Source organism: Massilia sp. UMI-21 (genome assembly GCA_015277795.1).
GTDB lineage: Bacteria > Pseudomonadota > Gammaproteobacteria > Burkholderiales > Burkholderiaceae_D > Telluria.
This window is the reverse complement of the sequence record CP063848.1, coordinates 3,098,017-3,155,687: the sequence shown is the minus strand read 5'-3', so window position 1 is coordinate 3,155,687 and position 57,671 is coordinate 3,098,017. Positions and strand designations below refer to the sequence as shown.

At 67.8% G+C, this 57,671-nt stretch carries 45 protein-coding genes and 1 pseudogene (2 of these 46 only partly in view); 28 read left to right on the top strand and 18 right to left on the bottom strand.

Annotated elements, in window-relative coordinates; translation table 11 throughout:
• The 3 genes from IM543_14060 to IM543_14050 form a co-directional block, all read left to right on the top strand.
• Positions 1 to 370: the 3' portion of a DUF1579 family protein gene (locus tag IM543_14060; GenBank protein ID QOY92729.1), read on the top strand. It extends 155 nt beyond the left edge of the window; only the last 370 of its 525 coding nucleotides appear in the window; the start codon falls outside the window, past its left edge; the stop codon is at positions 368 to 370.
• A 160-nt stretch (positions 371 to 530) separates the two neighbouring features.
• On the top strand, positions 531 to 2,147 hold the full coding sequence (locus tag IM543_14055; protein ID QOY92728.1) for an NAD(P)/FAD-dependent oxidoreductase: 1,617 nt from the start codon (positions 531 to 533) through the stop codon (positions 2,145 to 2,147).
• Positions 2,148 to 2,213: 66 nt separating this feature from the next.
• A complete protein-coding gene (locus IM543_14050) occupies positions 2,214 to 3,092 on the top strand; it encodes an SMP-30/gluconolactonase/LRE family protein (protein QOY92727.1) in 879 nt (292 codons plus the stop codon).
• Between the two features lie 30 nt (positions 3,093 to 3,122).
• On the opposite strand, the gene IM543_14045 is transcribed toward IM543_14050, so the two are convergent.
• The 3 genes from IM543_14045 to IM543_14035 all read right to left on the bottom strand — a co-directional run bounded on the left by IM543_14045 (position 3,123) and on the right by IM543_14035 (position 6,712).
• Positions 3,123 to 4,325 (bottom strand): glycoside hydrolase family 1 protein, encoded by a 1,203-nt coding sequence (locus IM543_14045; protein QOY92726.1) that lies wholly within the window; start codon positions 4,323 to 4,325, stop codon positions 3,123 to 3,125.
• Positions 4,326 to 4,482: 157 nt separating this feature from the next.
• Positions 4,483 to 5,646 (bottom strand): galactokinase, encoded by a 1,164-nt coding sequence (gene galK, locus IM543_14040; protein ID QOY92725.1) that lies wholly within the window; start codon positions 5,644 to 5,646, stop codon positions 4,483 to 4,485.
• Positions 5,647 to 5,653: 7 nt separating this feature from the next.
• Entirely contained in the window at positions 5,654 to 6,712 is a 1,059-nt protein-coding gene (locus IM543_14035; protein ID QOY92724.1) for a UDP-glucose--hexose-1-phosphate uridylyltransferase, read from the bottom strand.
• Positions 6,713 to 7,018: 306 nt separating this feature from the next.
• Between IM543_14035 and IM543_14030 the strand changes: the two genes are divergently transcribed.
• The 5 genes from IM543_14030 (at position 7,019) to IM543_14010 (ending at position 14,818) form a co-directional block, all read left to right on the top strand.
• Positions 7,019 to 9,313 (top strand): DUF4982 domain-containing protein, encoded by a 2,295-nt coding sequence (locus tag IM543_14030; GenBank protein QOY92723.1) that lies wholly within the window; start codon positions 7,019 to 7,021, stop codon positions 9,311 to 9,313.
• 153 nt (positions 9,314 to 9,466) lie between these two features.
• The gene (locus IM543_14025) at positions 9,467 to 11,701 is read left to right on the top strand and encodes a carbohydrate-binding protein (GenBank protein QOY92722.1); all 2,235 of its coding nucleotides are present in this window, start codon (positions 9,467 to 9,469) and stop codon (positions 11,699 to 11,701) included.
• A 41-nt stretch (positions 11,702 to 11,742) separates the two neighbouring features.
• Complete coding sequence (locus tag IM543_14020; protein QOY92721.1) at positions 11,743 to 12,267, top strand: PEP-CTERM sorting domain-containing protein; 525 nt, start codon at positions 11,743 to 11,745, stop codon at positions 12,265 to 12,267.
• Positions 12,264 to 13,646, top strand: coding sequence for an acetylxylan esterase (locus tag IM543_14015; protein ID QOY92720.1), 1,383 nt, complete (start codon positions 12,264 to 12,266; stop codon positions 13,644 to 13,646). Before IM543_14020 ends, IM543_14015 begins: the two co-directional genes overlap by 4 nt.
• Before the next feature lie 56 nt (positions 13,647 to 13,702).
• Positions 13,703 to 14,818: an ATP-dependent 6-phosphofructokinase gene (locus IM543_14010; GenBank protein ID QOY92719.1), complete on the top strand. Its 1,116-nt coding sequence runs from the start codon at positions 13,703 to 13,705 to the stop codon at positions 14,816 to 14,818.
• Between the two features lie 59 nt (positions 14,819 to 14,877).
• Here IM543_14010 and IM543_14005 read toward each other — a convergent pair whose 3' ends face one another.
• The gene (locus IM543_14005) at positions 14,878 to 15,432 is read right to left on the bottom strand and encodes a hypothetical protein (GenBank protein QOY92718.1); all 555 of its coding nucleotides are present in this window, start codon (positions 15,430 to 15,432) and stop codon (positions 14,878 to 14,880) included.
• Between the two features lie 629 nt (positions 15,433 to 16,061).
• Between IM543_14005 and IM543_14000 the strand changes: the two genes are divergently transcribed.
• The 5 genes from IM543_14000 to IM543_13980 all read left to right on the top strand — a co-directional run bounded on the left by IM543_14000 (position 16,062) and on the right by IM543_13980 (position 23,142).
• Positions 16,062 to 17,507, top strand: coding sequence for an NAD-dependent succinate-semialdehyde dehydrogenase (locus IM543_14000; protein QOY92717.1), 1,446 nt, complete (start codon positions 16,062 to 16,064; stop codon positions 17,505 to 17,507).
• Positions 17,508 to 17,597: 90 nt separating this feature from the next.
• Entirely contained in the window at positions 17,598 to 18,944 is a 1,347-nt protein-coding gene (locus IM543_13995; protein ID QOY96687.1) for an MBL fold metallo-hydrolase, read from the top strand.
• A gap of 93 nt (positions 18,945 to 19,037) precedes the next feature.
• Positions 19,038 to 20,354: an MFS transporter gene (locus IM543_13990; GenBank protein QOY92716.1), complete on the top strand. Its 1,317-nt coding sequence runs from the start codon at positions 19,038 to 19,040 to the stop codon at positions 20,352 to 20,354.
• A 399-nt stretch (positions 20,355 to 20,753) separates the two neighbouring features.
• On the top strand, positions 20,754 to 21,914 hold the full coding sequence (locus IM543_13985; protein ID QOY92715.1) for a radical SAM protein: 1,161 nt from the start codon (positions 20,754 to 20,756) through the stop codon (positions 21,912 to 21,914).
• A 115-nt stretch (positions 21,915 to 22,029) separates the two neighbouring features.
• The gene (locus IM543_13980; protein ID QOY96686.1) at positions 22,030 to 23,142 is read left to right on the top strand and encodes a TIGR03088 family PEP-CTERM/XrtA system glycosyltransferase; all 1,113 of its coding nucleotides are present in this window, start codon (positions 22,030 to 22,032) and stop codon (positions 23,140 to 23,142) included.
• Positions 23,143 to 23,252: 110 nt separating this feature from the next.
• Here IM543_13980 and IM543_13975 read toward each other — a convergent pair whose 3' ends face one another.
• Positions 23,253 to 23,912 (bottom strand): trimeric intracellular cation channel family protein, encoded by a 660-nt coding sequence (locus tag IM543_13975; protein ID QOY96685.1) that lies wholly within the window; start codon positions 23,910 to 23,912, stop codon positions 23,253 to 23,255.
• A 152-nt stretch (positions 23,913 to 24,064) separates the two neighbouring features.
• Entirely contained in the window at positions 24,065 to 25,102 is a 1,038-nt protein-coding gene (locus tag IM543_13970; protein QOY96684.1) for an alpha/beta fold hydrolase, read from the bottom strand.
• 223 nt (positions 25,103 to 25,325) lie between these two features.
• On the opposite strand from IM543_13970, the gene IM543_13965 reads away from it, so the two are divergent.
• The gene (locus IM543_13965) at positions 25,326 to 25,703 is read left to right on the top strand and encodes a DUF2784 domain-containing protein (protein QOY92714.1); all 378 of its coding nucleotides are present in this window, start codon (positions 25,326 to 25,328) and stop codon (positions 25,701 to 25,703) included.
• Positions 25,704 to 25,800: 97 nt separating this feature from the next.
• On the opposite strand, the gene zwf is transcribed toward IM543_13965, so the two are convergent.
• The 3 genes from zwf to IM543_13950 form a co-directional block, all read right to left on the bottom strand.
• Positions 25,801 to 27,267, bottom strand: coding sequence for a glucose-6-phosphate dehydrogenase (gene zwf, locus IM543_13960; GenBank protein QOY92713.1), 1,467 nt, complete (start codon positions 27,265 to 27,267; stop codon positions 25,801 to 25,803).
• Between the two features lie 450 nt (positions 27,268 to 27,717).
• Positions 27,718 to 28,311 carry a class I SAM-dependent methyltransferase gene (locus tag IM543_13955; GenBank protein ID QOY92712.1) on the bottom strand — a complete coding sequence of 198 codons (594 nt, stop codon included), beginning with the start codon at positions 28,309 to 28,311 and terminating at the stop codon, positions 27,718 to 27,720.
• A gap of 10 nt (positions 28,312 to 28,321) precedes the next feature.
• Entirely contained in the window at positions 28,322 to 29,719 is a 1,398-nt protein-coding gene (locus IM543_13950; protein ID QOY92711.1) for an amino acid permease, read from the bottom strand.
• A 302-nt stretch (positions 29,720 to 30,021) separates the two neighbouring features.
• On the opposite strand from IM543_13950, the gene IM543_13945 reads away from it, so the two are divergent.
• The 4 genes and pseudogenes from IM543_13945 (at position 30,022) to IM543_13930 (ending at position 33,474) form a co-directional block, all read left to right on the top strand.
• Positions 30,022 to 32,520, top strand: a complete 2,499-nt coding sequence (locus IM543_13945) for a TonB-dependent receptor (GenBank protein ID QOY92710.1) — start codon at positions 30,022 to 30,024, stop codon at positions 32,518 to 32,520.
• Positions 32,521 to 32,537: 17 nt separating this feature from the next.
• A complete protein-coding gene (locus tag IM543_13940) occupies positions 32,538 to 32,684 on the top strand; it encodes a hypothetical protein (GenBank protein ID QOY92709.1) in 147 nt (48 codons plus the stop codon).
• A gap of 83 nt (positions 32,685 to 32,767) precedes the next feature.
• The gene (locus IM543_13935; protein ID QOY92708.1) at positions 32,768 to 33,010 is read left to right on the top strand and encodes a hypothetical protein; all 243 of its coding nucleotides are present in this window, start codon (positions 32,768 to 32,770) and stop codon (positions 33,008 to 33,010) included.
• Between the two features lie 179 nt (positions 33,011 to 33,189).
• Positions 33,190 to 33,474: pseudogene (locus IM543_13930) on the top strand (IS3 family transposase).
• A gap of 177 nt (positions 33,475 to 33,651) precedes the next feature.
• Here the strand turns inward: IM543_13930 and IM543_13925 are convergent.
• The 4 genes from IM543_13925 to IM543_13910 form a co-directional block, all read right to left on the bottom strand.
• The gene (locus tag IM543_13925; GenBank protein QOY92707.1) at positions 33,652 to 34,140 is read right to left on the bottom strand and encodes a DUF2726 domain-containing protein; all 489 of its coding nucleotides are present in this window, start codon (positions 34,138 to 34,140) and stop codon (positions 33,652 to 33,654) included.
• A 311-nt stretch (positions 34,141 to 34,451) separates the two neighbouring features.
• Entirely contained in the window at positions 34,452 to 35,261 is an 810-nt protein-coding gene (locus IM543_13920; protein QOY92706.1) for a hypothetical protein, read from the bottom strand.
• 3 nt (positions 35,262 to 35,264) lie between these two features.
• Complete coding sequence (locus tag IM543_13915; protein ID QOY92705.1) at positions 35,265 to 35,999, bottom strand: hypothetical protein; 735 nt, start codon at positions 35,997 to 35,999, stop codon at positions 35,265 to 35,267.
• Positions 35,999 to 37,162, bottom strand: coding sequence for an exo-alpha-sialidase (locus tag IM543_13910; protein ID QOY92704.1), 1,164 nt, complete (start codon positions 37,160 to 37,162; stop codon positions 35,999 to 36,001). Before IM543_13910 ends, IM543_13915 begins: the two co-directional genes overlap by 1 nt.
• A 365-nt stretch (positions 37,163 to 37,527) precedes the next feature.
• Here IM543_13910 and IM543_13905 point away from each other — a divergent pair, with 365 nt between their 5' ends.
• Together IM543_13905 and IM543_13900 are read left to right on the top strand one after the other, a co-directional pair.
• The gene (locus IM543_13905; GenBank protein QOY92703.1) at positions 37,528 to 38,637 is read left to right on the top strand and encodes a histidine kinase; all 1,110 of its coding nucleotides are present in this window, start codon (positions 37,528 to 37,530) and stop codon (positions 38,635 to 38,637) included.
• Positions 38,634 to 39,434 carry a response regulator transcription factor gene (locus IM543_13900; protein QOY92702.1) on the top strand — a complete coding sequence of 267 codons (801 nt, stop codon included), beginning with the start codon at positions 38,634 to 38,636 and terminating at the stop codon, positions 39,432 to 39,434. The genes IM543_13905 and IM543_13900 overlap by 4 nt, the downstream gene beginning before the upstream one ends.
• A 10-nt stretch (positions 39,435 to 39,444) precedes the next feature.
• Here IM543_13900 and IM543_13895 read toward each other — a convergent pair whose 3' ends face one another.
• Positions 39,445 to 40,008, bottom strand: a complete 564-nt coding sequence (locus IM543_13895; GenBank protein QOY92701.1) for a hypothetical protein — start codon at positions 40,006 to 40,008, stop codon at positions 39,445 to 39,447.
• A 227-nt stretch (positions 40,009 to 40,235) separates the two neighbouring features.
• Between IM543_13895 and IM543_13890 the strand changes: the two genes are divergently transcribed.
• The 7 genes from IM543_13890 to IM543_13860 all read left to right on the top strand — a co-directional run bounded on the left by IM543_13890 (position 40,236) and on the right by IM543_13860 (position 50,627).
• A complete protein-coding gene (locus tag IM543_13890; protein QOY92700.1) occupies positions 40,236 to 41,036 on the top strand; it encodes a ferritin-like domain-containing protein in 801 nt (266 codons plus the stop codon).
• 10 nt (positions 41,037 to 41,046) lie between these two features.
• Positions 41,047 to 43,446 (top strand): DNA polymerase II, encoded by a 2,400-nt coding sequence (locus tag IM543_13885; protein ID QOY92699.1) that lies wholly within the window; start codon positions 41,047 to 41,049, stop codon positions 43,444 to 43,446.
• Positions 43,447 to 43,556: 110 nt separating this feature from the next.
• On the top strand, positions 43,557 to 45,863 hold the full coding sequence (locus IM543_13880; protein QOY92698.1) for a PAS domain S-box protein: 2,307 nt from the start codon (positions 43,557 to 43,559) through the stop codon (positions 45,861 to 45,863).
• 173 nt (positions 45,864 to 46,036) lie between these two features.
• Entirely contained in the window at positions 46,037 to 46,555 is a 519-nt protein-coding gene (locus IM543_13875) for a spore coat U domain-containing protein (protein ID QOY92697.1), read from the top strand.
• Positions 46,555 to 47,301, top strand: coding sequence for a molecular chaperone (locus IM543_13870; GenBank protein ID QOY92696.1), 747 nt, complete (start codon positions 46,555 to 46,557; stop codon positions 47,299 to 47,301). Before IM543_13875 ends, IM543_13870 begins: the two co-directional genes overlap by 1 nt.
• 12 nt (positions 47,302 to 47,313) lie before the next feature.
• Positions 47,314 to 49,626 carry a fimbrial biogenesis outer membrane usher protein gene (locus IM543_13865; protein ID QOY92695.1) on the top strand — a complete coding sequence of 771 codons (2,313 nt, stop codon included), beginning with the start codon at positions 47,314 to 47,316 and terminating at the stop codon, positions 49,624 to 49,626.
• On the top strand, positions 49,623 to 50,627 hold the full coding sequence (locus IM543_13860; protein QOY92694.1) for a spore coat U domain-containing protein: 1,005 nt from the start codon (positions 49,623 to 49,625) through the stop codon (positions 50,625 to 50,627). Before IM543_13865 ends, IM543_13860 begins: the two co-directional genes overlap by 4 nt.
• Positions 50,628 to 50,685: 58 nt before the next feature.
• Here IM543_13860 and IM543_13855 read toward each other — a convergent pair whose 3' ends face one another.
• From IM543_13855 to IM543_13840, 4 genes are all read right to left on the bottom strand, one after another.
• Positions 50,686 to 50,940: a hypothetical protein gene (locus tag IM543_13855; protein ID QOY92693.1), complete on the bottom strand. Its 255-nt coding sequence runs from the start codon at positions 50,938 to 50,940 to the stop codon at positions 50,686 to 50,688.
• 301 nt (positions 50,941 to 51,241) lie between these two features.
• On the bottom strand, positions 51,242 to 51,610 hold the full coding sequence (locus IM543_13850; protein ID QOY92692.1) for a response regulator: 369 nt from the start codon (positions 51,608 to 51,610) through the stop codon (positions 51,242 to 51,244).
• The gene (locus IM543_13845; protein ID QOY92691.1) at positions 51,607 to 53,196 is read right to left on the bottom strand and encodes a GAF domain-containing protein; all 1,590 of its coding nucleotides are present in this window, start codon (positions 53,194 to 53,196) and stop codon (positions 51,607 to 51,609) included. The genes IM543_13850 and IM543_13845 overlap by 4 nt, the downstream gene beginning before the upstream one ends.
• Before the next feature lie 51 nt (positions 53,197 to 53,247).
• On the bottom strand, positions 53,248 to 53,895 hold the full coding sequence (locus IM543_13840) for a response regulator (protein ID QOY92690.1): 648 nt from the start codon (positions 53,893 to 53,895) through the stop codon (positions 53,248 to 53,250).
• 337 nt (positions 53,896 to 54,232) lie between these two features.
• Between IM543_13840 and IM543_13835 the strand changes: the two genes are divergently transcribed.
• On the top strand, positions 54,233 to 57,671 hold the 5' portion of the coding sequence (locus tag IM543_13835) for an alpha-2-macroglobulin (GenBank protein QOY92689.1). 2,252 nt of this gene lie beyond the right edge of the window; only the first 3,439 of its 5,691 coding nucleotides appear in the window; it begins with the start codon at positions 54,233 to 54,235; its stop codon lies off the right edge, out of view.

The window sequence follows — 57,671 nt, the reverse complement described above, 5'->3', positions numbered from 1 at the left end:
ACCCGTCACCTATTCCATGCAGGCCAACCCGACTCTGTTGGGCGCCTTCACCGAACTGCGGATGCAAGACGTGCAAGTCCCGGCAGAATATGCGGCCAATGTCTCGATTGGATACGATCAGGCAAGCAAAACCCTCATCGTTCACTGGCTGGACAGTTTCGGCGCCAAGGGCTCGATTCCTCATGGGACTGGTCACATCGAGAACAATACCCTGGTGTTCACTTTCCCATACAAGAGTGGGCAGTTCCGGGATACCTTTACCTTTCATCCTGAATCCGGTGAATGGACTTTTGTCCTGGACTCGATGCAAAAGGACGGAAGCTGGAAGAATTTTGCGAAATACAAGGTCGTGAAAGATAAAGTCTTGTAATCCGTCATGGCCAGGGGGGATGTCTCAGGGGTCTCCACACAGGCGGGCATGCTTCAGGCCCGCCGGCTTCCTGCGACCGCCGGCAGCACCTCGCGACTCTACGAGGTGCATGCAAGCTGCCCTTGGGACATAATGCCCGTGTTATCTGAGGAGAAACCGGATGCGCGACGCGATCATCATCGGGGGTGGGCATAACGGCCTGGTGTGCGCCTTTTACCTGGCCAGGGCCGGCCTGAAGGTGACGGTGCTGGAGCGGCGCGGCGTGGTCGGCGGCGCCGCCGTCACCGAGGAATTCCACCCGGGCTTTCGCAACTCGGTGGCCGCCTACACGGTCTCGCTGCTCAACCCCAAGGTGATCCAGGACATGGACCTGGCCGGACACGGCCTGCGCATCGTCGAGCGGCCGCTGTCCAACTTCCTGCCGCTCGACGACAGCCGCTACCTGAAGCTGGGCGCCGGCAAGACCGCGAGCGAGGTGGCCAGGTTCTCGCAGCGCGACGCCGATCGCCTGGAGGCCTACGGCCGCCACCTGGATGCGGCGGCCGACCTGCTGCGCGACCTGGTGCTGCAGACCCCGCCGAACCGGGTGCAGGGCGGCTGGCTCAGCGTGCTGCCCGAGCTGATCAAGGCGGGCAAGCTGGGCAACCGGATGCGCGGCCTGTCGCTGGCCAGCCAGCGCGAACTGCTCGACCTGTTCACCAAGTCGGCCGGCGACTACCTCGACGGCTGGTTCGAGAGCGCCCCGATCAAGGCCGCCTACGGTTTCGACAGCGTGGTCGGCAACTATGCCAGTCCCTACACCCCCGGTTCGGCCTACGTGCTGCTGCACCACGTGTTCGGTGAGGTCAATGGCAAGAAAGGCGCATGGGGACACGCGCTCGGCGGCATGGGGGCGATCACCCAGGCGATGGCGAAGGCGGTCGGGGCGCTGGGGGTGGAGATCCGCACCGACTGCGCCGTCGACGAGGTGCTCCTGGCGCAGGGCCGTGCCTGCGGCGTCGTCACCGCGAAGGGCGAGCGCCTCGACGCCCGGGTGGTGGTGTCGAACCTGAACCCGCGCCTGCTGTACACCCGGCTGGTCGATCCGGGCGCGCTGCCCGAGGATTTCTTGCGGCGCATGCAGGCCTGGCGCTGCGGCTCCGGCACCTTCCGCATGAACGTGGCCTTGTCCGAGCTGCCCAGCTTCAGCTGCTTGCCTGGCAAGACGCCGGCCGAGCACCACGGCAGCGGTATCATCATCGCCCCCAGCCTGCAATACATGGAGCGCGCCTACCATGACGCGCGCGCCCACGGCTGGTCGCGCGAACCCATCGTCGAAATGCTGATCCCGTCCACGCTCGACCCCAGCCTGGCCCCGTCGGGCCAGCACGTGGCCAGCCTGTTCTGCCAGCACGTGGCGCCCGTGCTTCCCGATGGGCAGAGCTGGGACGCCCACCGCGAGCACGTCGCCGACCTGATGATCGATACCGTGGACCGCTACGCGCCCAACTTCAGGCGCGCGGTGCTGGGGCGGCAGATCATGAGCCCGCTCGACCTGGAGCGGACCTTCGGCCTGGTGGGCGGCGACATCTTCCACGGCGCGCTCGGGCTCGACCAGCTGTTCGCGGCGCGGCCGATGCTGGGACATGCCGACTATCGCGGCCCCATTGCCGGACTGTACACCTGCGGTTCGGGCACCCATCCGGGCGGCGGCGTCACCGGCGCTCCCGGCCACAACGCGGCGCGCGAGGTGCTGCGCGACGTGGCGCGCGGGCTCAAGGCGCGCCGCGCAGCCTGACGGGCCCCACGGCGCCCGGCTGGACCGTGCTTGAACGGGCGACGCGCTTGCACTACCATGGCGGCCATGCAGAATCTCATGGAACCCCAGTGCATCTGGGACGCCGGCGCGCAGCTGGGCGAGGGCGCGTTGTGGCATGCGGCCTCGCGCTCGGTGTATTTCGTCGACATCAAGGGCCGCCGCATCCACCGCTGCGCGGCCGACGGCAGCGAGCGACGCAGCTGGGAAGCCCCGGGCCAGCCCGGCTTCGTCGTGCCGGCTTCGAACGGCGGGCTGGTATGTGCGCTGGAGGACGGCCTGTACCGCTTCGACGAGGCGAGCGGCGCCTTCACGCTGCTCCGCAACGTGGAGGAGGCGCTGCCGGGCAATCGCTTCAACGACGGCTACGTGGACGCCGGCGGCAACCTGTGGTTCGGCTCGATGGACGACGGGCAGGCGCAGCCGAGCGGCGCCCTGTACCGGCTCGACCGCCATGGCGTGCTGGCGCGCGCCGACGACGGCTACATCATCACCAACGGCCCCGCCATCAGCCCGGACGGCCGCACCCTGTACCACACCGACACGCCGCGACGCCGGGTCTACGCCTTCGAACTGCGCCCCGACGGCAGCCTGGCCGGCAAGCGGCTCTTTTTGCAGCTGCCGGAAGGCAGCCGCCCGGACGGCATGGCGGTCGACCGCGACGGCCAGTTGTGGATCGCCCTGTTCGGGGCCGGCCGCATCGAGCGCTATACCCCGGCCGGGCGCCTGGTCGGCGCGGTGTACTTCCCATGCACGAACATCACCAAGCTGGCCTTCGGCGGCGACGACCTGCGCACCGCCTACGTGACCACCGCCTGGAAAGGCCTGTCGGCGGCGCAGCGCGCCGAACAGCCGCTGGCCGGCGCCCTGTTCGCCTTCCGCGTCGAGACGCCGGGCCTGCCGCCGCAGGTGTTCGCCGACGCATGAACAAGGGCTGGACGGCGGCGCGCAGCGTCTTCAGTGCAGGTACATGAACTCGTTCCCTACCCGGTGCTTCCAGGTCTGGATCAGGTCGCGGTAGGCCTCGCCCACCGGCCGTACGCGCCGCTGCAGGTCGCACAGGCCGTACTGGTTGACGTTGCCGGCATCCAGGGTGAGGGCGCTGTCCCAGTCGACCTGGTCGACCAGGCTGTACCAGGTAAAGCCCAGGATCGGCACGCCGTCGGTCTTCAGGCGCACCAGGTTCGACCACTGCTTCTCGAGCCAGGCGCGGCCGTCCTTCTCGCCGGTGCCGGTGTCGCGGTTATTGGTTTCGGTGTGCATCACCGGAATCCGGTAGCGGTGGTAGTACTGCTGGGTGATCACGTAGTAGCCGAACAGCTCGCAGGCCGAGGTGGAGCCGTCCGGATGGATCAGGTGCTCGTTGGTGGCGTAGTAGTCGTTGCCCATGATGCACACCGGCTTGACGCTGCGGTTGAGGAAGAAATGGTAGTCCTTGCGCGTCATGCCGTGGTCGAACAGGTATTCGTACATGCGCCCGCTCACGTCGTGCCCGTAGGTGAGGTCGAGCGCCAGGAAGCGCAGCTCGTTCATGTGGCGCGCCACCTCCATGGCGTCCGGCCCGCAGGGGTGGAAGTATTCGGACGATTCGCTCTGGATGAACTTGGCGTCCGGCCGCACCATCATGATCGCCTCGGTGGCCAGGATGTTGGCCCGCGCCAGGTTGCGGATCGCGGTGACGAAGGCGCGCTCCGAGCTTAGCCGCTCGTTCCACAATCCCTCGTGGGCCGAGAACTTGGCGGTGATGTAGATCTCGTTGATCGGCGTGTACAGGTCGACCCAGGGATAGCGCCGGGCAAAAGCGTCGGCATACTCGGTGAAATACGGGATGAAATCGGGATTCTGGAAGTTGCCCAGCCAATCGGGCAGGCCGAAGTGGCACAGGTCGACGATCGGCTTGATGCCCAGGCGCCGGATCTCGGCGAAGACCTCGTCCGTAAAATCCCAGTCGTAGCTGCCCGGCCCCGTGTGCACCTTGTAGTAGGGCGGTCCGTAGCGCAGGGCGTCGATCCCGAGCGCCTTGACCAGGGCCAGGTCTTCCTTCCAGTGCAGGTAGTGGCCGGTCTTTTCCATCTCATCGACGCGGCGTTCGTCGCCATCGGGGCCGGCAACCGTGGGATAGCTGCCTTCGATACCGGTCGCGAACAGGAAACTGTGCATGGCGTGCTCCGTTTCGCCGGACACCTGTAGGGCGAACCGGCAGGATCATCATCCTGCCATTCCGGAGCGGGTGCAAGCGCAATGCCGGCGCATTTGTATCCAATTGTGTCGCTGCGGCGCCGGCGCAACGCTCGTGCGCTTCGCTATGCCGGCCGACTCAGGCGTCGACGACGCCGGCGCCGGCGGCGGCGCGGCACACGTAGACGGTCGCGCCCTGGCCGTTCGGCGCGGTGTAGGCCTGCTGCACGGCCAGGCGCGCAGCATCGACCAGGGCGTCCGGCACCAGCGCCACCACGCAGCCGCCGAAGCCGCCGCCGGTCATGCGCACGCCGCCGGCGTTGCCGATTGCCCCCTTGACGATGTCCACCAATTCGTCGATGGCCGGGACGGTGATGGCGAAGTCGTCGCGCATCGAGGCGTGCGATGCCGCCATCAGCTCGCCCATGCGCACCAGGTCGCCGGCCGCCAGCGCGCCGGCGGCGGCGGCCACGCGGGCGTTCTCGGTGACCACGTGGCGGGCGCGGCGCAGCACCACCGGGTCGAGCTCGGCGGCGCGCGCTTCCAGGGTTTCCAGGTCGAGGTCGCGCAGGGCCGGCAGGCCGAAGTGGCGCGCCGCCTCCTCGCATTGGGCGCGGCGCGTGTTGTATTCGCTGTCGACCAGGCCGCGCGCGACGTGCGAATTGAAGATCATGATGGCGGCCCCCGGGGGCATCGGCACCGGTTCCACCGCCAGCGAACGGCAATCGATCATCAACACGTGATCCTGGACGCCGCAGGCGGAACTGATCTGGTCCATGTTGCCGCATTTGCAGCCGACGAAGTCGTTCTCGGCGCGCTGGGCGACCAGGGCCATGTCCAGCGGTCCCAGCGCTTCGAAGCCGGGCAGGGTCGCGAACAGGCGGCACACCGCCACCGACAGCGAGGCCGAGGACGACAGGCCGGCGCCCTGCGGCACGTCGCCCGAGATCGCCAGGTCCATGCCCTGCACCGGCAGGCCGCGCTGCACCAGCTCGCGCACCACGCCGCGCACGTAGTTGGCCCACATCGGCGCGTCCAGGCGGCCGATCGGCGCGTCCAGCGCGTAAGTGTCGATGGCGCCGTCGTAGTCGGCCGCCGCCACCCGCACCCGGCGGTCGGTGCGCGGACGCGCCACGATCACCGTGCGGTAGTCGATCGCGCAGGGCAGCACCAGGCCGTCGTTGTAGTCGGTGTGCTCGCCGATCAGGTTGACCCGGCCCGGGGCCTGCACCCGGATCGTCGGGGCCTGGCCGAAGGCGGCCTGGAATACGGTGGCCGCGCGGGCCATGGGGGTGTCGTTCATCGTGCTCTCAGATGGTGGGGCTGTCTGTTGCCTGGTTGTGAAGATAGTGGACCTCGGACTGCGCGCGCAGCTGGGCGGCCGCCTGTTCCGCCGTCAGGTCGCGCTGGGTCTCGGCCAGCATCTCGAACCCGACCATGAACTTGCGCACCGAGGCCGAGCGCAGCAGCGGCGGATAGAAGTGGGCGTGCAGCTGCCACGGGGTGGCGTCGTCGTCCGAGTAGGGGGCGCCGTGCCAGCCCATCGAGTAGGGGAAAGAGCACTGGAACAGGTTGTCGTAGCGGATCGTCAGGCGCTGCAAGGCCAGGGCCAGGTCGCTGCGCTGCTCCGGGGTCAGGTCTTCCAGGCGCTGGACGGCGAAGCGCGGCAGCACCAGGGTCTCGAACGGCCACGCGGCCCAGTACGGCACCACCACCAGCCAATGTTCGGTTTCCACCACCACCCGTTCGCCGGCCGCGGCCTCGCGTTCGACATAGTCGAGCAGGAGCGGCTTGCCCTGCTCGGCAAAATAGGCGCGCTGCTGGCGGTCCTCTTGCGCCGGCAGGTCGGGCAGGAAGCTGGTCGCCCAGATCTGGCCGTGCGGGTGCGGGTTCGAGCAGCCCATCGTGGCGCCCTTGTTCTCGAACACCTGCACCCAGCGGTGGCTGGCGCCGAGTTCGGCCGACTGCGCGCACCAGGTGTCGACCACGCCCGTAATCGCCTCGACGCCCAGCAGCGGCAGCGACTTGCTGTGGTCCGGCGAGAAGCAGATGACACGGCTGGTGCCGCGCGCGCTCATGCTCTGGAATAGCGGATCGGCGCCCGGCACCGCCTCCGGCGTATCGGCCATCAGGGCCGCGAAATCGTTGGTGAACACATAGGTGCCGGTGTAGGGCGGATTCTGTTCGCCGTTGACGCGCGTATTGCCGGGGCACAGGTAGCAGTCGGGGTCGTGCGCCGGCTTCGGTGCGCGGTCGACCGCTTCCTGCTGCCCCTGCCAGGGGCGCTTGGCGCGATGCGGCGACACCAGCACCCAGTCGCCCATCAGCGGGTTATAGCGGCGGTGAGGATGGTCGGTGGGATTGAACATCGGGGGCCTCGCTCATTCAAGAATCACAGGATATCGGCAGTGCCGATGAAGTGGCGAATAGTAAAGGGTTTCGCTTTTCGTGAACGCATGCTTGGCAAACTGGTCATGTTTCTGATTGCTTATCTTGCTTGCCCCGGCGCACAAGGAATCACGGCCGTGAGTGTTTGGGGCGGCGCGGCGATATCGCTTGCGGCGGCCGGCCGGCTTTACCTAGACTGGCAGCCGCCTACCTTGTCCATTGAACATCACATGTCTTCTTTTGCATTCGCCCTCGCCAGGCTGCTACCCAAGGCTGCGGCCTGCCCCATGCTCTGCTTGCTCTGCTGCCTGGCGGCGCCGGCGCTGGCGCAGGCGGGCAGCATCGACCTGAACCGGTCCTGGCTGTTCCATCGCGACGACAGCGGCCGGCTGGCCGGCGCGCAGCAGGTGCCGCTCGACGCCTGGACCCGGGTCGACCTGCCGCATGCGGCGCACATCGAGCCGCGCGTGCCGGCCGCGCCCTGGCAGGGCAGCGCGTTCTACAAGAAAATGCTGGTGCTGAAGCTGCGCCCGGGCGAGCGCGCCATCCTGCGCTTCGAGGGGGTGATGAACGTGGCCGACGTCTGGCTGAACGGGCGGCACCTGGGACAGCACCTGGGCGGCTACCTGCCGTTTGCCTTCGACGTCACCGACAGCCTGAAAACGGACGGGCCGAACGAACTGGTGGTCCGCGCCAACAACGAAGACAACCCGATCACCGGGCCGAAGCCGCTGAAGCAGCTCGACTATATCCAGCATGGCGGCATCTACCGCGGGGTCAAGCTGCTGGTCAAACCGGCGGTGCACATCACCGACGAAATCCTGTCGGGTACACCCGGCGGTGGCGGCATCTTCGTCAGCTATCCCCGCGCCGACCGGCAGGAAGCGGTGGTGCAGGTTCGGGCGGAGCTCAGCAATACCTCGGCAGGGGCGCAACTGGTGACCCTGCGTCACACCCTGGCCCGGCAGGGCAGGATTGTCGCCCAGGCCGAGCGGCAACTGCGCCTGGCGGCCGGCGAGCGCCGCCACGTCGGCATGCCGATCAAACTTCTGCAGCCGAAGCTGTGGTCGCCGAAGGCGCCGCATCTGTACCGGCTCGATTCCAGGGTGCTGGCGGACGGGGTTGACGACCTGGTGTCGACCCGGATCGGCGTGCGCCGCCTGGCCTTCGAGGGCGGGCGCCTGCTGCTCAACGGCGAACCGCTGCGCCTGCGCGGCGTCAACCGCCACCAGGAGTACCCCCATGTCGGCTACGCGCTCCCGCAAGGAGCCGACCGGCGCGATGCGCGCCTGATCAAGCAATACGGTTTCGATTACGTGCGCCTGTCGCACTACCCGCAGTCGCCGGCCTTCATGGATGCGGCCGACGAGCTGGGACTGATGGTGCTGCCCGCCATCCCCGGCTGGCAGTTCTACAACCCGGACCCGGCCTTCAGCCGGCAGGCGCTGCGTACCTGCGCCGACCTGATCCGGCGCGACCGCAACCATCCGAGCGTGCTGGCCTGGGAGTGCTCGCTGAACGAGAGCCAGATGCCGGCCGCGCTGGTGCAGGCGCTGCACGACACCGTGCATGCCGAATACCCGGGCGACCAGGCCTTCTCGGCCGGCTGGATGCCGCAGACCTACGACATCTACCTGCAGGCGCGCCAGCACCGCATCGGCAGCAAACACGCCCTGCCGGACAAGCCGCTGGTCGTGTCGGAATACGGCGACTGGGAATACTACGCGATGAACGCAGGCTTCAACCAGGGCGCGTGGGCCGATCTCAAGCCGGCCGAGCGCTCCAGCCGGCAGTCGCTGGCGCAGGGCGAGGCGCGCCTGCTGCAGCAGGCCCGGAACGTGGCCGAAGCGCACGACGACAACCTGGCGACCAGGGCCTTCGCGGACGGCTACTGGGTCATGTTCGACTACGCGCGCGGCTACGCCCCCGATCTCGAGGAATCCGGCGCGATGAGCATCGAGCGCCTGCCCAAGTTCGCCGCCGAGTTCTTCCGTTCGCAGCGCGACGCCGACCAGGCTTCGGCGCGCTGGGGAGGCGGGCCGATGGTCTTCATCGCCAGCTACTGGCAGGCCGATTCCTCGCCGCGCGTGCGCGTCTTTACCAATGCCGAGGAAGTGGCGCTTATCCTGAACGGCAGGCTGGTCGCGCGCCGCAAAGCGCTGCCGTCGGCCAGCCATCCGCGGCTGGCCCATCCGCCGCTGGAGTTCGACACCGGCGGCTTCGCGCCGGGCGAACTGGTGGCGCTGGCCTACAGCCAAGGCCGGGTGGTGGCCGAGCACCGGGTGCGCACCCCGGGCGAGCCGGTGCGCCTGGCGCTGTCGGTGGACGAACTGGGCGTGCCCGTCACGGACGGCGACCTGGTCTTCGTGCGCGCCCGCCTGCTCGATGCCAGGGGGACCGTCGTGCCGGCGAACGGCAGGGAGGTGGTGTTTTCGGCCGGCCCAGGCACCGAGATCGTCGGCAGCAGCGTGGCCGCCACCGAAGCCGGCGTTGCCAGTGTGCTGGTGCGCGCCGGGCGGCAGCGCATCAGCGTGCAGGCCCAATCCAGCCTGCCGAGCGGGGCACTGACGGGGCGCCAGTAGGCTGGTCCGGCATGCAAAGCCGGCATGCAAGGCGGCTGAACCGCTCATCCGCATGAGTTGTTTCGCCGGCCCCGTTCCAGGCTGCTGCGCCTCGCCTATGATTTCTCATCACACCTGCACGCATCACACCTACAAGTAGCCAACGGAGACAAGATGAGCCACCCAACAGCGCGCGCCGCGACCCTCTTGCTTGCACTACTGGCCGCGGCCGGCAGTGCCAGCGCCGTCATCACCCTGCCGGGCAAGCAGATCGAAAACCTGAATCGCGGCGCGGTCGCGATCGGCGCCGGTTCCGGTGTGTTCGTCAGCTGGCGCCAGTTGGCGCAGGACCCGGCCGGCATCGGCTTCAACGTCTATCGCGGCGGCACGAAGCTCAATGCGGCGCCGCTGAATGCGCTGAACTTCACCGACCCGTCCGGGACGGCGGCGGACAGCTATACCGTGCGCGAGGTCGTGGCCGGGGTCGAGCAGCCGGGCAGCAGCGCCGGCGCGACCTGGGCCAAGCCTTACCTGGCGATCCCGGTGCAGGCGCCGGCCGCCGGCGTGACCCCCACCGGCGAGGCCTACACCTACGAGATCAACGATGGTGCGCCGGCCGACCTGGACGGCGACGGCAGCTACGAGATCATCGTCAAGTGGCAGCCCACCAATGCCAAGGACAACTCGCAGTCGGGCTACACCGGCAACACCTACCTGGATGCCTACAAGCTCGATGGCACCCGGATGTGGCGCATCGACCTGGGCAGGAACATCCGCGCCGGGGCCCATTACACCACCTTCGTCGCCTACGACTTCGACGGCGACGGCCAGGCCGAGCTGATGGCCAAGACCGCCGACGGCACGGTGGACGGGCAGGGCACGGTGATCGGTTCGAGCAGCGCCGACCACCGCAACGCCAACGGCTACATCCTGAGCGGCCCGGAATACCTGACCGTGTTCAACGGCTTGACCGGCGCGGCCATGAAGACCGTCGACTACCTGCCCGCGCGCGGGGTCGTGTCGTCCTGGGGCGACAATTACGGCAACCGGGTCGACCGCTTCCTGGGCGGTGTGGCCAACCTGGACGGCAACCGTCCGAGCGCGATCTTCTCGCGCGGCTACTATACCCGCGCGGTGATCGCGGCCTGGGACTGGCGCGACGGCGCCCTGACCAGCCGCTGGGTGTTCGACAGCGACGTCGCCGGCGCCGCCGCACGCGGGCAGGGCGCGCACTGGTTCGCCACCGGCGACGCCAACGACGACGGCCGCGACGACATCGTGTTTGGCGCCGCCACCATCGACAGCTACGGCCAGCTGCTCTACACCACCGGGCTGGGGCATGGCGATGCGCTCCACTTCGGCAAGTTCGATCCAGGCCGTCCGGGCCAGCAGGTCTACATGGTGCACGAGAGCCCGTCGGCCTACGGCGCCAGCGGCTCGGGCCTGCACGACGCCGCCACCGGTGCGCTGATCTGGGGCGCCAGCGGTTCCAATGCCGACGTCGGGCGCGGCGTCTGCTTCGATGTCGATCCCGCTTACCCCGGCGCCGAGTGCTGGGCCTCGCGCGGCGGCCTGCGCGGCATTGACGGCGCCCTCATCAACGCGAGCGCGCCGGGTTCGATGAACTTCGGGGTCTGGTGGGACGGCGACCTGCTGCGCGAGCCGATGGGCAGCCGCGCCGTCCAGAAGTGGATTCCTGCGACCCGCACGTTCGCGACCCTGCTCGACGCCGGGGCCTACGGCGCGACCACCAATAACGGCACCAAGGCGACCCCGGTGCTCAGCGCCGACCTGTTCGGCGACTGGCGCGAGGAGATTGTCTTCCGCAACACCGGCAACACCGAGCTGATGGTGTTCAGCACCACCATCCCGACCGGCACCCGCATCAACACCCTGATGCACAACCCGCAGTACCGCAGCCAGGTGGCGGCGCAGAACGCCGGCTACAACCAGCCGCCGCACACCAGTTTCTACCTCGGACACGGCGCCAGCGCCTTCCCGCAGGAGCCGGTGCATGTGCCCTACGACGGCAGCGGCACCGTGCAGGCCGAGACCGCGATCGTGAGCGGCAATACGGCCGTCAAGGCCGACCGCGCCGGCTACCGCCACCTGGGCTTCCTGAACTTCCCCCTGAAGGGCGGCGCTGCCGAATTCCAGCGCATCAACGGCGGGGCGGGCGGGGTCAAGACCATCACGATCCGCTACGCCAACGGCAACCCGACGCCGCGCACCGGCGTCCTGCGCGTGAACGGCCAGCCCCAGGCGATCAGCTTCAGGATCACCGGCAGCTGGACCGCCTGGACCACGATGGCCGCCACGGTCAACTTGGCGCCGGGGCAGGCCAATACGCTGCGCTTCGAATCGACCGGCCAGGGCCTGGGCAATATCGACGAACTGATCGTCCCCTGAGCCAGACGCCATTTCCTCTCCAAGACATGAAAGGTTCGCACATGAAAAAGCTTCACATGCTGTTCGCACTGGCGCTGGCCGTGTTGTCGCAATCCGTATGGGCGGCGCCGATCGGCTGGTATGATTACCAGGCCACGTGGCGCGACGGGACATTCAAGGGACAGTTCTACTACGACAGCAGTGCCGCGGCGCGCATCACGGCGGTCAAGGGCACGCTGGTCGACCTGGTCCAGACGACCAGCATCGACAAGAACGCCTACCTCGACTACGACGAGATCGCAGCCTGGAACTTCCTCAGCAATACGAATCCGGCGGACATGGGTGGCCATGATGCCGGCTTCTACCTCACGCTGCTGGACCTGGGCGCGACGCTGACGGTGGACGCCGCGGGGCTCAACGGCCTGTACGACTGGAGCAGCGCGTCGCAGTATATCGACGATTCGCCCCTGCTTTCCTTCACCCTGGGACAGGCCAATGCGGTGCCGGAGCCGGGAAGCACAGTGCTGCTGCTGGCCGGGATGGCCGGCCTGTTCTCGCTGCGCCGCGCGCGCTCGCAGCGCGCATGATGGTCCTGCTGCGCACATCCGCCGCCGCGGGGGCGATCTCGGTTGCGGCAGCGGTGCTGGCCACGGCCCAGCTGGCGTGGCCCGGCGCGGCACGGGCCGCCGCCCCGGCGGTGCTGCAGGTGGCGCAGGCCGTCCTCGGCGACGCGCCGCTGAAAGTGCAGCTCACGCGCCCCGACTGGACCTACCGGGTGGGCGAGCCGGCCGCCTTCGTCATCAAGATCGACAGGCAGCCGTATCCGGCCGAAGGCATACGCATCAGCTACCGGCTGGGGCCGGACATGCTGGAAGGCGCCGAGCGCAGCGCCTTGGTCCCGCAGGAGGGCTTGCGCCTGCCGATTCCGGTGCAGGAGCGGCCCGGCTTCGTCCGCTGCATCGTCACGGCCAGCCTGGACGGCAAGCGCTACGAGGGCGTGGCCACCGCGGCCTTCAGCCCGCTCGCGCTGCGCCCGGTCCAGGCCGAGCCGGCGGATTTCGACGCCTTCTGGGCGGCGCAGAAGCAAGACCTGGCCGCGGTCGAGCCGGCCTACCGCCTGGCGCCGGCGCCCGCGCTCTCCACGCCCGAGGTCGAGGTGTCGTATTTGAGCTTCCAGAACGTCGGCCCCGGCAAGCGCGCCACCAACATCTACGGCGTGCTGTCGGTGCCGCGCGGTCCCGGCCCGTTCGCGGCGGTGCTGCACGTGCCGGGCGCGGGCGTGCGCGGCTACAAGGGTACGCCCAGCCTGGCCGCGAACGGCTTCATCACCTTGCAGATCGGGATCCACGGCATCCCGGTCGACTTGCCGGACGAGCTCTACGAGCAGCTCAACTACGGGGCGCTCGATGCCTACAACCGCTACAACCTGGACAACCCGCGCAGCTACTACTACCGCCGGGTCTACCTGGGCACGCTGCGCGCGCTCGACTACCTGGCCAGCCACCCGAAATGGAACGGCCGCCACCTGATCGTCCAGGGCGGCAGCCAGGGCGGGCAGCTGGCGATCATGGCCAGCGCGCTGGACCCGCGGGTATCGCTGACCCTGGCCTCGTATCCGGCCTACAGCGACGTCACCGGCTACCTGCACGAGCGCGCGGGCGGCTGGCCCGGACTGTTCCGCAAGGACGCGGCGGGACAGCGGCAAGACCTGCCGATCGCGCCGAAGGCCGCCACCTCGGCCTACTACGACACGGTGAACTTCGCCAGGCGCCTGCATGCCCCGGTGCTGTACTACGCAGGCTACAACGACATGGTAACGCCGCCGACCTCGACCTTCGCGGTGTACAACGTGATGCCCACGGCCCGCACCTTCGTCGTCGAGCCGCAGCAGGTGCACCTGACTTCGCAGGCGCATCGCGAGACGATGGAGCGCTGGATGCTCGAGCATGCGCAGGGGCGGCGCTAGGGACGGCCGGCGCAATGCTATAGTGGGGCGCAGACCATGCCGCGACAGGAGTTCCCATGCAAGCTTCCATCCAGCGCATTGCCGTCACCACCGGCGGCGGCGACGCCCCCGGCCTGAACGCCGTGATCCGTGCGGTCGTGCTCGCGTCCAGTGGGCACGGCTGGGAGTGCTGGGGCATCCGCGACGGCTTCAACGGCCTGTTGGCGCCGCACAGCTGCCTGGGCGAACCGGTGTTGCGCCTGCTGCCCGAGGCGGTGCACGGCATCGGGCATCTCGGCGGCACCATCCTCGGCAGCACCAACCGCGGCAATCCCTTGCGCTATCCGGTGCGCCGCGACGGCGCCCCCGGCGAGGAAGACCGCAGCGACGAGCTGGTCGGCCTGTGCCGCCATCACGGATTCGACGCCCTGGTGATGGTGGGCGGCGACAGCTCGATGGAGATCGCCGACTGCCTGCATCGCAAGGGACTGCCCGTGGTCGGCGTGCCCAAGACCATCGACAATGACCTCGACCGCACCATCCAGACCTTCGGCTTCGACACCGCGGTGGGCTTTGCCACCGAATGCATCGACCGCCTGCACACCACGGCGGACAGCCAGCACCGGGTGATGGTGGTGGAGGTGATGGGGCGCTACGCCGGCTGGATCGCCCTGCACGCGGGCATGGCCGGCGGCGCCCATGTGATCCTGCTGCCCGAGATCCCCTTCGACATCGATGCGGTGGCTGCCGCGATTGCCCGCCGCGATGCGCTCGGGCGCGGCCACACGATCGTGGTGGTGGCCGAGGGCGCACAGCCGCGCGGCGAGGGCCGCGCGCTGCGGGCCGGCGCCGGCGCCGGGCACGCCGAACGGCTGGGCGGCATCGGCGCCTGGGTCGAGGGCCGGCTGGCCGAGCGCACCGGCAAGGATTGCCGCAGCGTGGTGCTGGGCCACCTGCTGCGCGGCGGCGCGCCATCCGCCTTCGATCGCGTGGTGTCCGCGCGCTTCGGGGCCGCCGCCGTGCGCGCGCTCGCGGCCGGGCAGGCCGGTGTCATGGTGGCGCTGGGCGAGGGGGGCGTCGGCACCGTCCCGCTGGGCGAGGTGGCGGGGCACAGCAGGCTGGTGCCGCTGGACGGGGACACGCTGCGCACGGCGCGCGATCTTGGCATCTGCCTGGGCGATGGCGCGCCTTGACCGGCTGCCGGTGAAGCGCGCCGCCCGGCCCGCGGGCGACACACCGGACGTTCCTGGCGTTACAAGCGGATGGTTATCTCTATTTTCTCGGAAGCTATGCCAAGGGATTCGGCCAGCTTGCGCTTGGCATCGACGATCGCTTTGGTAAAGCCACCGGTGGTGAGCTCGGCGTGGTCGGGGGCCGGGAGCATGGGCGTACCGCCCTCTGCGACCCGTATGCGGGGCGGCTCGCCGACCAGCGGCTGCCAGTCCAGGTCGTCTTCTTTCAGGCGGAGCCTGCGAAACAGTTCGTCGGTTTCCAGGTAGGCCACCGGAAAGCGCTGACCCTTCGCCAGCAACTGCCAGGCGCCTGGAACGTCGAGTATGGCATAGCTGCTGAATTCAATCGTGATCCGGGCCGCATGGGGCGATGCCTTCGTGCCGGAAATTTTTGCAATGAGAAAAGCCAGGCCGTGCTCGTAATCCATCGCGGCCCACTGTTCGCGTCGATTTCGCACGCAGACGAGGTACTCGGCCGCCTCCACCCGGATCGCGCTGGCCGTCCAATGGCCGCAGCCACCTTCCTCGCGCATGCGGCGCAAATCCTTCCCCGTGTAGACGACGACGCTTTCCATTGGCATTCCGACATTCGTTCGCTCGACATTACCGACCCAAGCGATTGTAGGGAATCGATGAGGTGCCTTCCCTGTCTTCGCACAGACTTGCACTTCCTCGGCAGCGCTTTCCGGGCTTGTTTCCGTTCGTCTAACGCTAGGCTTCTGGTGCCTATACGAAAGTACGTTGATACAGCTCAGTTCGTTTCAGACTGGCGGCAACTCCCAAGCGGACTGATATGTCGAAGATGTACCCGCGGAACATAAGGCCGAATGATTCCCTGTGCGTGGCGGCACGTCGGCGGGCCCACTTGGAGGAATAAGGAATGGAGACGCTCGACCCGCTCATCCAGTTCGTAACCGTACTCAACGGCAACCACTTCGCGGCCGTCGTGCTGATCGCGTTGGCGGCGATCAGCAAGCTGAAGCCGCCAAAAGGCTGAAGCAGCATCGCTTGCCTGCGCGCGCCCAGGCGGAATCATCCACAGGCAATGGCATGGCGGTCGCGCACCGCTCCTTGGGCTTTCCGGGGAGCGGACCCGTCTCGCGGGCCCCGCGCAAAACTCGCCAGTCGGCGCCAGCCTGCAGACCGGGCGCACACCGGTTATCATCATGTTTTACGATTCATTCAACACAGGAACCGACGCCCCATGACGACTTCCAGCTATCCCGATACCCGACTCCTCATCGCCAACGAATGGCAAGACGCGACCGGCGGCAAGACGATCCCGGTGCTGAACCCGGCTACCGGCCAGGCGATCGGCAGCGTGGCCCATGCCGGCATCGCCGACCTGGACCGCGCCCTGGCGGCCGCGCAGCAGGGCTTCGAGGCCTGGCGCTTCGTGCCGGCCGCCGAGCGTGCCGCCACCATGCGCCGCGCCGCCAACCTGCTGCGCGAGCGCGCCGGCGACATCGCCCGCCTGCTGACCCAGGAGCAGGGCAAGCCGCTGGCCGAAGCGAAGATGGAAGCCATGGCCGGCGCCGAGATCATCGACTGGTTCGCCGCCGAAGGCATGCGCGTGTACGGCCGCATCGTCCCGGCGCGCAACCCGGCGGCCCAGCAGCTGGTGCTGAAGGAGCCGGTCGGCCCGGTCGCCGCCTTCACGCCCTGGAACTTCCCGATCAACCAGATCGTGCGCAAGCTGGCCGCGGCGCTGGCGACCGGCTGCTCCTTCCTGTGCAAGGCGCCGGAAGAAACCCCGGCGTCCCCCGCGGCACTGTTCCAGTGCTTCGTCGATGCCGGCGTGCCGCCGGGCGTGGTGGGCCTGGTGTTCGGCGACCCGGCCGAGATCTCCAGCTACCTGATCCCGCATCCGGTGATCCGCAAGGTCACCTTCACCGGCTCGACCCCGGTCGGCAAGCAGCTGGCCGCGCTGGCCGGCGCCCACATGAAGCGCGCCACCATGGAGCTGGGCGGCCATGCGCCGGTGATCATCGCGGCCGACGCCGACGTCAACCTGGCGGTCAAGGCCGCCGGCGGCGCCAAGTTCCGTAATGCGGGCCAGGTGTGCATTTCGCCGACCCGCTTCCTGGTCCACAATGCGATCAAGGACGAGTTCACCCGCGCCCTGGTCAAGCATGCCGAAAGCCTGAAGCTCGGCGACGGCCTGGCGGAGGGGACCACCCTCGGCCCGCTGGCCAATGCGCGCCGCCTGACGGCGATGTCGCAGGTGATCGACGATGCGCGCGCCAAGGGCGCGACGGTCGCCACCGGCGGCGCGCGCGTTGGCGACGCCGGCAACTTCTTCGCTCCGACCATCCTGGCCGACGTGCCCCTGGAAGCGAGCGTCTTCAACGACGAGCCCTTCGGTCCGGTGGCGGCGATTCGCGGCTTCGACAGCCTGGAAGACGCGATCGCGGAGGCCAACCGCCTGCCGTACGGCCTGGCCGGCTATGCCTTCACCAGCTCGATCAAGAACGCCCAGCTCCTGATGAACCGCGTCGAAGTCGGCATGCTCTGGATTAACCAGCCGGCCACCCCGAGCGCCGAGCTGCCCTTCGGCGGCATCAAGGATTCGGGCTATGGCTCGGAAGGCGGTCCGGAAGCGCTGGAGTCCTACCTGAACACCAAGGCGGTGTCGATGGTCGGCGTGTAAAGTACGGCGACGTCCCAGGCCCCTGGTTCGCCAGGGGCTTTTTTATTTGTTGATTGTCGTACCCAGGGAGCACACGTGGACCAGACTGGCCTGACGATATCGAGAATCCTGCACGCCGGCTACGTGTTCGCGTGCGAGGGCACCCGGATTGCATTCGATACGATCTTCGAGAATCCCTTCAGCCGCAATTGCCACGCCTTTCCCGGCGTGCGCTTCGACGAGGCGGCGATCCGCCGCGAACGCTTCGCCGCGGTGTTCATCTCACACTTCCACGACGACCATTGCTCGCTCGAGAGCCTGGACCTGCTGGCGCGCGATACCCCGCTGTATATCTACTGCATGTTCGAGGAGCTGTTCGACATGGTGCGCCAGCTGGGCTTCAGCAGCGTGCATCGCCTGCAGCTGGACGTGCCGGTCGAGGTCGGGCCGTTCCAGGTGATCCCGCGCGAGGCCATGGATGCCGACGTCGACTCGATGTTCCAGGTGAACGCGGGCGGGATGAAGGTGTTGAACGTGGTCGATTCATGGATCGACGAAGACTCGCTGGCCCGATTGGTCCGCGAAGGCCCGTGGGACATGGTGTTGTGGCCGTTCCAGACCATGCGCGAGATCGAGGTGCTGGCGCCGACCCGCGCCTCGGCGGCGCCGCCATCATTGCCGGAGGAGTGGATCGCCCAACTGCAGGCGCTCGACCCGCGCTACGTGGTGCCGAGTTCCTGCCAGTTCCTGCAGGAGCCGTGGTCCTGGTACAACCGCGCTTTTTTCCCGATCTCGTATGCCCGCTTCGCACAGGAAGTCGGGGCGGCGCTGCCGCAGGCGCAGGTCGTGCGCCTGAACCCCTCGGTGTCGGTGCGGCTGGATGCCGGCGGACTGCAGCCGGCGCCGCCGCTGGGCTGGGCCAGCCCGGTCGGCGAGCAGGATGTGGATTACGCCTACGAGGGCCATGCGACCCCGCCGCCGACGGCGGACATCGCACGCCGCTTCGCCCCGCTTACCGAAGCCGAGACCGCGCGCGTGATGCGCTATTGCGCCGTGGAGCTGCCGCTGAAGTATGCGCAGATGGAGGCGGAGTCGGCGTATTTCGACCAGCCCCGTGTCTGGCAGCTCTCGGTGTATGACCACGCGGGGGCGAAACAGCGTTTCCGCTATCTGCTGGAGCCCGGCCGGGCCAGCCCGGCTGGCCCTGAGGCCGGCCCCCTCGCATGGGCCACCGAGATCCCGGCCGCCAAGCTGTATGCGGCGCTGGAACTGGGCGAGTCGCTCACCTCGATGTACATGCGTATCAACGAGGCCCGCTTCGAACCCGCGGTGGAAGCGGCGCTGACCCAGGCCGAGGTGGTCGACGACCCGCTCATCCGCTGCCTGTTCGGCGATACCTTCGGCGCCTACCAGGCCGCCCAGCTACGCCGCCTGCTCGGGCGCCAGGCCGCAAGCTGAGCCGGTTATTGCGTGCCTGTGTAGTCCAATGCACGGTCCGAGGCAATTCTTTCCTTCAAACTGGTAATCAAGGCAAATGTTGAGGGGGAAGAGATGGCGAGTCCGACTGCGACGGTAGAGCAGGCGATCCAGGCCGCGGGCGTGGGCCGTTTCCAGTACCGGCTGTTCGCCATCTTCGGCCTGGTCTGGATGGCGGACGCCATGCAGGTGCTGTCGATCGGCTTCAGTGCGCCCTCGATTGCGAAGACCTTCGGCGTGACGCTGCCGCAGGCGCTGCAGACCGGCACCTGGTTCTTTGTCGGGATGCTGGTCGGCGCCTTCGCCTTCGGCCGCCTGGCCGACCGCATCGGGCGCCGCCCGGTGCTGATGGCGGCGGTGCTGGTCGACGCCTGCTTCGGCGTGGCCTCGAGCTTCGCGCCGGACCTGACCTGGCTACTGGCGCTGCGCTTCCTGACCGGCATCGGGGTCGGCGGCACGCTGCCGGTCGACTACACCATGATGGCCGAGTTCCTGCCCAGCGACCGGCGCGGGCGCTGGCTGGTGCTGCTCGAATCCTTCTGGGCGGTCGGCACCATCCTGCTGGCGGTGCTGGCCCTGGTGGCGCTGCGCTGGGGCGACGATGCCTGGCGTGTGATCTTTTTCGTCACCGGCTTGCCGGCGCTGATCGGCGTGGTCTTGCGCCTGTTCGTGCCGGAGTCGCCGATGTACCTGAACCGCAGCGGCAAAGGCGAACAGGCGAGAGCCGTGCTGGCCCGCGTGGCCGCCGTCAACGGACGCCAGGCCGAGATTCCGCCCCTGCAGCCGGACAGCGCACCCAAGCAAACGCTGTCGGCGTTGTTTTCCGGCGCGCTGCGCCGGCGCAGCATCGCGTTGCTGGTGGCCTGGATGCTGATCTCGGTGGCCTACTACGGCGTGTTCGTCTACCTGCCGGTGAAATTGAGCGCCGAGGGCTTCGGCTTCATGCGCGGCCAGGAGTTCCTGATCGTGCTGGCGCTGGTGCAGTTGCCCGGATTCGCGCTGTCGGCCTACGGCGTCGAGCGCTGGGGGCGCAAGCCGACCCTGGTCGGATTCCTGTTGCTCAGCGCGGCCGGTTGCATGGCCTACAGCTTGGGCAACGCCAGCTGGCTGGTGGTCGGCTCGACCCTGTTGATGAGTTTCGCGCTGCTGGGCACCTGGGGCGCCCTGTACGCCTTCACCCCCGAGGTCTACCCGACCGACCTGCGCGCCAGCGGCATGGGCCTGGCCGGCGCCGTGGCACGCTTCGGCGGGCTGTTCGCGCCCGCGATCGTGGCGCCGGTGATGGCGACGCAGTTCACGCTGGCGCTGGGGATGCTGGCGGCGTTCTTGCTGATTGGGGCGGTGGCGATCCTGAATGTCGATGTGGAGTCGCGTCGGCGTGCGTTGGAGTGAACTGCTCCGGGCGCTACTGTGGCGAGTCTGACAGTGCGCTAGAAACCAATCGAATTGGCGACGACGAGCAAGCGCTGGCAGGTGCGCGAGTTGTGTTGCGAGCCAAGGCTTATTCACTGAGCTATTTCGAACTGCCTACACCGGCCGAGGATTCGATCAGTGAACGCGCCACGCTCAGCCATATAAAGTTTAGCGCCGAACCATGACAGGCGACTGAGCAGGCACGCCATCGAGGTCTGACGAGACCAAGGGCCACTACGCTGGCCACCGCGCTGATGTCCATCGGATGCCGATACCTTCTTGCAGTGTCGGAATCCTTTACATGCTTTCTCCAGCAAAATTTAACGTGTTGAATTGAATCACGTTTTTTCGATGGGTATGCTTATTGCTAGGTTACAAATGAACATAGCCAGGGATTCGGTCGATATGGGAAGCGCAAAAGTTGTCAACGTTGTCCGGAACGCGTTGCGCCATCAGGTTGGTGCAGCTCTTCGTAGCCATCCGACGGTCCGGGATGCCACCGCAAAGGTCGAAACCTGGATGCTGAGGCAGCATCATTCAGTTGGAAGAATCGCTCCTGCGGTGATTCGGCCTAGTCCCCATCTGATCATGCTTGCCTTGACAAGTTATTGCAATCTACGCTGCCAGGGTTGCAAATACGGCCGGGATTTCATGGCAGGATCGCAGTTGAGTTGGGAACACACGCGTGGCGTGCTCGACGATGCCAAGGAAGCGGGCATCTACAAAGTCCGCCTCTACGGCGGAGAGCCGCTGCTGCATCCCGATCTGCCCAGAATCGTCGCCTACTGCAAAGAAATCGGGCTTGCGCCTGCCGTGACAACCAATGCGATCGCCCTGTCGTCACGAATCGACGAGCTGTATGCGGCGGGGCTCAGGGATCTGTCAGTCGGCTTTTACGGAGTCGGCGCCGCATATGACGCGTATACGCAGAGGCCGGGACGCTTCAGGCGAATGGAAGCAAGTATTGCCGACGTCAGACAAAAGTATGGCGATACAGTCAGGATCCAGATCAACTGGTTACTGCGGCGCCAAACCTGCAATCGGGAATCCCTGCGTGAAGCATTCGAATTTGCGCTCAAGTACCACACGACATTGCAGGTCGATATGGTGCACTACTCCTTACCCTACTTTACGGAGGGGCCGGATCGCGAACTGCAGTTCCGCGATGAGGACAGGGAAGCGATCGATGTAGTCATCAATGACTTGCTGGTGTTAAAAGAGCAGTACCCCGAGGTGATCCGTCATACGCCTGAAGGGATTCGATCGATGCCGGACTGGTTGCTGCTCGGTTCGAAAATGAAGGTACCTTGTGCCGCCCGCGAAATGATATGGGTAGGGGCAGATGGAACGGTGCAACTGTGTTACGTCACGTTCAAACTCGGAAATCTGCATGACATGCGTCTGCGCGACATGCTGTACACGCCGGCACATACTGCAGCTTCGCGGGCCGCATTTTCGGTTGACTGCCCAAACTGCCATTGTGGTGCCGGTGATCGAATCATGCGCGATGCACGGTCCATTGGTAAATACAAGGCGTAAGCAGCCAACTACGTCAGCGCCGATGTCGGAAGAAAACAACATGGCTGAGCACACACGAATCATGCGGGCAAGCTCAGGCTTCTCCGATGCTGCCTGCATGGACGCGCCTCTCATTGTGCATGTCATTTACCGGTTCGATGTCGGTGGGATGGAAACCTTGCTCGCCGAGTGTATCCGCCGCATCCCTCGCCAGCGATATCGTCATGCTGTCGTCTGCATCAGCGGATATTCCGATTTTTTGGAAAAAATCGAGGGTACTGGCACGCCCGTTTATAGCCTCGACAAACCTGCCGGTCTGGGTCTTTCTGCGCACGTCAGGCTCTGGAAACTGCTAAGAACGCTACGTCCGACGATCTTGCATACCTACTGTATCAGTGCTGTTGAATACACGGCCACGGGATTATTGGCGGGCGTGCCGGTTCGCTTGCATTCCGAACACGGTCGTAACCTGAACGAAGCAGATGGCCGCAATCTCAAGTACAACGTGTTGCGCCGTGTGATGGCACTGCTGATGCATTCCTGCGTTGCGGTGTCCAATGATTTGCAAAACTGGCTTGCCGAAATCGTTCGCTTGCCTCGATCGAAAATCTCTTGCATCTCGAACGGGGTCGATACAGATCGGTTCTCGCCAGATTCGATGCCGCTTCAGTCAGGAACCGCACGTGCCTCGCAATCCAAGCGTTTCGTGATCGGGACCGTGGGGCGTGTATCCGAGGTAAAAAATCATTCCGCCCTGGTCGACGCCTTTGTCCTCTTGCTGGAGCGCGGCAGGGACAACGGGCCGGAACTGTCATTGGCCATTATTGGTGACGGGCCGCTGTTGCCGCCATTGAAGCGAAAGATATCCGCCTTGGGAATTGCTCATCTAGTATGGACTCCAGGATCTCGCAATGATATCGCGGAAATTTTGAAAACATTCTCCGTGTTTGTCCTGTCTTCAATCTCGGAAGCAATGCCGGTCGCGGCGCTGGAAGCGATGGCAACGGGAGTGCCGGTAATTGCGCCCCGTGTGGGAGGCCTTCCCGATATCGTCAAGGAAAACATCACCGGCATGTTGGTGGACTCGCCGGGTCCGGAACATCTCGCAATGGCAATTGCCGAGTATGTCCAGAATCCTGGCCTGGGCAAGTTCCATGGCGAAGCTGGTCGCCGCTTCGCCCAACAACATCATGGTATTGACCGGATGGTCAACGAATACCTGGCTCTTTACGATGCTCGCTGCAAGTAGCAATCAATGCGCCGGACTCGTTTATAGCTGCTGCAAATGCACTTGACGAGGCGCCCTCCTTGATGCCTGCCCGTGGGACTGTGCCAAAGTTGGTCTGCTGCGCCGCGGGTTCAGCGGTACTCGCCGCGCCCGTCATCCTGCTTCTCGTCGTCCCCATGCTCGGGCGTGCGCGCGGTCGGCAGGTGCCAGCCGAAGCGGATCGCGGCCAGGCGCATGCCGAAGCACAGCGCGGCGCCGGTGCAGGCGGTGGCCGTGGTGGGCAGCCGCAGGGCGTCGCCCAGCACCACGACGCCCGCGCCGGCCAGGGCCGCCACCGCATAGATGTCGGAGCGGAACACGGCAGGGACTTCGTTGAGCAGCACGTCGCGTGCAATGCCGCCGCCGATCCCGGTCAGCATGCCCAGCAGGGCAGCCATCACCGGGTCCAGCCCGAACACCAGCGCCTTCTGCGCGCCGGCCACGCAGAACAGCGCCAGGCCGGCGCCGTCGAACAGCAGGACGGCGTTGCGCAGGCGGTTGATGATCGGGTACCAGAAGAAGATCACCAGCCCGGCCAGGATCGACACGGCAAGGTAGCGCCAGTCGCGGATGGCCGCCGGCGGCGTGGCGCCGATCAGGAGGTCGCGCACGATGCCGCCGGAATTGGCCGCAACGAAGGACAGCACCAGCACGCCGAAGATGTCGAGGCGGCGCCGGGCGCCGGCAGTGGCGCCGCTCAGGGCGAAGACGAAGGTGCCGAGCAGGTCGAGCGTCAGCACCAGGGTTTTCATGGCGGCGCCCATGTCGAGAGCGAGTACAGCGAACACGTGTTTCCTTGATTCGGAGGTGGGGGCGGAAGATTGCCCGGCATGGTACCCCAGAATCGCCGCGTGTCGCTGTGCGCGGACGGGCTCGCCGCCGCGCGCAATGTCAATCCATTACGTCAGTCCACCTTGTGGTCCAGCCAGCGGAAGATCTCCGGCCAGATGCGCGCATGGGCGCTGGCGCCGACCAGCACGCCGACGTGCTGCAGGTTCACGCCGACGTCGCCTTCGTAGTGCAGGAGTTGCTTGCGCACGCTTCCTGCGGCCTCGTGGAAAGGACGCATGGCCGCCTCCGGGATCAGCTTGCTGCGCGGGTCGAGCACGCTCACCAAGGGGGCGCGCAGGTCTTGCGGGCCGATCCGGCGACCGTTGATGTCCAGCTCGCCCTGCATGAATTGGTCCTTGCGGTAGAGCTGCTCGACCAGTTCGGTGAAGAGCCGGCCGGGCAGCGGGAACTCGTCGTGCGTCCAGCGTTCCACGCGCATGTGGCTGGCCAGCAGGCGCGGGCTGGCCAGCGAGAGGTAGCGGTCCATCATGCGTTCCCACTGGAAGGCCTGGGGTTCGGCGATGGCGCTCATCATGTTGAGGAATACGCCCGGCACCTGCCTGAACGAATCGGCGATCTGGCGCGCGTGCGGCGTGGCCTCGATGAGCGGGCGGAAGCAGCAGGAGCGCTTCTCGAAGTGCAGGGGCGACTCCAGCAGGATGGTGGCGTCGACCCGGTCGGGATGCAGGCAGCTGTAGATCGCGGCCAGGATGCCGCCCAGCGAGTGACCGGCAATGACCAGCGTGCGCGCGCCGCTGTCGGCCTCGATGGCGCGCTGGCAGGCGGACAGCAGGCGATCGCCATAGTCGGCTAGTGCGAAATCCTCGCCCTTGCTTTCATCCTCGGGCAGCGGCGTCCATTCGGCCTGGTAGACGCGGTAGCCCTGTTCCATCCAGCGGCGCACCACGCTGACTTCGGGCGACAGGTCCCAGATGTAGGAGCGCTTGATGGGGGCAGGCACCAGCAGCACGGCCGGCCCTTGAACCTCGTCGGCGCCGAAACGGCGCAGGTTCAGGCCGGGTTCGGTGTAGAGGACGGTAAAGGGCGTCTCTTGCGGGCCGTAACCTGCGCGGTCCAGCATCTTGCCGCGCGCCTGGCGGCTGCGGTCCATGTTCTTGAGGGCTTGGGCGCCGAAGGCGGCGAAGGAAGGCATGGCAAACGTAGGAAGAATCGGGGCGTGCATGGCGTTCTCGTCGGGTTCGAAGACCTGCTACTGTACGCTGCCGCGCGTGCGGCTTCAATCGTGCGGGCGGCCAATGGCGCAGGCACTTGCGGCGTATTAAACTGGCGCGGTCGCCCAGGCGGCCGAACGTTTCCAGGGAGATCGAACACGCATGGCCTACCGTTTCCTTGCCGACGCCGTGCTGCTGGTGCACCTCGGCTTCATCCTGTTCGTCGTGTTCGGCGCGCTGCTGGTGCTGCGCCGGCCGGCCCTGGCACCGGTGCATCTGGCGGCGGCCGCCTGGGGCGCCGGCATCGAGCTGCTGGGCGCCATCTGCCCGCTGACGCACGTCGAGAACCGCCTGCGCGCGCTGGCCGGCGAGTCCGGCTACAGCGGCGGGTTCATCGATCATTACCTGTTGCCGCTGATTTACCCGGGCGAGATGACGCGCGCGCTGCAGCTTGGCCTGGCGGCCGGGGTGCTGGTCGTCAACGCGGTCTTGTATGCGTGGATCCTGCGGCGCATGCGGCGCACGCGCTTGCATTGGTAGGGTGGCCGGCATGGCCGGCCGCGCGTTCAAGTCACGGCAATGCTTCCTGCGAAGCTAATCTGCCGCCGCTTGAACGCCACCCCGCCATGTCATGGCCTTACTCGACCCAGGCGAAGCCGTCGCGCGCCAGCAGCGCGAAGGCTTCCGCCGGCCCCCACGAGCCGGCCGCGTAGGAATGCGGCTTCTCGCCCAGCGTGCTCCAGCCGGCGATGATCGGGTCGGCCCATTCCCAGGCGGCCTCGAGTTCGTCGCGGCGCATGAAATGGGTCAGGCGGCCGCGCACGACGTCGATCAACAGGCGCTCGTAGGCTTCGGCGCGGCGCTGCTGGAAGGCCGACTGCAGGTCGAGGTTGAGCGCCACCTGCTGCATCTGCATGCCGCTGCCGGGCTGCTTGGCCATGATCTGCAGCTTGATCGCTTCTTCCGGCTGCAGCTCGATCACCAGGCGGTTGGCGACGCCGCCCGGCATCTCGGGGAACAGCGGGAAGGGCGGATTGGCGAATTCGACCACGATCTTGGAGGAGCGGCGCGCCATGCGCTTGCCGGTGCGCAGGTAGAACGGCACCTTCGACCAGCGCCAGGTGTCGATGTGGGCGCGAATGGCGACGAAGGTCTCGGTCTTGCTGTCCGGCGGGACGTTCTTTTCCTCGAGATAGCCCTTGACTTCCTGGTTGCCGCTGACGCCATGGCTGTATTGCCCGCGCACCGTGTCGCGCGCGATGTCGGCCAGGCCGAAGCGGCGCAGCGAGCGGATCACCTTCAGCTTCTCGTCGCGCACGGCGTCCGGCGACAGCGAGGTGGGCGGTTCCATCGCGACGATGCACAGCAGTTGCAGCAGGTGGTTCTGCACCATGTCGCGCATGGCGCCGGTGCTGTCGTAGAAGCCGGCCCGGCTGCCGACGCCGACTTCCTCGGCCACGGTGATTTGCACGCTCGAGATGTTCGGCGCGCGCCACAGCGGTTCCAGGATCGAGTTGCCGAAGCGCAGCACCATCAGGTTCTGCACGGTTTCCTTGCCCAGGTAGTGGTCGATGCGGTAGATCTGCGATTCGGCAAAGTGCTTGCCGACCGCTTCGTTGATCTCGATGGCGGATGCGAGGTCGTTGCCGAGCGGTTTTTCGAGCACCACGCGTGCGCGGGCGTCGACCAGGCCGGCTTCGGCCAGCTTGGCGCAGATGGTGGTGAACAGGGCCGGCGCGGTGGACAGGTAGAACACGCGCTGCGCCCCCGGATGGGCGGCGCGGGCCAGGGCGTCGAAGCTTGGTGCGGCCTGGACGTCGAGCCGGACGTACTCGAGCAGCTGCAGGAAGCCGTCCCAGGTCTTGTCGTTGAAGTTATTGCTCGCGATAAAGGAGCGCGAATTCGCTTCGACGTGGGCGAGGTAGGCTTCGCGGTCGTATTCCTGGCGGCCGGTCGAGATGATGCGGGTCTGCGGCGGCAGGTTGCCGTGCAGGTAGGCCATGTAGAGCGCCGGGAGCAGCTTGCGCATCGCCAGGTCGCCCATGCCCCCGAAAATGATCATGTCGAGGGGGAGACCGGTGTCAGTGTCTGTCGAAGAGGTCATATTGCTTGCCGAGTGAGTAGCCAATAAGTAGCCAATAAGTAGCCAATCAGATAGCCGAATGAGTGAAAGAGGTCGCTGCCGTGCCGGCATCGCGTGCCCTGGTGGGGGCCGATGCCGGGCCGATCCGCTGCTGCCATCCCGATACGGTAGCAGAATGACAGCGGATGCGCACGAGACGTCCCGCTTGTGGCCAGACGGAAGCGCCCGGGCGGGAATGTGCCGCGGGCGTGGCCAGCGCGCGCGCTGGACCCCATAGCTTACATGCTGGACAACAATAAGGAAATGACAAATTGCGATGGGCGGCGGCCGTCGCGCGGCGTCGACCGACATTCATTTGCCGGCAATGTCATTTATGCAAATACTATTTGCATGCAGGGCGGTTCGTGCAAATTTGCTCTGCATCCCGGGCGCCGTCGCAGGAGTAGCGGCTGCGCCCCGGCCGACGGGGATTCAGGCCCCGACCGCCTTCTTGTTGGCCGTGGTGATGGTCCAGAAGTAGATCGTTCGCCCACCGACCTCGTCCTTTTTCTCGGGCGGCCAGGCCGGCCCCATGTCGAAGGCATGCGACACCACCCGGGTGCCGAGCCTGAGTTGCCGCCACAGGCGCGGCCGCAGCTTCAGGTTCACCGAGGGCAGCAGGTAGAGCGTCACCACCGTGGCCGCCGCCACGTCGGCCTGGAACAGGTCGCCCACCACGAAGTTAACGCGTTCGGCCACGCCGGCAATCCTGGCGTTCTCCCGGGCTTCGGCGATGCGCACCGGATCCAGGTCGATGCCGGTGCCGCGCGCGCCACGGTCCCTGGCTGCGGTGACCACGATGCGGCCGTCGCCGCAGCCGAGGTCGTACAGGAGGTCGTCCTTGCCGACCCTGGCCATCTGGAGCATACGCTCGACCACATCCGGCGGCGTGGGTACATAGGGCACGTCCAGGCGCGCCTGCGCGGCCAGTTCCTGGGCAGACAGGCCGCGGTAGGGCAGCAGGAGCGTCCCGGCCGTGGTGGCGGCGGACAGCAGCAGGGTGCGGCGACCTTCGTCGGTATGCATGCGATCTCCTTCAGGGGGATGAGGGTGACCGGTCGTTCCGGTCGAGGAAGAGCAGCAGCGATCCGCTGGCCAGCACGGCGACGCCGATCCAGGCGGCGTTGAGCCCGCCGAGCGAACGGCTGTATACGTAGGACAGGCTGGACCACAGCATCCAGGCGCAACTGGCGCAGAACAGCAGGGGCAGCAAGGGATACAGCGGCACGCGAAACGGACGCGGCAGCTCGGGTTCGCGGCGGCGCAGCACGAACAGCGACGCGCCGCTGAGCAGGAAGAACAGCCAGAACACCGGCGCGGCGAACTCGACCATGGACTTGAAGCCGCCGCCGAAGGCCACCCCGAAGCCCACCAGCAGCAGGGCGACGGCGCACTGGACCGCCATCGCCACCGCCGGTATGCCGCGCGCGCCATCCCAGTGGGCAAGCCGGCGCAAGGGCCGCCAGTCGCGTCCCATCGCATAGCCGGTGCGGGCGCCGACGATCATGGTCGCATTGATCGAGGTGAGGGCCGAGATCGCCACCAGCAGCGCCATGAGCTTTTCGCCGGCGGGGCCGAAGGCCCGGCCCATGACGTCGGCCGCGAGGGTCTCGGAGCTGGCCATGCCGCGCAGGCCGAGGCTGTACAGGCAGGCCCAGGTGACCGTCAGGTAGAGCGCGGTGATGAGCAGGATCGAACAGGTCAGCACGCGCGCCATGCCGCGTGCGCCGCCGCGCACTTCGGCGCTGATGTAGGCGGCCTCGTTCCAGCCGCCGTAGGTGAGCAGCACGAACACCATGGCCAGGCCGAGGGAGACCGGCGCGGCGGCGTGCGCCGGCGCCGCCGCCGCTGCGCCGGGTTCCGTGAAGAACGCCGCCGCGACGGCGAGCAGGAGCAGTCCGCCCACCTCGGCCAGGGTCAGCCACACCTGGGCCCCGGCGCCGGTGCGCAGTCCTTGCAGGTTGAGCAGCGAGAGCACGACGATCACCGCGCAGGCGTAGGCGGTGGCGCCCCATCCGTACGGCAGCATGCGCAGGGGCAGGGCCTGCTGCATGTAGTCGCCGAACACGAAGGCCAGCAGCGCGATCGAGCCGGTGGTGATCACGGCGAAGCGCGCCCAGCCGAACAGGAAGGCGGTGGCGCGGCCGTAGGCGCGGTGCAGGAAGTGGTAGTCGCCGCCGGGATGCGGATAAGCGGTGCTCAGCTCGGAATAACACAGCGCGCCGACCAGGGAAATCAGCCCGCCCCGCACCCAGATGGCGAACATCCAACCGGCACTGCCGCTGAGTCCGGCTACGATGGCGGGAGATTTGAAGATGCCGGCGCCGATCACCACGCCGACGATCAGGACAACTGCCTGACGTAAATCAAGTAGCCGGCGTGGTGCGGCGCCGTCGCCGGCCGATGCAAACAAGTCCTCATCGGTGCGGTCCATGTGGTGCCGTCAACGTGATAAAGGGAACTTTGCCGGCAAGGGGCGCCGGCCCGTAAGGCATCGGGAGCAGGGCCGGCCCGCGGGGCGGACCGTCCTGCGGCAGCGATTATAGGCAGGCGCTGGCCGGCGCGGCGCGCGCCTGGCACGCGCCTCGGTTTGCTTACGGCAGCCTGACGTGCGTCTTACTGTTGTAAATATGTCCAAATGCAAGCTTTGCGAATTGACATCCTCTAGCGTGCCCAGCAGTATCAAACGACGCCCCGCGACTTCCGGCGTGTTGACAACAACAAGAGGACATCACGATGCAGAAACATGTGACGCAAAAGACTGTACTGGCCGTGGCCATCGCCTCGCTGTTTTCGGGCGTCCACGCGCAGGATGCCGCGCCGGCTCCATCCACCGATCCTGCGGCCGCGGCCACCGTGGTGGTGACCGGCACCCGCGTGGCCAACCGCACCGCGCTCGACACCGCCGCGCCGGTCGACATCATCTCGGCCGAGACCCTCAAGAACAGCGGCAGCACCGAAATGACCCAGGCGCTGTCGATGGCGCTGCCCTCGCTGAACTTCCCGAAGCCCGCCATCACCGACGGCACCGACACCATCCGTCCCGCCACCCTGCGCGGCATGGCCCCCGACCAGACCCTGGTGCTGGTCAACTCCAAGCGCCGCCACGCTTCGTCGCTGGTCAACGTCAACGGCTCGATCGGCCGCGGCTCAGCGGCGGTCGACATGAACACCATCCCGACCGCGATCGTCAAGAGCGTCGAGGTGCTGCGCGACGGCGCCGCCGCCCAGTACGGTTCGGACGCGATCTCGGGCGTGGTCAACCTGCGCCTGCGCACCGACCGCAGCGGCGGCGAAGCCAGCGTCACCTACGGCGCCCGCAAGACCGAATACGAGCTGTGGAACGATGCGCCCCCGGCCGGCGCCACCTGGACCGCACCGAACGCGCGCGAGCGCACCGACGGCCAGACCGCCACCGTCAGCCTCTGGAAGGGCCTGGCCCTGGGCGAGGACGGCTACCTGACCATCGCCGCCGAATACAAGGACCAGCACCGCACCGAGCGCAGCGGCTACGACATGCGCCAGCAGTACCCGCGCGTGGCGGGCGGCGGCTTCGACCCGCGCGAACTCACCATCGACCGCTTCAACGCCTGGTACGGCGATCCCGAGATGGAACAGCTCACCCTGTTCGCCAACGCCGGCTACGACCTGGGCGGCGGCGTCAAGCTGTATGGCTGGGCCAGTGGCCAGAACCGCTTCGCGCGTTCGGGCGGCTTCTTCCGGCGCGCGCTGGACGACCGCAACATCGCGTCGATCTACCCGGACGGCTTCCTGCCGATCATCGCGCCGACCGTGAACGACTTCTCGGCCACCGGCGGGGTCACCTGGCTGGCCGGCAACTGGGACATGGACGCCTCGCTCGGCTACGGCCGCAACCGCATGGCCTACGACATCGAGAACACCCTGAACCGCTCGATCGGCCCGGGCAGCAAGACCGCGTTCTACGCCGGCGGCTACGCCTACGACCAGCTGGTGTTCAACCTGACCGGCGTGCGCTCGCTGGACGTGGCCGGCCTGGCTTCGCCGCTGAACATCGCGGTCGGCACGGAAGCACGCCGCGAAGGCTACCAGCTGTTCGCGGGCGAGCCGGATTCCTACCGCGCCGGCCCGGTGATCTTGCCGAACGGCACCCCGGCGGCGCCGGGCGCCCAGGTGTTCCCGGGCTTCCGTCCGAGCAACGAGGTCGACGCGCACCGCAGCGCGATCGGCGCCTTCGTCGACCTGGAAGCGAACATCACGCCGGAATTCCTGGCCTCGGTGGCGGTGCGCGGCGAGCACTACTCCGACTTCGGCAACAGCCTGGCCGGCAAGCTCTCCGGCCGCTACGACTTCAGCAAGTCCTTCGCGCTGCGCGGCGCGATCCAGAACGGCTTCCGGGCGCCGTCGCCGCAGCAGCAGTACTTCACCGCGACCTCGACCAACTTCATCAACGGCGTGCCTTTCGAGATCACCACCTTCCGCCCGACCGACCGGGTGGCGGTGGCGCTCGGCGCCAAGCCGCTGGAAGCGGAAAAATCGGTGAACGCCTCGATCGGCGCGGTGCTGCGCTTCGACCCGTTCAGCATCACCATCGACGCCTACCGCATCGACATCGAGGACCGCATCATCCTGTCCGAGAACCTGACCCAGACCAACGTGCGCAACTACATCATCGCGCAGGGCATCAATGGCGTGGGCGGCGGGCGCTTCTTCATCAACGGCGTCGACACCCGTACCCAGGGCGTGGACGTGGTGCTGAGCTGGCCGATGAAGACGGCGAACGCCGGTAATTTCGACTTCACGCTGGCGGGCAACTTCACCGACACCAAGGTGACCAAGGTGCCGGTGACGGCGCAGTTGGCCGCGCTCAATCCGGCACCGGTGCTGTTCGACCGCCTGAACGTGCTGTCGCTGGAGAAGGGCCAGCCCGAGAACAAGCTCAGCGCCAACATGAATTGGAAGCTGGGCCAGTGGGGCGCGACCCTGCGCGCGACGCGCTACGGCAAGGTGCTGCAGCCCGGCACCACGGCGGCGCTGGACTTCTGGATGGGGGCCAAGACCCTGGTCGACCTGGAAGCGCGCTACGCGCTGACGCCGAAACTGAGCCTGGCGCTGGGCGCGGACAACCTGTTCGACCAGTATCCTGAAACCCAACCGCCGGCGCTGAACAGCACGGGGAACACGCCCTTCGCCAACTACGCGCCGTTCGGCCGTAGCGGGCGTTTCATCTACGCCCGCATGAACTACTGCTTCTGATGTCCTGGAGAGGCGACATGCTCATCCGGTCCGGCGGGCCGGATGACGGCACGCGGCCGGCAAGCGACGTCGAACAAGGCGCCATGACGATCGGCGACTTTTTCTCTTGTACGGATTCCAACTGGGACATTTTGTCTCGATGTATTGAAAGTGCTTTTGAGTAGAATGCTTCACAAACTGCCGCAACGCCATCCCTGGATGGTGTTGCCGGCGCTTTCTCTTCTCTCATCTGCATTGGTTCAACATCATGGATTGGTTTCCCATCGTCGCCGGTACGTTCAAGGTTCTCGCCTTATGCATAGGCATGTTCTTCGCCATCAAGTGGCATTACGATCAAGGGAAGAAAAAGCAGCAGATGGATACGCGCGCGGTGCTGCGCGCGAGCGGCCAGGTGGCCGCAATTTTCGTGCTGTCGCTGCTGGGCCTCGGGTTCTTGACCTTTATGCTTGCCAGCAAGCTCGGCTTGGACATGCGCTACCCGTGGTGGTAATGGCGGGGCGGCCGCTCTCCGGTGCTGCGGTAGCAATGCCCCGATAGCGCTATTGCTCAGCCTTGGCAGGCAGCTCAGTGCTCGTTTAACGCCAGGCTGATTGCGTCGGATGACGGTGTCGACATCATGCAGGTCGAACAGCAGGTTTGGCGTGAGACAGCTGCCCGGTCCCCGCTGCGTTCAGCAACTATGACTGGCGCGATTTCCTGGACCAGCACAATCTGCAGCAAAGCATGAGCCGGCGAGGGAACTGCCACGATAACGCCGTCGCCGAGCGCTTCTTCCAGCTCTTAAAAAGGGAACGAATCCGACGCAAGACTTACGGCACCCGGGAAGAGGCAAGGCAGGATGTCTTCGATTACATCGAGATGTTTTACAATCCGAAGCGCCGGCACAGCTTCAGCAATGACGTGTCGCCAGTTAAGTATGAAAAGCAGTATTTCAAGCGGCTCGCGAGTGTCTAGGAAACTCGTGGCGATTCAGTTTTTCGTTTGGAAATTCTAAGATGAGCATAAGGAAGAATACCGAAAGGCCATGCCGCAGCCTGAAAAAAGCCAACAAAAGCCCCAATTCTTCGGTCTCCTGAAGGACTGCTGGCGGCAGGAAGCTGACGATATCGACGGCTTAGGCTTCGTTGATATTCAGGCTACAGTCGCTTTGGAGCTTGTGGGAGCAGATGCCGGCAGAACGGCGGCGCGCACGAGCTCCACAGTTGGCTTGCTTTTGGACTGAAAGCGCACTGTCCGGATGCCAGCCTGCTGCAGGCGCGCATCACGCACCTCATCTTTCTTGCGCGAATGCGTTTTGTCGTCCAGCTCAACCACCGCGACAACCTGGCAGCTGCGATCGCACACTACATAGTCCACACGCTGCTGGGCGATGCGGAGATAGTCGCTATATGCGCGCTTCTTGTCTTTTGCGCCACCTTCGATCAGGGCTGGCAGAGCAACCTGAGGGAAGATGTAATGGTCTGGCAAGGCGACGATCAATCGACCGAAAAACTCGGATTCGTTCTCCGTCATTAGCTGGCGGGACTTGTAGTCTTCTACGCTGCCGACACTTTTTAGAAGTGCCTGCCCGATGACGACGGCAATCAATGCCACGATTGCAACTACCAAAACGACTTTCATCTCTGCGATGCCTCTTCTGTTCGACCTTGGTTGACCGGCGGTCCAGCATAGCAGGTCGCGATGGTTCAAAAATCTCAGAGTGTCACGAGGGTCTCAGCATGTACGTTCGTTAAATGTTCGATCGTCTCGCATGCCTGATTCTCGAGGTAGACAAAACAGTCTCGATCGAGGCGAAGCGACCAGCCGAATTGCTCATGATACGGCCATGCGTCGGGATGCGCCTTCGGACCTTGCGTTCCGCGATGAGATCCTTCAGGCGCGGCGGGTGGGGGCGATGCCTCGCTAGCGGCGCGGACCACCCCGCGAACGGCTTACGCCGGCGGCAGCCCGGCGCCAGCCCCTGCACTGAGCAGCCACGCCACCAGGAGCAGGAACACCATCCCGCCGGCGAACAGCACCGACAGGCGGCGGATGTCGGCCGCGTTCTCGAACAGCGGTGCGCGCAGGTAGTTCACGCCCGCGAAATAGGCCGCGAACACGGTCGCCAGGTAATGCACGGCGCCGAACATCTCGCCCAGCTCGCCCTTGCGCGGGTGCTCGATCAGGGCGTGCGACAGCGCCACCAGCACCAGGTAGATCACCGATGCCAAGAGCGGCGGCAGGTACAGGCCCAGCTTCTCGACCCAGCGCTGCACGCCCGGCTTGGTGCGCGCCACCAGCGGCAGGACCAGGTTGTGGGTCAGGCCGGCGATGGCGATCAGCTTGAGCAGCACGTTCTTGTGCAGGCTGCCGTTGCCCACCGCCAGGTTGTGGATGTTGGTCTCGGCCTGGCGGTTATTCTGCAGGAAGAACTCGGGCGACTGCACGTTGAGGATGCGCTGGAACCAGCTGATCTCTTCCAGCGCGGCCAGGGCGCACAGCAGGCTCAGGCCGCCCAGGGCGAGCAGTTCGAGCAGGCCGCGGTCGCTGCGTTTCAGGCGCTCGAAGAAGGCGAATCCGAGCAGCATGGCGATCACGCTGAAGCACAGGAACTGCATCCACTCGACGATGCCGTCCTCGACCAGCAGGCGCCACAGCGCCGCATTGTCGCCCCTGGCGGCGATTGCCAGCACCAGGATGAAGATGTTGATGACAATCCCGGTGGCGATGGCGGGATGGAGGAAGGACTTCTTTGTTGCCACAAACTACTCCTTGATAGGTGAAAACGGTTCCGCGCCGGCCGCGCGCAGGGCCGGCAGCTCGTGCTGGCCGTGCTGGCCGGGCTGCGGCTGGGCCGGGCGCCCGGGCTTGCCGCGGCGCAGCCCGACGCGCACCGCGGCGGCGCCGAGCGCGAACAGGGCCCAGCCCCACAGCAGCGGGTCGAGCAGGGCGTCCCACAGGTTCCCGGTCGGCAGCCGCGCGAGCGAGAACAGCAGCACGGCGGCGAGCGCCGCGCCGGCTTGCGCAGGGCTGCGGCCACGCACGATGGCGGCGGCGCAGGCCAGCGCCAGCAGCATGGCCAGCAGCGGGGTGAGCCGGGGCCCGAAGCCGGCATAATACAGGCCCAGCGTCAGCAGGCCGATCGCGTCGAGATAGAGTACGGAGCCGACGGCCGCCAGCACGGCGGCCAGCCGCAGCGGCATGGCGCCGGCCAGCCCGGACGCTGCGGCCGGCGCGGCGCGCCAGCGCGCATGCAGCTTCACCGCGCACAGCGCGGCCAGCATGCCGCTCGGGTACTGGAAGGCCAGGCCCAAGTGCCAGGCCGGCGAGGCCTGGCCCGGCAGGGCCATCAGGAGCAGGCTGGCGGCCGCGATGCCGGCCAGCGCGCGCCGCGGCAGGCGCCGGCCGGCCGGCCAGGCGCCCGCCACCAGGGCCGCCAGCACCAGCGCCCACGCCAGGCGCGCGTACACGAACTGCCACGAAAGCTCAGGCAAACCCATTAGATGTTCTCCCCAATCTTGATCCGGAACCGGTGATGCGCGATCGCCTGGCGCTGGAAGGTGTAGGTGACATGCAGTTCCTGGCCGACCTGCTGCATGGTCGGATAGGAGAATTCGTCGCCGGCGCTGCCGCTGGCCACGTCGGCCACGGTGCGCCACGTCCGGCCGTCCTTCGACAGCGACAGGCGCAGCAGGCTGCGCGCCGAGCCGCCGGCGCGGATGTGATTGTGCAGCATCAGGAATTCGCCGTTGGCCAGGCGCAGCACGGCCATCGAGGTGTCCTCGTTGTTCAGGTCGAGCGGCGGCAGGTCTTCCCAGCTGGCGCCGCCGTCGCGGCTGCGGGCAACCTGCACGCGCCGCTCGTCGCTGGCGTCGCGCATCCAGGCGCGCGCCTCGTGCGGGGACACCGGCACGATCGCCGGCTGCAGCGTGGTGGTGCGTTCGCCAATGCGCGCGACCCCGGTCGGCTCGCCGTCGGGGCCGAAGGCCATCAGCATCGGGTACTTGATGCCGAGTTCGAAGTAGACCGGCAGCCACCAGCCGCCGTCGGCCAGGCCGACCGCGTTGGTGCGCACCAGCACGCTGGTATTGAACAGGGGCGACATCGGCAGCACGCGCTTCATCGCGAAGCTGGCGCCTTCGTCGCTGGAGACCAGGTGGGCCACGCGCGACGCGGCCCATCCGCCCAGGCCGGTGGCCACCACGTACAGGTGGATGCGGCCGTCGCTGCCGGTCCAGGCGACCGGGTTGCCGACGCGGCGCACGCCGAAGCCGAGCGCCTTGCCGAGCGATGCGCGGCTGGCGACTTCCCACGGGGCGCCCCATTTACCGTGTTGCCACTGCGAGGCGTAGACCTTGACGTCCGGGCCGCTCTCGCGGCTGCCGGCCCACCAGAAGGTCAGCATGCGGTCGCCCGGCAGCGTCGCCATGGCGCTGGCGTGGGCCGATGGGGTATTGCGCGGCATCGGGATCAGGGAGCGCGACAGTTCCGACAGGCTGACCCGCCCGGGGACCACGGTGGCGATGGTGGAGGGGGCGGCGGCGGCGCGGGCGCCGAGGGTCCAGCGCGCGGCTTCGGCGGCGCCGATGGCGAGCACCGCGGCCAGGCAGGCAAGGGCGGTGCGGCTGCGGGCGGCGGCACGCTGTGGCAGGGAAAGCTCCATAGACTCCTGGCGAATCCGGGCGGATTCGGTAGCAAATCCGCGGCACGCTATTTGTTATCGATTTCTGAACTGCAGGGTACGCAGCGCCGCCGTACGGAATCGTGTTCCCACGGTCTCTTTCAGGAGAAGCTGGCTGTGCTCACCAAGCAAGCGGAATAGTCCTATAGGACTAGGGCATTATCCTACAGGAAAGAGCCCGAATATGACACATGCATGTAGGTATTGGTGGCCATCGGCGCCACAATCCGGTCGACCGGGATGCCGGTCCACGGCGCCGGAACGCCGGTTCGTCGCAGCCGGCTTGCCGGCGCCGCGCTGGCTGGGCAGAATGCAGCTTGACCTTGCCACATGAACAAGCCAGACCCATGCGCCAGCCCAGCCACGCCCTAGCCGCCATCCCCGAAGCGCCTCCCGGGCGCATCGTCGCCACGATGCTGCGCGACCTGCGCCTGGCCGCCCTGGCCAGCGTGCTCGCCGCCGTCCTGATCGTGCTGCTGGTCAGCCGCCCCGAGACCCTGCCCGAGCAGCTCGTGTATTCGCTGTGTATCGGCGTGCCGGGCTTTGCCGTGGTCGACCTGGTGCGGCTGCGCTTCTGGCCGGTGCTGGACGGACATCCGGGGCGCTGGCTGGCCTTGGCCGGGGTGATGCTGCTGGTCGCGCTGCCGGCCCATTTCGTCGGCATCCAGGTCGGCGCGCTGCTCGTCGGCGATACTCCTCCGAGCCTGGCCGCCTACCCGAGCGTGGGGCGTGTCAGCTACATCGTGTTCACCTTCCTCGGCCTGGTCGCCATGACGCTGCTGGTGGTCCACCGCGAGCGTCTGCGGCGCATCCGCCAGGAGCACCAGGAGGCGCGGCTGCGCGCCGAGACCATCGAGCGCCAGGCCCTGCAGGCGCAGCTGCGCCTGTTGCAGGCCCAGATCGAGCCGCACATGCTGTTCAATACCCTGGCCAACCTGCAGGGCCTGATCGCCATCGATCCGGACCGCGCCAATGCGATGCTGGACCAGCTGATCCAGTACCTGCGTGCCACGCTCGGCGCCACCCGTTCGGAGAGCACCACCCTGGGCGCGGAATTCGACGCGATGCAAGCCTACCTGGGCCTGATGGGCGTGCGCATGGGCGAGCGCCTGGCCTACCGCCTGGAGCTGCCGGCCGCGCTGCGTCAGGCGCAAGTGCCGCCGATGCTGCTGCAACCCCTGGTCGAGAACGCGATCGTGCACGGCCTGGAGCCGAAGATCGAGGGCGGCGAAATCACCATTTCGGCCGTAGCCGACGACGGCCAGCTGCACATCCGCGTGCACGATACCGGGCTCGGTCCGGGCCGGAGCACCGGCCGCAGCGGCGGCGGCGTCGGCATCGATACCACCCGGGAGCGCCTGCGCGTGCTCTACGGCGAGCGCGCCGAAATCAAGCTTGCGCCCGCACAGCCGCAAGGCACCCTTGTCCACCTGAGCCTACCTTTGGAGACCGCATGAGCATCCGCGCCCTGATTGCAGAAGACGAACCGATCCTGGCGGCGACCCTCGCCCGTACCCTGGCCAGGCTGTGGCCCGGACTGGAGATCGCCGCGACCGCCCCGAACGGCCTGGCCGCCGTGGAGCAGGCCCTCGCCCTGCAGCCCGACCTGTTGTTCATGGACATCAGGATGCCCGGCCAGAGCGGCATCGAGGCCGCCGAGGAGCTGGCCGAGCGCTGGGAAGGCCCGGCCCCGTTTCCCTATGTGGTGTTCGTGACGGCCTACGACGACTATGCGGTGCAGGCATTCGAGCAGGACGCGGCCGACTACGTGCTCAAGCCGGTGAACGAGACGCGTCTGGCGCGCACGGTCGAGCGCCTGCGGGGACTGCTGGCCGGCCGCGCCGCCCAGGCGGCCGACCGGCGCGACGACCCGCTGGCCGACCTGGTCGGCCGGCTGCAAGCCTTGATGCCGGCCAGCCCGGCGCCCGAGCGCCTGCAGTTCGTGCGCGCGGCGGTCGGCAACATGGTGCGCATGATCCCGGTGTCCGAGGTGGTGTTCTTCCAGGCCACCGACAAGTACGTCAGCGTGGCCACCGGCGAGCACGACGCCCTGATCCGGCTCCCGCTCAAGGAATTGCTGCCGCAGCTCGATCCGGCCCAATTCAGGCAGATCAACCGCAGCACCGTGGTCAACATGGCCTGCGTGGCCAGCGCCGGGCGCGACACCATGGGCAAGGTGCAGCTCACGCTGCGCAACCGGCCCGAGAAGCCGCGCGTCAGCCCGGTGTATGCGCAGCTGTTCCGCCAGATGTAGGCGCCCCCGGCTAGGGCAGTTCGATGCCGCGCGCCCGGCCGCCGCGCGCCAGCCGCAGCACCGTTCCCAGCAGCAGGTGCGCCGCGAACGAGCAGGCCGCGATGGCGCTCGCGATCAGCACCGGCAGCACGGCGCCGAAGGTGAAAGTCAGGCCCAGCGCGAAGCCGAGCACATACTCGGCGCGCCAGGCGTGCACGCACAGGGCGGCGCCGAAGGCGCCGAAGAAGATCCAGCCGACGGCCGGGTGATCCAGGGTGAAGGCCAGCGACAGCGCCGCGGCCCACAACAGGCTCACCGTGAAGCGGGTCTGTGCGAGGGTGCGGAAACGCTCGCGGCTGCCGACCTGCACCAGGGTGGCGGCGCGGCGCTGGATGCGCCCCACCAGGAACCAGACCAGGCAGGGGACCACCAGCAGTCCCCACCAGTTCGAGATGGCGGGCAGCTCGGGGTTGTTCAGCAGGTGGTGCGCGGAAACGCCGCCGTGGGCGGTCTCCCACCCGAGGTGGGCGACTTCGGCGGCGAAAGCACAGGCGGCGAGGATGAGGCGGGAATGCAAGGCAGGGCGGGCAAACATGGCGCGGATCCTTTGCAGTGAACCCGGCTGGGGAGGGAGCGCCGGGCCGATCATATTAGCAAGCTTGCCGCTTTGGTCACAATGTCCCTTGGGTAGAGTGTTGCGCCGATGATGCATTGCAGCATCGGCGCAACATTTCCGCAACATCGGCGCGATGCTGCGTACCCGCAAGGTGGCCCACGCGCTTTGGTACACTAGCAGCTTCGCAATTCCTGAAAGCCTAGACGATGGCGCAACCGCTGGAGCTTCGCGCACGCGCTCTGCAAGCCCTGCTCGAGACCGACCCCGCCCGCAAGACCGCCGGCGTGGCGGCGCTGGTGAGCGCCCACCGCGCGGGCGCCTGGACCGTGGACCGCGATGCGGCGCCCACCGCGCCGGAAGGCATTCCGGGACGTCCCGCCCAGCCCGCGCTGGTGCCGCCGCGCCTGGTCGGCCGGCGCTCGATGGCCAGCGTCGAGGGCCGCGCGATGCTGGTGCACGCGCTCGCCCACATCGAATTCAATGCCGTCAACCTGGCGCTGGACGCCCTGTGGCGCTTTCCCGGCATGCCGCAGGACTACTACACCGACTGGTTGAAGGTGGCCGGCGAGGAAGCGCTGCACTTCGAGATGCTGTGCGCGCACCTGGCCACGCTGGGCTACGCCTATGGCGACTTCCCCGGCCACGACAGCCTGTGGGAGATGGTCGAAAAGACCCGCGGCGACGTGTTGGCGCGCATGGCGCTGGTGCCGCGCACGCTGGAGGCGCGCGGGCTGGACGCGATCCCGCCGCTGCGCGCCAAGCTGGCCCAGGCCGGCGACCTGGATGCCGCCGCCATCCTCGACGTGCTGCTGGTCGATGAGGTCGGCCACGTCGAGATCGGCAACCGCTGGTACCTGCACCTGTGCGGCCTGCGCAATCTGGAGCCGGTGTCGACCTATGCCGAGCTGACGTTGCGCTACGGGGCGCCGGTGCTGAAAGGCCCGTTCAACATCGAGGCGCGGCGCCGGGCGGGTTTCAGCGAAGCGGAGCTGGCGCACTATTCCTGAGACCACGGCGATGGATACTTCCGCCCTGCAGGGCTTCCTGCTGACCCGGCACTGGAAAGATGGCGAGAACGGCACCGAGGTCGAATTCTGGGTCGCCACCGACGCCGGCCCGCGCCGCTTGCGGATCGCGCCGCAGACCCCGGTCGCCTTCGTGCCGGTAGAGCAGCGCGCCGCGGCCGAGCTGGTGCTGCACGGTGAGACCAAGGGGCGCGGCCCCGAGGGCTGGGAGCTGCGCGAATTGTCCCTGTGCGACTTCCAGCATCGTCCGGTGCTCGGTCTGTACTGCCGCCACTACCGCCAGCTGCTGCGCCTGGAAAAGCGCCTGCGCGAATTCGGCGTCGACGTCTACGAAGCCGACATCCGCCCGCCCGAACGCTACCTGATGGAGCGCTTCATCACGGCGCCGGTGCTGGTGCATGGCAGCCCCGATCCGCAGCATCCGCAACTGGTTCTGGATGCCCAGTTGCGGCCCGACGGCGACTACCGCCCGCAGCTGCGCCTGGTCTCGCTCGACATCGAAACCAACCAGCACGGCGAACTGTATTGCATCGGGCTGGAGGGCTGCGGCCAGCGCCAGGTCTACATGCTGGGCGCGCCCAACGGCGCCGAGCGCGCGCTGGACTTCCAGCTGCAGTACTGCGCCAGCCGCGCCGAATTGCTGGACCGCTTGGAGGAGTGGATAGCCCGGCACGACCCGGACGCCATCATCGGCTGGAACGTGATCCAGTTCGACATGCGCATGCTGGTGCAGGCGGCCGAACGCCTCAAGCGCCCCTTGCGCCTGGGGCGCGACGGCAGCGCCATCGAGACCCGCGAGCATGGGCGTTCGGAGCATTTCTTCGTCTCGATCGCCGGCCGCCTGGTCATCGACGGCATCGAGGCGCTGCGATCGGCCACCTACAGCTTCCCTTCGTTCAGCCTGGAGTCGGTGTCGCAGGCCTTGCTTGGGGAGGGCAAGGCGATCGACAATCCCTACAGCCGGATGGACGAGATCAACCGCATGTTTGCGCAGGACAAGCCGGCGCTGGCCTTCTACAACCTGAAGGACTGCGAACTGGTCACCCGCATTTTCGAGAAGACGGAACTGGTGCGCTTTTTGCTGGAGCGCGCCAGCGTCACCGGCCTGGCGGTGGACCGCAGCGGCGGTTCGGTGGCGGCTTTCGAACACCGCTACATGCCGCTGATGCACCGCCAGGGTTTCGTGGCGCCGAACATCGGCGACGTGGCGGCCGGCGACAGCCCGGGCGGCTTCGTGATGGACTCGCGCTCCGGCCTGTACGATTCGGTGGTGGTGCTCGACTACAAGAGCCTGTACCCCTCGATCATCCGCAGCTTCCTGATCGACCCGGTGGGCCTGGTGGCGGGCCTGGCCGAACCCGAGCAGAGCACGGTGCCGGGCTTTCGCGGCGCGCGCTTCTCGCGCACCCGGCACTGCCTGCCGGGCATCGTGCGCCAGGTCTGGGAAGGCCGCGAAGCGGCCAAGCGCGAACGCAATGCGCCGCTGTCGCAGTCGCTCAAGATCATCATGAACGCCTTCTACGGCGTGCTGGGTACCACCGGCTGCCGTTTCTTCGACCCGCGCCTGGCGTCCTCGATCACGATGCGCGGGCACGAGATCATGCACCGCACCCGCGCCCTGATCGAAGCGCAGGGCTACCAGGTCATCTATGGCGATACCGACTCGACCTTTGTCTGGCTCGGCGGTCCGCATGGGCAGGAAGGGGCAGGGCGCATCGGGCACGCCCTGGTGGAACATGTCAATGCCTGGTGGCGCGCGCACCTGGAGGCCGACTACGGACTGGCCTCGCACCTGGAGCTGGAATTCGACACCCACTACAGCCGCTTCCTGATGCCGACCGTGCGCGGCTCGGACGAAGGCAGCAAGAAGCGCTACGCCGGCCTGGTGATCGCGGCGGACGGCAGCGAAGAGATGGTCTACAAAGGGCTGGAGACGGTGCGCACCGACTGGTCGCCGCTGGCCCAGCAGTTCCAGCAGGAGCTCTACCTGCGCGTGTTCAAGCGCGAAGCCTACCAGGACTGGGTGGCCGACTACGTGGCGCGCACCCTGCGCGGCGAGCTGGACGAACTGCTGGTCTACCGCAAGCGCCTGCGCCGCCCGCTCGACGACTACGAACGCAACGTGCCGCCCCACGTGCGCGCGGCGCGCATGGCCGACGCCTACCATACGAGCCAGGGCCGGCCGCCGCAGTATCGCAACGGCGGCTGGATCCGCTATGTGATGACGACCGGCGGTCCGGAGCCGCTCGAGCTGCGCCAGGCGGGAAGAAATTCGCCCATCGACTACGAGCACTACCTGACCAAGCAGCTCGAACCGATCGCGGACGCGATCCTGCCCTTCCTGGGCGACAGCTTCGTACGCCTGACCAGCCCGCAGGCGGCGCTGTTCTGAGCGCGCTTCGCCACGTCTTTATGCGATCGGCATGAGTCGCGCACGCACGGCACCGCTGACCGGAGCGATGCGCTAAACTCGTCACAACGCGGCAAGAAGAGGGGAGAGCAATGCCAGGTTTGCGGCGTGTGTTCAAAGGAATTCTGCCCAGCGGCCTGTCCGGCTACATGGCGCTGGCGTCATCCGGGCTGTCGATCATCCTGACCGTGGTTCTGGTGACCCTGGTGCAGAAGCAGGCCATCGAACACGTCAAGCAGAACATCGGTTATGGGCTCGGCGAGCTGGCGCAACAGACCGCCGACAAGCTCGATCGCGGCATGTTCGAGCGCTACCGCGAGGTGAACCTGGTGGCCAGGCGGATCGCCGAGCTCGATCCGCGTACCCAGGCGGACAAGCGGCGCCGCATGCTCGACGACGCGGTCCAGACCTATGGCTACTACAGCTGGTTCGGCCTCGCCGCGCCGGACGGCACGGTACTCGCGGCCGCGCGCGGGCTGCTCGAAGGCGCCAATGTCGCCCAACGGCCCTGGTTCGCCAAGGCGCTGCAAGGCATTCATATCGGCGACGTGCATGAAGCGGTGAAGCTGGCCAGCCTGCTCGAGTCGCCCAAGGGCCAGCCGCTGCGCTTCGTCGACGTGGCCTTTCCGGTGCTGGGTCCCGCGGGGGCGCCGGTAGGCGTGCTCGGCGCACACCTGTCCTGGGAGTGGGCGCGCGACGTGGAGCGCTCGGTGATCCTGCCGATCCAGTCGGCGCGCCAGGTCCAGGCCCTCATCACCAGTGCCGAGGGCGTCGTGTTGCTGGGCCCGCCAGACCTGCTCGGACAGAAACTCGAGGCGACCAGCCTGGATCAGGCGCGCGGCCGCAAGGGTGTCGGCTATGCGCTCGAGACCTGGCCCGACGGGAAGAAGTACCTGGTCGGCTACAGCCAGACCACCGGTTACGCCGAGTATCCCGGCCTGGGTTGGGTGGTGCTGCTGCGCCAGGAAGTGGACAATGCCTATGCGCCGGTACGGGCGCTCAGCCAGAACGCCTTGTGGACCGGCGTCAGCCTGGCCCTGCTGTTCTCGCTGGCGGGCGCCCTGGTGGCCAACTGGATCACGCATCCGATCAAGCAGCTGCAGCAGTACGCCGACCGGATCCGCAAGGGAGAGTCGCCCGCCTCGGCGCCAAACTCGCATGGCTACGACGAAGTGCACAGCCTGGCGAGCGCGCTGAACACGCTGCTGGACGACCTGCTGCGGCGCAGCCGCCAACTCGAGTCGCTCAACGAAACGCTGGAGCAGCGGGTTGCCGAGCGCACCGACGAACTGGCCGGCGCGCTCGGCGCCCTGCGCCAGAACGCGGAGCGTATCCAGACCATTGTCGAGACCGCGCACGACGCCTTCATCGGCATGGACCGGATGGGCGTGGTCACCGACTGGAACACGCAGGCCGAGCGGCTGCTCGGCTGGACCCGGCGCGAAGCGGTGGGACGCGCGCTCGGCCCGCTGGTGCTGCCGCGCCGCTACCAGCCCGGATTCGAGCGCATGCTCGACGAGTTCCGCCGTACCGGCAGCACACGCGAACTGACCGGCCGCATCGAGCGCACGCTGGTGGCGCGCGACGGCCAGGAACGCACGATCGAACTGTCGGTCGGCCTGGCGGGCGAGGATGGGCGCGGCTTCTTCAGCATCTTCATGCGCGACGTCTCGAGCCGCAAGCGCATCGACCAGATGAAGAACGAGCTGGTGGCGACCGTCTCGCACGAACTGCGCACGCCGCTGACCTCGATCCGCGCCTCGCTGTCGCTGCTGAACGCGGGCGCCGCCGGCGAGATGGATGCCGACGCCAGGGAACTGATCGAGATCGCCTACCGGCATTGCGAGCGGCTGGTACGCATGGTGAACGACATGCTCGACATCGAAAAGCTCGCGTCGGGGAAACTTGCGATCGCGCCGGCGCCGGTGCCCTTGCTGCCGGTGGTGCGCGACGCCCTGGCCGCGATCCGGGTGCAGGCGGCCGAGGCCGGGGTGAGCCTGGAAACCCGCTGGGAGCCGGCGCTCGAATCGCTCGTCGTCGAGATGGACCGCGACCGCATCACCCAGGTGCTGCTCAACCTGTTGTCGAACGCGGTCAAGTTCGCCCCGCGCGGCAGTGCGGTGGAGGTGTCGATCAGCAATGGCGCGCCAGGCGTGCGGGTCAGCGTGGCCGACCGCGGCGCAGGCATCCCGGCGGCCTTCCGCGACCGCATTTTCCAGCGATTCGCCCAGGGCGATCCGCAGGCCGACCAGAAAACCAGCTCGGGACTGGGACTGGCGATCAGCCGCCAGATCGTCGTCGAGCATGGCGGCCAGCTCGGTTTCGCCGACCGCAAGGGCGGAGGAACCGTCTTCCACATGGACTTGCCGCTGCTGCAGGACCTGCATACGGTGCGATGAGCCCGTCCGGTATGCAAGAAAGGGCAAATATTGTTGCTATCCAGCATCACTATTGCGGCTTTCACGTGCCGAATCGGCAAATTCAACAATTGCGACTTTACTGATTTTGCTGGATTGTGCGATAGTTGTCGTACGGCAATCGATGCCGGACACCGACAACAGGAGCAAACAGCATGCAAGCGCGTACCCGCCTCTTCGTAACCAGCCTGATCAGTGCAGCGTTGATGCCCGCCGCGGCGATCGCTGCCGTCTACAGCAACGGCGTGCCGAAGACCGCGAGTTTCGACGTCTCGATGCGGATCGTTGCCGACTGCACCATTGCCGCCACCGGCATCGATTTCGGCCAGAGCCAGGGCGTGCTGACCCAGGCCGTGACCGCTAACTCCAGCATCAATGTCACCTGCACCAACACGACGCCGTACAACATCGGCCTGAACGCCGGCACCGGCACCGGGTCGAGCGGCACCACCCGCTACATGAGCGGCACCGGCGCCAACACCGGCACCGTGCGTTTCGACCTGTTCCAGGCGCCCGGCAGCGGCCTGTGGGGCAATACCCAGGGCACCGACACCGTCGGGGGCACCGGCAACGGCACCCAGCAAACCCTGACCGTGTATGGCGAAATCCCCGCCCAGGCCAGTCCGGCGCCGGACGCCTACAAGTCCACCATCACCGCCACCGTGTACTTCTGATGACGCATCCGCACGGCTTGCGGCGCTGCCTGCCCGCCATCCTGGCCTTTGCCGGCGCGATTCTGGCGGCGGTGTTGATTCCGCCGCAGGCGCACGCCGCCAACCTGCAGATCTCGCCGGTGTCGATCAGCTTGCGCGGCGCCCAGACCGCGGCCGGCATCACCCTGCAGAATTTCGGCGACCAGCCGCTGTACGGCCAGGTGCGGGTGTTCACCTGGGACCAGAAGGACGGCGAAGAGGTGCTGTTGCCCGCAACCGAGGTCGTGGCCAGCCCGCCGATCATCGAAGTGGCCGCCCGCGCCAGCCAGACCGTGCGTCTGGTGCGCCGCGACGGCCAGCCGCCGGCGCGCGAGCAGACCTACCGCATCCTGATCGACGAGATTCCGCGCCTCGAGCCCGGCGCCAGCGGCGTGGCGATCCGGCTCCAGTATTCGGTACCGGTGTTCGTGCTGCCGTCCGACGTGACACTGGCGCCGCGCCTGGCCTGGTCGCTGCTGAAGCGGGACGGCGCATGGTTCCTGCGCGCCCGTAACGATGGCGGCATGCATGCCCAGATCGGCGCCACCACCGTGCGTACCGCCGCTGGCAAGGAAATTGCGCTCAGCAAGGGCCTGCTCGGTTACGCCCTGGCGGGCCGCAGCCGCGAATGGCGGCTGGACGCCGGCAGCGCCGCCATCGCGGCGCCGCTGGCGATCAGGACCACGGTGAATGCGCAGGCGCTCGAGGCCTCCGCAGACCGCGAATAGCTCGCTCCCGGCATGGCAAGGCTGCGAAGCTCCCGCACGGGCGCCCGGCTGACGGGGCTGCTGCTGGCGCTGGCCGCGTCGGGCGGCTTCGCCCAGGGCCAGGCGCAGCAGCTCTACCTGGAGGTGAGCATCGACGGCAAGCCGACCGGCGCGGTGGCGCCGTTTCGCCAACTGCCGGATGGACAGCTGGTGGCCGAGGTGGGCGCGCTGCGCGAGGCCGGTCTCGACACCGCCCGGCTCGGCATCGACGGCCGCCCGGAAGTGGTGCTGGGGGAGGTGCCCGGGCTGCGTTTCAGTTTCGACCAGGCGCGGCAGAGCGTCGACCTGGGCCTGGAAACCAGCCTGCGCGCGCCCACCGTGCTGCAGGCGCGCCGCACGCCGGGCGCGCAGCCGGGCAGCGTCACGACGGGTGCCGTGCTCAACTACGACCTGTACGCACGCTTTGGCGCCCAGCGCGGCCTGTCGGTCCTGCACCAGGCGCGCTGGTTCGGCGCGCACGGCGTCCTGGTCAGCAGCGGCCACGCCAGCCTGCATGACGCCCGGCGCCGCTATGTGCGGCACGACACCACCTGGACCCGCTCCGATCCCGACACGCTGTCGACCCTGCAGGTCGGCGATCTGGTCACCCCCTCGCTCAACTGGTCGCGCGCCTATCGCATGGCCGGCGTCGAATGGCGCAAGAACTTCGAACTGCGCCCGGACCTGCTCACCTTTCCGGTGGCGGCGATCGCGGGGTCGGCAGTGGTGCCCAGCAATGTCAGCCTGTATGTGAATGGGATGCAGCAGATGGCGCGTCAGGTGGAAGGCGGCCCTTTCGTGGTGGACGGCATTGCCGGCCTGAATGGCGCCGGCCAGGCGACCCTGGTCACCCAGGACGCGCTCGGCCGTTCGGTGTCGCGCACGGTGCCGCTGTACGTCGATACCCGGCTGCTGGCGCCGGGCCTGAGCGACTTCGCGCTGTCGGCCGGCGTGCTGCGGCGCGATTACGGCATCGCCTCGTTCCGCTATGCCGGCACGCCGGTCGGGACTGCCTCGCTGCGCCACGGGCTGAGCGACTGGCTGACGCTGGAAGCCCACGCGGAGGCCGGCCGCGGCCTGGCCAATGCCGGCGCGGGCGGCCTGCTGCGGCTGGGCATGGCCGGTGTGCTGAGCGGCGCCGTGGCGGCCAGCACGGGGCGTTACCGCGGTCTGCAGGCGCAGCTGGGCTACCAGTACGTCTCGCAGCGCTTCGCCTTCGACCTGCAAAGCACGCGCGCCAGCCGCGGCTACGGCGACCTCGGCAGCCTGGAAGGACAGGCGGTGAGCCGCGCCGGCGACCGCGCCAGCCTGAGTGGGGCGCTGCCGCTGCTGGGTAGCCTGAGCGCCAGCTATATCCGCTACGAGTCGCCCGGCGTGGGGCCGGCGCGGCTGGCATCGCTGGCCTGGTCGCGCGCGCTCGGTTTCGGCTTCTACCTCAGCCTGAACGCATGGCAGGACCTGGACCGGCGCGCCGCACGCGGAATGATGGCCTCGCTCAGCATGGCGCTGGGATCGCGCATTTCCGCCAGCGCCAGCGGCGGGCGCCAGAACGGCGAGGCCGGGCGGGTCGCGACCCTCACGCGCGCCCCCGACTTCGAAGGCGGCTTCGGCTGGGCGCTGCAGTCGGGCGGCAGCGGCGCGCAGCGTTTCAGCGGCGCCCAGCTGCAGTACCTGGGCGCGCGCGGCATGCTCAACGCGGGGCTGCAGCGCAACGCCGGCAGCGGCAGCGGCGCGCTCGGCCTGTCCGGCGCACTGGTGGCGATGAACGGAACGCTGCTGGCGGCGCGCCAGGTCGGCAATGCCTTCGCGCTGGTGTCCACCGGGCTGGCCGACGTGCCGGTGCTGCAGGAAAACCGGCCGATCGGCCGCACCGACGGCGGCGGCCACATCCTGCTGCCGAACCTGATTCCCTATTCCGCCAACCTGATCGCGATCGATACGGCCGGGCTGCCGGCCGACATGCGGGTGCGCGCGACGAGCGCCCGTGTCGCGCCGCAGGCATTGTCCGGTGTGCTCGCCGCTTTCCCGATGGAGCGTTATCGCGCCGCGACGGTCATCCTGCATGATGCGAGCGGCCAGCCGATCGCGCCCGGAACGCGGGTCGCGGTGGTCGGCTCGCGCTCGGCCACGATCGTCGGTTTCGACGGCATCGTGTTCGTCGACGGCCTGTCCGGGACCACGCGCCTGCGCGTCGGCGACGATGCCGGCGCCTGCGAAGCCGAGTTTGCCTACCAAGCCGATGCGCCCGGCGGCCTGCCGACCATCGGTCCGCTCCGCTGCCTGCCCCTGAAGGAGAGCACCCGATGACCACCCACCTGGCCCGTTCGATGCGCCTGCTCATGTTCCTGTGCCTGCTGTTGGCCGGCGCCAGCGCGCGCGCCGACACCTGCGAAGCGAGCATGACCGACATTTCCTTCGGCAGCATCAACCCGATCGCTTCCGGCGACGTCCATGCAAGCGGCACCCTGACCGTTACCTGCACCTGGACGGTGCTGAACCTGCAGCCACCCCTGCTGCTGCTTCCTTCCGTGAATGTCTGCGTCAACCTTGGCGCGGGCAGCGGCGGCGGCGGCATCCCACGCTACCTGAGTAACGGCAGCCAGCGCCTGGCCTTCAACCTGTACACCGGCGCGAGCTATTCCGACGCATCGGTGTGGGGCGGTCCGGCGATCCCGGGCACCTCGGGCATCCCGACGCGCTTCGAGGGCTTGCTCAAGCTCGGTTCGGTGTCGCGCTCGTTCCCGGTGGTCGGCAGGATCGCCGCCAGCGCGCTCGCGGGCATTGGTACCGGGGGCGCCGCCGGCGCTGTCTACAGCAGCAGTTTCGCCGGGCATGGCAGCGTCAGCTTCAGTTTTTCCGGCATCTCGACCCAGCCCTGTAGCGCCGGCGCGAGCACCGCCTTCTCGTTCCGGGTGCAGGCCAGCATCGCCAACGATTGCGTGATCCAGGCAGGCAGCCTGGACTTTGGCGCCAACAGCGTGCTGTCCGGCGCGCGCCGCGCCGCTTCGGCGCTGAGCGTGCGCTGCACCGCCGACAATCCCTACCAGGTCGTGTTGAACGGCGGCATGCACGGGTCGATCGGCGCGCGCAGGATGAAGAACGCGGCGACCGGCGAGACCATTGCCTACACGCTGTCGAGTTCACCGGATGGCAGCCCATGGGGCGACGGCACGCTCGGCAGTAGTGTGTATGGCGGGACCGGCTCGGGCGCCGCGCAGTCGGTCCCTGTGTACGGCCTGGTTCCGGCGCAGCGCACGCCGTCGCCGGGCAGCTATGGCGACACGGTCACGGCCACCTTGTATTTCTGATGCGCGCGCTCGTCGCGGGAGGAAGCGCCGGCTGCCTGCCGCCGGCTGCGGCGAGGCCCTAGAACACGACTTGCCAGTGGTCGCCGGCAAGGACGGCCTGCGGGGTCGTCTGGCTGTCCGCCGCCGGCGCCTCGCGCCGGACCTGGTAGACGGTGCCCTCGGTGCATGCCACCTGGGGAGCGGACGGCGTGGCCTGCACGCTGCAGGCCGCGCGGATCACGAAGGACATTTCCATGGTCGCGCTGGCCGAACCGCCGGCGTGAACAGCGCTGTTGCCAGCCAGGAGCAGTGCCGCCAATACCAGTTGTTTCATTGCCGCCCCCTTCCTGTCGTGATGTGTCCGTCGTTGACACATCATACAAGATAGTTTCCGCACGTAAATAGTTGGCGCTTGCGGGAGGGCCTGCTCGCCGGGCGGCCCGGCAGGTCGCGCCGATCTGCTCCGGTTTCATTATTACCGGTTCGGGGGTGGAATCGGCGTCATCGACGATGCGCACGGCCGGCCTGCGGCGCCGGGCAGCGCGGCGGGTTGCGATTTTGCCGGAACGCGCGTCATAAAGGAGCGACTAGAGGAATCCCTCTAAAGAGCAAGCATCCGCCCGGTGGGCGTGGCGTCAGGGCGTCAGCAGCCGGGCGGCCGCGTCGAGCAGGGCGTCCGGGCTGAAGGGCTTGACCACATAGTCGTCGGCGCCGGCGGCGCGGCCGGCCGCGATGTCGGATGGCTGGCCATTGGCCGACAGCAGGAGAATCTTCATGCCACGGGTGGGCGGGTCCGCGCGCAGCGTGCGGCACAGATCGAGACCACTGCGCCCGCGCCCGAGGCAGACGTCGAGCACGAGCAGGTCGGGCGCCCCGTCCGCGATCATGTCGAGCGCCTGCTCCGCCGAAGCGGTCTGCAGCACCTCGCCAAGCGCACGCAGGCTCAGGCGGATCAGGAGTCGCAGGTCGGCCTGGTCGTCGACCACCAGGATGCGCTTGCTCATGGCGCGCCCGCTTCCGTCGGCAGCCAGACGGTGACCGCGGTGCCGGCGCCCGGCCGCGATTCGACCTCGATGCTGCCGCCGTGGAAGGCGACGATCTCGCGCACCAGGACCAGGCCGAGTCCGGAGCCGGCCTCGGCCTCGGCCTCGGTCCTCGGCTCGCCGGCACGGTAGAAGGCCTCGAACATCCGGTCCCGCTGGTCCGGGCTCATGCCGATGCCGCGATCGCGGACGGCTAGCGCCAGGCCGGGACGGCCGTCACGCAGGTCGGGCGCGAGTATCACGTCGATCCGGCTGCCGGGCGCCGAAAAGCGCAGCGCGTTCTCGAGGATGCCGGCCAGTGCCTGCCGCAGGCGTGCCGGATTGGCTTCGACCCGTGCAATGGCGGGCGCGTGCATGAAGGCGACGTCGTCCGCGCGCGCCGGCGGCACCGTGGCCGCCAGCGCCTCGCCGACCAGGACGGACAGGTCGACGCCGGGACGCCGCTGTTCCTCCGGGCCGCCGGCCTCGATGCGCGCCAGGTCGAGCATCTGGTTGATCAGGGCAACCAAACGGGTCGACTGGTTGTGGATGATCCCGTGCAGTTCACGTACGGTGCCGGCGTCGAACTCGCGCTTGAGCAGCAGTTCGGAAAAACCGAGGATGCTCGCCATCGGAGTGCGCAGTTCGTGGGCGGCGCTGCGGAAGTAGGCGCGCCGGCGTGCTTCCGCGGCGCGCTCGGCCTCCAGTGCGGCGCGATGGCCGCTGGCGTCGCGGATGCTGGCGACGACATGCGGCTGGCCGTCGATCGCGAGCCTGCTGAGCGCGGCTTCGACCGGAAGCGCTCCGTCCGCGCGGTTCACGCTGGCCTCGACCACCACCGGCAGATCGCCGGCCGCGGTCAGGCTGCAGGCGTCGACGCCGAGCAGGGACGCGGCCGGCCGACCTGCCAGCAGGGCGGCGTCGAGGCCGAACAGCTGCTGGGCGGCCGGGTTGCAGGACACCACCGCGCCGGCGGCATCGATCAGCAGCACGCTGTCGGGCAGGTGATCGAGCAGCGCGCGCAGGGCCGCCTCGCTGCGTTGCGCCCGCTGCTCGGCCTGGCGCAGTGCGCCGGCGGCGACTTCGTTGGCGACCACGCCGGCCAGGTCACGCAGCAGGGCGCGTTCTTCGTCCTCGAATGCGCGCGCGGCGCTGTCGATGAGGCACAGCGTGCCGATGTGCACGCCGCCCACGGCGAGCGGCTGGCCGGCGTAGAAGCGGACCTGCGGGTGGCCGCGCACGAACGGACTGTCGGCGAAGCGCTCGTCGGCGTGCGCATCGCATACCACCAGCATGTCGTCCTGGCGGATGGCGTGCGCGCAGAAAGAGCGGTCGGACGGCGTTTCGGCGTAGGGGAAGCCGACCCGCGACTTGAACCACAGGCGTTCGGCATCGACCAGGCTGACGAAGGCCATCGGCACCTGGAACAGGCGCGCGGCCAGCCGCGTGATGCGGTCGAATCGCTCGTCGGCCGCGCTGTCCAGGATGTTCAGGTCGACCAGCACGCGCAGGCGCTGCGCCTCGGTGGTGGAAGAAGGAGAAGCCGAAGAAGGGGAAGGGGAGGACATGGGCGGGCGTGGGACGAGCCTTGCTTGCTTGCTTGCGGTCAGGGCCGGCGCTCAGGCGGCCGTGGCCACCGGCGCCAGCGCCGCCTCGACGGCGCGCCGCAGGGCGGCGAAGGGGGCCGGTTTGGCGAAGAAGGGGACGTCCTCGGGCAGGCCCATGGCGTGCACGGTACCGGGGTCGAGGCCACTGATGACGATGATCGCCATCGACGCATAGGCCGGATCGGCGCGCAGGGTCCGGATCATGCGAAAACCATCCATGCCCGGCATGCTCAGGTCGCTGATGAGGACGTCCGGTCGCTGCTCGCCGATCCGGATCAGGGCTTCGAAGCCATTGCCGGCCTTGACCAGGTCGATTCCCAGGCCCCAGGTCGAGATCTCGAGTTCATACAGGCGCAGCAGGGTCGCATCGTCATCGACCACCAGCACCCGGGGCGGGCCGCCGGCGCCGGACAGGACGGGCGGCGGCGCCTCTTGCCGCGGTTCCAGGGCGTCGCGCCGCTGGGCCACCAGCCTGTCGATCGAGTCCAGGGCGATCCGGCGGTGTCCGCCCGCGGTCTTCCAGGCTTGCAGCACGCCGCTCTCGACCCAGAGCTGGATCGTGCGGTGGGAGACACCGATGCGTTCCGCGGCCTGCCGGGTGGAGCAGAAGGCGCCGGGATCGTACCCGCCCTTGGAAACGTGGTCATCGGTGATATTCATATTTACTGATTTTACCGATTTACCGGGCCTCGTCAAGGAGTAACTGTCGGGTCATGCCTGGAAACCACGCGATGCGGCGAGCGCGGCCGGGTATCCTGCGGCCGGCATGCCTGGACAGCGAATAAGGCAGCGGGCGGCAGCCTGCCGCACCATGCGTGCCGCATCATCGGCGGCCTGCGCGTAGCGCTGTGTTGACAAACGCATACGCGGCGGACACACTCATCTTTACTGTCGACTAACGCCAGGCGCGCCGTCGCGCGACGCCGTCGAATGTGTCCCTGCCATGCAAGGAGCCGGGTCAGGTTCCCGGCCTGGCAGCTTGTCCTGCGGAGACGCCATGCCTGCCTTGAACCGTTCGCTCCTGTGTTGTGTATTTGGCGCGCTGTCCGTCACCTTCTGCGGCGCGGCCGCGCAGACCGTCGTCGAGGGTTTCAGCCCGGAGGGGCAGGTGAAGGCGGTGCGCCAGGTGACGGCGCGCTTTTCAAGGCCGATGGCGGCCTTTGGCGACCCCGGTGTCGAGGCCCCGTTCACGGTCGATTGCGCCGGCGCCGGCGACGCCGCGCGCGGCAGCGGAGGCTGGGTCGACGGCAGCACTTGGCGCTACGACTTCGCACGCGACCTGCCGGGCGCGGTTTCGTGCCGCTTCAGCCTGCGCGATGGCTTGCGCGACCTGGACGGCCAGGCCGTGGCCGGCCGGCGCGCCTTCACGTTCAGCACCGGCGGCCCGGCCGTGGTGCGCAGCCAGCCGCGCGAGGGCAGCCGCCTGGACGAGCACCAGGTGTTCCTGCTGACCCTGGACGCGCCGGCCGCGCCGGCGTCGATCGAGCGCCATGCCTGGTGCCGCGCCGACGGCGTCAACGAGAAGATCGGGGTGCGCTTGCTGCAGGACGAAGAACGCAAACGCCTGCCGGCCCTGCGCGGCAAGACGGAGGCCGACCTGCCGGTGGCGGCGCTGCAGTGCCGCCGTACCTTGCCGGCCGACAGCCCTGTCACCCTGGTCTGGGGCAAGGGCATCGCGGCGCCGAACGGCGTCGCCACCACCGAAGACCAGGAGCTGAGCTTTCGCACCCGGCCCGACTTCCGGCTTGCCCTGCGCTGCGCGCGCACCAACGCGCGTGCCGGCTGCGTGCCCTTCGAGCCGGTGCGCGTGCGCTTCAGCGCGCCGGTGCCGGCCGCCGAACTGCGCAAGCTGGTGCTCGAGGAAAGCGGCGGCAAGCGCCATGCCCCCGAACTCGACGACGAGGCCAAGGGCGGCTTCGCATCCACCGTCACATTCGCCGGGCCGTTCCGCGAGCTGGCGACACTGCGCCTGCGCGTTCCCGACAGCCTGCGCGACGACGCCGGGCGCCGCCTGAGCGTAGCGGACAAGAAGCTGCACCTGAAGGTGGACCGCCAGCCGCCGCTGGTGAAGTTCGCCGCCCCCTTCGGCATCATCGAGGCGCGCGGCGAGCGCCTGCTGCCGGTCACGGTGCGCAATGTCGAAGCGCCGCTTGCCGCCGCCGTGCGCAGCGGCGCCAGCCTGCGGGTCGAGCGCGACCAGGACGTGCTGGCCTGGTTGTCCAGGATGAATCCCTACGGGCGCGATCCCTGGACCCAGGCCGAGGGCAGCCTGCGGGTCTCCCTGCTCGGGCCGAAGGCGCAAGCGCGCAAGGACGGGCGCATCGAACGCTTCGCGCTGCCCAGGCCGGGCGGGCGGCGCGCCTTCGAAGTGATCGGCATTCCGCTCAAGAAGCCGGGATTCCACGTGGTCGAAATCGCCAGCCCCGTGCTCGGCCAGGCACTCAACCAGAAGGGCGGCACCGCCTACGTGCGCAGCGCAGCCCTGGTCACCAACCTGGCGGCCCACCTGAAGCGCGGCGCCGAATCCTCGCTGGTGTGGGTGACCTCGCTCGACAAGGGGCGCCCGGTGCCGCGCGCGCAAGTCACGGTGCGCGACTGCGCCGGCAAGCAGCTGTGGACGGGCAGCACCGATGCCGACGGCATCGCGCACATCCGCGCCGAACTGCCGCGCGCAAAGTGCGGCGACAACCTGTTCGTGAGCGCGCGCAGCGGCGAGGACTTCACCTTCACCCTGTCGAGCTGGCAGAAGGGCATCGAGACCTGGCGCTTCAACCTGCAGCAGGGCAGCCTCGGCGAAGACACGCGCATCGTCGCCACCGTGTTCGACCGCAGCCTGCTGCGCGCCGGCGACACCGTGCACATGAAGCACTTCCTGCGGCGCCGGATCGGGACCGGGGGCTCGTCCCTTGCCCTGGTCAAGGCGGGCGACAAGACCCCGACGCCCGGCTACGCCCCGCTGGGCGAGGAAACCGTCGAGCAGGCGGCGCTGCCGGCCAGGGCCTGGCTGGTGCACCAGGGCAGCGGCGACAAGCTAGCGCTGCCCCTGGCCTGGGACGCGTCCGGCCAGGCGCTGGGCGAATGGACCATTCCGCCGGCGTCGAAGCTGGGTACCTACCAGGTCGTGATCGGTAACCAGGTGGCCGGCGAGTTCCGGGTCGAACAGTTCCGCGTGCCGACCATGAAGGCGGTCTTGCGTGGACCGGCGCGGCCGGTGGTGGCCGCGGCCAGCCTGGCGATCGATGCCCAGATCAACTACCTGAACGGCGGCCCGGCCGGCAAGCTGCCGGTGACGCTGCGCACGGTGCTCGAGGATGGGCCCTCGGGCTTCGCGCACGTGGATCGCTTCGACGGTTTCAACTTCGGCGGCGGCGATGTCAGGGAAGGTGTCGAGAAACTGGGCGAGGACAGCGGTGACGGCTACCCGGAGGGGGAGGGGGAGGAGGAAGCCCAGCCGGCCGAGGGCCGGCGCCAGGGTGGGACCGCGCGCACCCAGCGCCTGGCGCTGGACCGCAATGGCGCCGCCCGCGTCGAGCTAGCGGAACTGCCCCGGGTCGACCGCCCGCGCAGCCTGCTGGCGGAGCTCAGCTGGCAGGACGCCAGCGGCGAGACGCTCACCGCGGTGACGCGCGCGACCCTGTGGCCGGCCGCGGTGGCGGTCGGAATCCGGACCGGCGACTGGATCAACCGGGACAGGCTGAAGTTCCAGGTGGCGGTGGTCGGCGTCGACGGCAAGCCGGTCGCCGATCATGAAGCCACGGTCGACTTGTTCCGGCGCGAGACCTGGTCGCACCGGCGCCGCCTGCTCGGCGGCTTCTACGCCTACGAGTCGGCCAGCGAGATCAAGCGCATCGCGGGCGGCTGCCGCGGCCGCACCGATGCGGGCGGCCTGCTGTTGTGCGAGCTGCCGGCGCCGGCCGAGGGCAACATCATCCTGCGCGCCCGTGCCGTGGATGCGCAAGGACGGACATCGGTAACGCAGCAGGAAGTCTGGGTGGCAGGCAAGAAGGAGGCGTGGTTCGACCTGGCCGACAACGACCGCATCGACCTGCTGCCGGCCAAGCCGCGCTTCGAGCCGGGCGAACAGGCCAGCTTCCAGGTGCGCTCGCCGTTTCGCGACGCCACCGTGCTGGTGAGCGTGGAGCGCGAAGGCATCCTCGACACCTACGTGCGACGCCTGTCGGCGGCCGACCCCACGATCACGATCCCGATCAAGGCCGGCTACGCCCCCAACGTGTTCGTTTCGGCGCTGGTCGTGCGCGGGCGCGTGGCCGGCGTCAAGCCGACGGCGCTGGTCGACCTCGGCAAGCCGGCCTACAAGCTCGGCATCGCGCCGGTCAAGGTGGGCTGGAACGCGCACCAACTCGCGGTCGAGGTGCTGCCCGATCGCCAGGTGTACCGGGTGCGCGAGCGGGCCCGCGTGCGCGTCAGGGTCCGGC

Excerpts from the sequence above, each read along its gene's own strand:
- IM543_14055 (QOY92728.1), top strand. The coding sequence starts at position 531 with ATGCGCGACGCGATCATCATCGGGGGTGGGCATAACGGCCTGGTGTGC.
- IM543_14050 (QOY92727.1), top strand. The coding sequence starts at position 2,214 with ATGCAGAATCTCATGGAACCCCAGTGCATCTGGGACGCCGGCGCGCAG.
- IM543_14045 (QOY92726.1), bottom strand. The coding sequence starts at position 4,325 with ATGCACAGTTTCCTGTTCGCGACCGGTATCGAAGGCAGCTATCCCACG.
- galK (QOY92725.1), bottom strand. The coding sequence starts at position 5,646 with ATGAACGACACCCCCATGGCCCGCGCGGCCACCGTATTCCAGGCCGCC.
- IM543_14035 (QOY92724.1), bottom strand. The coding sequence starts at position 6,712 with ATGTTCAATCCCACCGACCATCCTCACCGCCGCTATAACCCGCTGATG.
- IM543_14030 (QOY92723.1), top strand. The coding sequence starts at position 7,019 with ATGCTCTGCTTGCTCTGCTGCCTGGCGGCGCCGGCGCTGGCGCAGGCG.
- IM543_14025 (QOY92722.1), top strand. The coding sequence starts at position 9,467 with ATGAGCCACCCAACAGCGCGCGCCGCGACCCTCTTGCTTGCACTACTG.
- IM543_14020 (QOY92721.1), top strand. The coding sequence starts at position 11,743 with ATGAAAAAGCTTCACATGCTGTTCGCACTGGCGCTGGCCGTGTTGTCG.
- IM543_14015 (QOY92720.1), top strand. The coding sequence starts at position 12,264 with ATGATGGTCCTGCTGCGCACATCCGCCGCCGCGGGGGCGATCTCGGTT.
- IM543_14010 (QOY92719.1), top strand. The coding sequence starts at position 13,703 with ATGCAAGCTTCCATCCAGCGCATTGCCGTCACCACCGGCGGCGGCGAC.
- IM543_14005 (QOY92718.1), bottom strand. The coding sequence starts at position 15,432 with ATGGAAAGCGTCGTCGTCTACACGGGGAAGGATTTGCGCCGCATGCGC.
- IM543_14000 (QOY92717.1), top strand. The coding sequence starts at position 16,062 with ATGACGACTTCCAGCTATCCCGATACCCGACTCCTCATCGCCAACGAA.
- IM543_13990 (QOY92716.1), top strand. The coding sequence starts at position 19,038 with ATGGCGAGTCCGACTGCGACGGTAGAGCAGGCGATCCAGGCCGCGGGC.
- IM543_13985 (QOY92715.1), top strand. The coding sequence starts at position 20,754 with ATGAACATAGCCAGGGATTCGGTCGATATGGGAAGCGCAAAAGTTGTC.
- IM543_13975 (QOY96685.1), bottom strand. The coding sequence starts at position 23,912 with ATGAAAACCCTGGTGCTGACGCTCGACCTGCTCGGCACCTTCGTCTTC.
- IM543_13970 (QOY96684.1), bottom strand. The coding sequence starts at position 25,102 with ATGGACCGCAGCCGCCAGGCGCGCGGCAAGATGCTGGACCGCGCAGGT.
- IM543_13965 (QOY92714.1), top strand. The coding sequence starts at position 25,326 with ATGGCCTACCGTTTCCTTGCCGACGCCGTGCTGCTGGTGCACCTCGGC.
- zwf (QOY92713.1), bottom strand. The coding sequence starts at position 27,267 with ATGACCTCTTCGACAGACACTGACACCGGTCTCCCCCTCGACATGATC.
- IM543_13955 (QOY92712.1), bottom strand. The coding sequence starts at position 28,311 with ATGCATACCGACGAAGGTCGCCGCACCCTGCTGCTGTCCGCCGCCACC.
- IM543_13950 (QOY92711.1), bottom strand. The coding sequence starts at position 29,719 with ATGGACCGCACCGATGAGGACTTGTTTGCATCGGCCGGCGACGGCGCC.
- IM543_13945 (QOY92710.1), top strand. The coding sequence starts at position 30,022 with ATGCAGAAACATGTGACGCAAAAGACTGTACTGGCCGTGGCCATCGCC.
- IM543_13940 (QOY92709.1), top strand. The coding sequence starts at position 32,538 with ATGCTCATCCGGTCCGGCGGGCCGGATGACGGCACGCGGCCGGCAAGC.
- IM543_13935 (QOY92708.1), top strand. The coding sequence starts at position 32,768 with ATGGATTGGTTTCCCATCGTCGCCGGTACGTTCAAGGTTCTCGCCTTA.
- IM543_13925 (QOY92707.1), bottom strand. The coding sequence starts at position 34,140 with ATGAAAGTCGTTTTGGTAGTTGCAATCGTGGCATTGATTGCCGTCGTC.
- IM543_13915 (QOY92705.1), bottom strand. The coding sequence starts at position 35,999 with ATGGGTTTGCCTGAGCTTTCGTGGCAGTTCGTGTACGCGCGCCTGGCG.
- IM543_13910 (QOY92704.1), bottom strand. The coding sequence starts at position 37,162 with ATGGAGCTTTCCCTGCCACAGCGTGCCGCCGCCCGCAGCCGCACCGCC.
- IM543_13905 (QOY92703.1), top strand. The coding sequence starts at position 37,528 with ATGCGCCAGCCCAGCCACGCCCTAGCCGCCATCCCCGAAGCGCCTCCC.
- IM543_13900 (QOY92702.1), top strand. The coding sequence starts at position 38,634 with ATGAGCATCCGCGCCCTGATTGCAGAAGACGAACCGATCCTGGCGGCG.
- IM543_13895 (QOY92701.1), bottom strand. The coding sequence starts at position 40,008 with ATGTTTGCCCGCCCTGCCTTGCATTCCCGCCTCATCCTCGCCGCCTGT.
- IM543_13890 (QOY92700.1), top strand. The coding sequence starts at position 40,236 with ATGGCGCAACCGCTGGAGCTTCGCGCACGCGCTCTGCAAGCCCTGCTC.
- IM543_13885 (QOY92699.1), top strand. The coding sequence starts at position 41,047 with ATGGATACTTCCGCCCTGCAGGGCTTCCTGCTGACCCGGCACTGGAAA.
- IM543_13880 (QOY92698.1), top strand. The coding sequence starts at position 43,557 with ATGCCAGGTTTGCGGCGTGTGTTCAAAGGAATTCTGCCCAGCGGCCTG.
- IM543_13875 (QOY92697.1), top strand. The coding sequence starts at position 46,037 with ATGCAAGCGCGTACCCGCCTCTTCGTAACCAGCCTGATCAGTGCAGCG.
- IM543_13870 (QOY92696.1), top strand. The coding sequence starts at position 46,555 with ATGACGCATCCGCACGGCTTGCGGCGCTGCCTGCCCGCCATCCTGGCC.
- IM543_13865 (QOY92695.1), top strand. The coding sequence starts at position 47,314 with ATGGCAAGGCTGCGAAGCTCCCGCACGGGCGCCCGGCTGACGGGGCTG.
- IM543_13860 (QOY92694.1), top strand. The coding sequence starts at position 49,623 with ATGACCACCCACCTGGCCCGTTCGATGCGCCTGCTCATGTTCCTGTGC.
- IM543_13855 (QOY92693.1), bottom strand. The coding sequence starts at position 50,940 with ATGAAACAACTGGTATTGGCGGCACTGCTCCTGGCTGGCAACAGCGCT.
- IM543_13850 (QOY92692.1), bottom strand. The coding sequence starts at position 51,610 with ATGAGCAAGCGCATCCTGGTGGTCGACGACCAGGCCGACCTGCGACTC.
- IM543_13845 (QOY92691.1), bottom strand. The coding sequence starts at position 53,196 with ATGTCCTCCCCTTCCCCTTCTTCGGCTTCTCCTTCTTCCACCACCGAG.
- IM543_13840 (QOY92690.1), bottom strand. The coding sequence starts at position 53,895 with ATGAATATCACCGATGACCACGTTTCCAAGGGCGGGTACGATCCCGGC.